56 protein-coding genes (2 of these 56 only partly in view) are annotated in these 56,654 nt (G+C 74.8%); 15 read left to right on the forward strand and 41 right to left on the reverse strand.

Going from position 1 to position 56,654, the window contains the following annotated elements:
* A protein-coding gene (locus tag I4I82_RS32000; protein WP_218591655.1) for a rhodanese-like domain-containing protein crosses the window boundary here: on the forward strand, nt 1-383 show its 3' portion. 10 nt of this gene lie to the left of the window's left edge; only the last 383 of its 393 coding nucleotides appear in the window; its start codon lies off the left edge, out of view; its stop codon occupies nt 381-383.
* A gap of 9 nt (nt 384-392) precedes the next feature.
* Here the strand turns inward: I4I82_RS32000 and I4I82_RS32005 are convergent, their stop codons facing one another.
* Entirely contained in the window at nt 393-1,652 is a 1,260-nt protein-coding gene (locus I4I82_RS32005) for a TrpB-like pyridoxal phosphate-dependent enzyme (RefSeq protein WP_218591654.1), read from the reverse strand.
* 34 nt (nt 1,653-1,686) lie between these two features.
* On the opposite strand from I4I82_RS32005, the gene I4I82_RS32010 reads away from it, so the two are divergent.
* Nucleotides 1,687-2,187, forward strand: a complete 501-nt coding sequence (locus tag I4I82_RS32010; protein ID WP_218591653.1) for a glutathione peroxidase — start codon at nt 1,687-1,689, stop codon at nt 2,185-2,187.
* Nucleotides 2,184-2,684 (forward strand): hypothetical protein, encoded by a 501-nt coding sequence (locus tag I4I82_RS32015; RefSeq protein ID WP_218591652.1) that lies wholly within the window; start codon nt 2,184-2,186, stop codon nt 2,682-2,684. Before I4I82_RS32010 ends, I4I82_RS32015 begins: the two co-directional genes overlap by 4 nt.
* Before the next feature lie 27 nt (nt 2,685-2,711).
* Here I4I82_RS32015 and I4I82_RS32020 read toward each other — a convergent pair whose 3' ends face one another.
* The 5 genes from I4I82_RS32020 to gap all read right to left on the reverse strand — a co-directional run bounded on the left by I4I82_RS32020 (nt 2,712) and on the right by gap (nt 6,395).
* Nucleotides 2,712-3,053 (reverse strand): RNA polymerase-binding protein RbpA, encoded by a 342-nt coding sequence (locus I4I82_RS32020; RefSeq protein WP_218591651.1) that lies wholly within the window; start codon nt 3,051-3,053, stop codon nt 2,712-2,714.
* A gap of 10 nt (nt 3,054-3,063) precedes the next feature.
* Nucleotides 3,064-3,300 (reverse strand): preprotein translocase subunit SecG, encoded by a 237-nt coding sequence (secG, locus tag I4I82_RS32025; RefSeq protein ID WP_141276232.1) that lies wholly within the window; start codon nt 3,298-3,300, stop codon nt 3,064-3,066.
* Nucleotides 3,301-3,393: 93 nt separating this feature from the next.
* Nucleotides 3,394-4,179: a triose-phosphate isomerase gene (tpiA, locus tag I4I82_RS32030; protein WP_218591650.1), complete on the reverse strand. Its 786-nt coding sequence runs from the start codon at nt 4,177-4,179 to the stop codon at nt 3,394-3,396.
* The gene (locus I4I82_RS32035) at nt 4,180-5,385 is read right to left on the reverse strand and encodes a phosphoglycerate kinase (RefSeq protein ID WP_218591649.1); all 1,206 of its coding nucleotides are present in this window, start codon (nt 5,383-5,385) and stop codon (nt 4,180-4,182) included.
* Nucleotides 5,382-6,395 (reverse strand): type I glyceraldehyde-3-phosphate dehydrogenase, encoded by a 1,014-nt coding sequence (gene gap, locus I4I82_RS32040; RefSeq protein WP_218591648.1) that lies wholly within the window; start codon nt 6,393-6,395, stop codon nt 5,382-5,384. The genes I4I82_RS32035 and gap overlap by 4 nt, the downstream gene beginning before the upstream one ends.
* A gap of 229 nt (nt 6,396-6,624) precedes the next feature.
* Here gap and ppdK point away from each other — a divergent pair, with 229 nt between their 5' ends.
* Nucleotides 6,625-9,393 (forward strand): pyruvate, phosphate dikinase, encoded by a 2,769-nt coding sequence (ppdK, locus tag I4I82_RS32045; RefSeq protein ID WP_226370376.1) that lies wholly within the window; start codon nt 6,625-6,627, stop codon nt 9,391-9,393.
* 106 nt (nt 9,394-9,499) lie between these two features.
* Here the strand turns inward: ppdK and whiA are convergent, their stop codons facing one another.
* From whiA to uvrC, 4 genes are read right to left on the reverse strand one after another with little or no spacing between them, the layout of a single operon-like run.
* Nucleotides 9,500-10,483, reverse strand: coding sequence for a DNA-binding protein WhiA (whiA, locus tag I4I82_RS32050; RefSeq protein ID WP_172162259.1), 984 nt, complete (start codon nt 10,481-10,483; stop codon nt 9,500-9,502).
* A 1-nt stretch (nt 10,484) separates the two neighbouring features.
* Nucleotides 10,485-11,465, reverse strand: coding sequence for a gluconeogenesis factor YvcK family protein (locus I4I82_RS32055; protein WP_225922642.1), 981 nt, complete (start codon nt 11,463-11,465; stop codon nt 10,485-10,487).
* A 5-nt stretch (nt 11,466-11,470) separates the two neighbouring features.
* The gene (rapZ, locus tag I4I82_RS32060) at nt 11,471-12,367 is read right to left on the reverse strand and encodes an RNase adapter RapZ (protein WP_218591646.1); all 897 of its coding nucleotides are present in this window, start codon (nt 12,365-12,367) and stop codon (nt 11,471-11,473) included.
* Nucleotides 12,364-14,364, reverse strand: a complete 2,001-nt coding sequence (gene uvrC, locus I4I82_RS32065; protein ID WP_218591645.1) for an excinuclease ABC subunit UvrC — start codon at nt 14,362-14,364, stop codon at nt 12,364-12,366. Before uvrC ends, rapZ begins: the two co-directional genes overlap by 4 nt.
* A 157-nt stretch (nt 14,365-14,521) precedes the next feature.
* On the opposite strand from uvrC, the gene I4I82_RS32070 reads away from it, so the two are divergent.
* On the forward strand, nt 14,522-15,823 hold the full coding sequence (locus tag I4I82_RS32070; protein WP_218596345.1) for a proprotein convertase P-domain-containing protein: 1,302 nt from the start codon (nt 14,522-14,524) through the stop codon (nt 15,821-15,823).
* A gap of 86 nt (nt 15,824-15,909) precedes the next feature.
* Nucleotides 15,910-16,635 (forward strand): DUF2786 domain-containing protein, encoded by a 726-nt coding sequence (locus tag I4I82_RS32075; protein ID WP_218594355.1) that lies wholly within the window; start codon nt 15,910-15,912, stop codon nt 16,633-16,635.
* A gap of 1 nt (nt 16,636) precedes the next feature.
* On the opposite strand, the gene I4I82_RS32080 is transcribed toward I4I82_RS32075, so the two are convergent.
* From I4I82_RS32080 to I4I82_RS32135, 12 genes are all read right to left on the reverse strand, one after another.
* Nucleotides 16,637-17,362, reverse strand: coding sequence for an HAD-IA family hydrolase (locus I4I82_RS32080; RefSeq protein WP_218594356.1), 726 nt, complete (start codon nt 17,360-17,362; stop codon nt 16,637-16,639).
* Nucleotides 17,363-17,408: 46 nt separating this feature from the next.
* Nucleotides 17,409-18,425 carry a beta/alpha barrel domain-containing protein gene (locus tag I4I82_RS32085; RefSeq protein ID WP_218594357.1) on the reverse strand — a complete coding sequence of 339 codons (1,017 nt, stop codon included), beginning with the start codon at nt 18,423-18,425 and terminating at the stop codon, nt 17,409-17,411.
* Between the two features lie 74 nt (nt 18,426-18,499).
* The gene (locus tag I4I82_RS32090) at nt 18,500-19,369 is read right to left on the reverse strand and encodes a crotonase/enoyl-CoA hydratase family protein (protein ID WP_218596346.1); all 870 of its coding nucleotides are present in this window, start codon (nt 19,367-19,369) and stop codon (nt 18,500-18,502) included.
* 13 nt (nt 19,370-19,382) lie between these two features.
* Nucleotides 19,383-19,832, reverse strand: coding sequence for a PH domain-containing protein (locus tag I4I82_RS32095; RefSeq protein ID WP_218593094.1), 450 nt, complete (start codon nt 19,830-19,832; stop codon nt 19,383-19,385).
* Nucleotides 19,829-20,311, reverse strand: coding sequence for a 6,7-dimethyl-8-ribityllumazine synthase (gene ribH / locus I4I82_RS32100; RefSeq protein WP_218593093.1), 483 nt, complete (start codon nt 20,309-20,311; stop codon nt 19,829-19,831). Before ribH ends, I4I82_RS32095 begins: the two co-directional genes overlap by 4 nt.
* On the reverse strand, nt 20,308-21,546 hold the full coding sequence (locus tag I4I82_RS32105) for a bifunctional 3,4-dihydroxy-2-butanone-4-phosphate synthase/GTP cyclohydrolase II (protein ID WP_225922648.1): 1,239 nt from the start codon (nt 21,544-21,546) through the stop codon (nt 20,308-20,310). The genes ribH and I4I82_RS32105 overlap by 4 nt, the downstream gene beginning before the upstream one ends.
* 68 nt (nt 21,547-21,614) lie before the next feature.
* On the reverse strand, nt 21,615-22,232 hold the full coding sequence (locus tag I4I82_RS32110) for a riboflavin synthase (RefSeq protein ID WP_218593091.1): 618 nt from the start codon (nt 22,230-22,232) through the stop codon (nt 21,615-21,617).
* Between the two features lie 77 nt (nt 22,233-22,309).
* Nucleotides 22,310-22,996 (reverse strand): ribulose-phosphate 3-epimerase, encoded by a 687-nt coding sequence (rpe, locus tag I4I82_RS32115; protein WP_267460592.1) that lies wholly within the window; start codon nt 22,994-22,996, stop codon nt 22,310-22,312.
* A 44-nt stretch (nt 22,997-23,040) separates the two neighbouring features.
* The gene (locus I4I82_RS32120) at nt 23,041-24,462 is read right to left on the reverse strand and encodes an RsmB/NOP family class I SAM-dependent RNA methyltransferase (protein WP_218593090.1); all 1,422 of its coding nucleotides are present in this window, start codon (nt 24,460-24,462) and stop codon (nt 23,041-23,043) included.
* Nucleotides 24,459-25,385, reverse strand: coding sequence for a methionyl-tRNA formyltransferase (gene fmt, locus I4I82_RS32125; protein WP_218593096.1), 927 nt, complete (start codon nt 25,383-25,385; stop codon nt 24,459-24,461). Before fmt ends, I4I82_RS32120 begins: the two co-directional genes overlap by 4 nt.
* 5 nt (nt 25,386-25,390) lie before the next feature.
* On the reverse strand, nt 25,391-25,939 hold the full coding sequence (gene def, locus I4I82_RS32130; protein WP_218593089.1) for a peptide deformylase: 549 nt from the start codon (nt 25,937-25,939) through the stop codon (nt 25,391-25,393).
* Between the two features lie 49 nt (nt 25,940-25,988).
* Nucleotides 25,989-28,031: a primosomal protein N' gene (locus I4I82_RS32135; RefSeq protein WP_218615397.1), complete on the reverse strand. Its 2,043-nt coding sequence runs from the start codon at nt 28,029-28,031 to the stop codon at nt 25,989-25,991.
* Nucleotides 28,032-28,431: 400 nt separating this feature from the next.
* Between I4I82_RS32135 and eat the strand changes: the two genes are divergently transcribed.
* Genes eat through eutC form a run of 3 tightly spaced genes read left to right on the forward strand, consistent with a single transcriptional unit; the run spans nt 28,432 to nt 31,965 of the window.
* The gene (gene eat, locus I4I82_RS32140; RefSeq protein ID WP_218596347.1) at nt 28,432-29,856 is read left to right on the forward strand and encodes an ethanolamine permease; all 1,425 of its coding nucleotides are present in this window, start codon (nt 28,432-28,434) and stop codon (nt 29,854-29,856) included.
* A 13-nt stretch (nt 29,857-29,869) separates the two neighbouring features.
* Nucleotides 29,870-31,243, forward strand: a complete 1,374-nt coding sequence (locus I4I82_RS32145; RefSeq protein WP_218590508.1) for an ethanolamine ammonia-lyase subunit EutB — start codon at nt 29,870-29,872, stop codon at nt 31,241-31,243.
* A complete protein-coding gene (gene eutC / locus I4I82_RS32150) occupies nt 31,240-31,965 on the forward strand; it encodes an ethanolamine ammonia-lyase subunit EutC (RefSeq protein WP_218590509.1) in 726 nt (241 codons plus the stop codon). Before I4I82_RS32145 ends, eutC begins: the two co-directional genes overlap by 4 nt.
* Before the next feature lie 30 nt (nt 31,966-31,995).
* Here the strand turns inward: eutC and metK are convergent, their stop codons facing one another.
* Nucleotides 31,996-33,195 (reverse strand): methionine adenosyltransferase, encoded by a 1,200-nt coding sequence (gene metK / locus I4I82_RS32155; protein ID WP_275948787.1) that lies wholly within the window; start codon nt 33,193-33,195, stop codon nt 31,996-31,998.
* A 230-nt stretch (nt 33,196-33,425) separates the two neighbouring features.
* Between metK and I4I82_RS32160 the strand changes: the two genes are divergently transcribed.
* On the forward strand, nt 33,426-33,974 hold the full coding sequence (locus tag I4I82_RS32160) for an SH3 domain-containing protein (protein WP_218590510.1): 549 nt from the start codon (nt 33,426-33,428) through the stop codon (nt 33,972-33,974).
* 110 nt (nt 33,975-34,084) lie between these two features.
* Here the strand turns inward: I4I82_RS32160 and coaBC are convergent, their stop codons facing one another.
* From coaBC to mihF, 4 genes are read right to left on the reverse strand one after another with little or no spacing between them, the layout of a single operon-like run.
* Nucleotides 34,085-35,302, reverse strand: coding sequence for a bifunctional phosphopantothenoylcysteine decarboxylase/phosphopantothenate--cysteine ligase CoaBC (gene coaBC, locus I4I82_RS32165; protein ID WP_218590511.1), 1,218 nt, complete (start codon nt 35,300-35,302; stop codon nt 34,085-34,087).
* Entirely contained in the window at nt 35,302-35,577 is a 276-nt protein-coding gene (gene rpoZ, locus I4I82_RS32170; protein WP_141276300.1) for a DNA-directed RNA polymerase subunit omega, read from the reverse strand. Before rpoZ ends, coaBC begins: the two co-directional genes overlap by 1 nt.
* A 2-nt stretch (nt 35,578-35,579) precedes the next feature.
* Nucleotides 35,580-36,191 (reverse strand): guanylate kinase, encoded by a 612-nt coding sequence (gene gmk, locus I4I82_RS32175; RefSeq protein WP_226370378.1) that lies wholly within the window; start codon nt 36,189-36,191, stop codon nt 35,580-35,582.
* A 5-nt stretch (nt 36,192-36,196) separates the two neighbouring features.
* Nucleotides 36,197-36,508 carry an integration host factor, actinobacterial type gene (gene mihF, locus I4I82_RS32180; protein ID WP_218590512.1) on the reverse strand — a complete coding sequence of 104 codons (312 nt, stop codon included), beginning with the start codon at nt 36,506-36,508 and terminating at the stop codon, nt 36,197-36,199.
* A 516-nt stretch (nt 36,509-37,024) separates the two neighbouring features.
* Here mihF and I4I82_RS32185 point away from each other — a divergent pair.
* Together I4I82_RS32185 and I4I82_RS32190 are read left to right on the forward strand one after the other, a co-directional pair.
* The gene (locus tag I4I82_RS32185) at nt 37,025-38,509 is read left to right on the forward strand and encodes a phytoene desaturase family protein (RefSeq protein WP_226370379.1); all 1,485 of its coding nucleotides are present in this window, start codon (nt 37,025-37,027) and stop codon (nt 38,507-38,509) included.
* A gap of 99 nt (nt 38,510-38,608) precedes the next feature.
* Nucleotides 38,609-39,823 (forward strand): serine hydrolase domain-containing protein, encoded by a 1,215-nt coding sequence (locus I4I82_RS32190; RefSeq protein WP_218590513.1) that lies wholly within the window; start codon nt 38,609-38,611, stop codon nt 39,821-39,823.
* Between the two features lie 15 nt (nt 39,824-39,838).
* Here the strand turns inward: I4I82_RS32190 and pyrF are convergent, their stop codons facing one another.
* The 6 genes from pyrF to pyrR are packed head-to-tail and all read right to left on the reverse strand — an operon-like array spanning nt 39,839 to nt 47,954.
* Entirely contained in the window at nt 39,839-40,648 is an 810-nt protein-coding gene (gene pyrF / locus I4I82_RS32195) for an orotidine-5'-phosphate decarboxylase (RefSeq protein WP_218590514.1), read from the reverse strand.
* Nucleotides 40,645-43,956, reverse strand: a complete 3,312-nt coding sequence (carB, locus tag I4I82_RS32200; RefSeq protein WP_218590515.1) for a carbamoyl-phosphate synthase large subunit — start codon at nt 43,954-43,956, stop codon at nt 40,645-40,647. Before carB ends, pyrF begins: the two co-directional genes overlap by 4 nt.
* Nucleotides 43,956-45,065 carry a glutamine-hydrolyzing carbamoyl-phosphate synthase small subunit gene (gene carA, locus I4I82_RS32205; protein ID WP_218590516.1) on the reverse strand — a complete coding sequence of 370 codons (1,110 nt, stop codon included), beginning with the start codon at nt 45,063-45,065 and terminating at the stop codon, nt 43,956-43,958. Before carA ends, carB begins: the two co-directional genes overlap by 1 nt.
* On the reverse strand, nt 45,062-46,384 hold the full coding sequence (locus I4I82_RS32210; protein WP_218590517.1) for a dihydroorotase: 1,323 nt from the start codon (nt 46,382-46,384) through the stop codon (nt 45,062-45,064). The genes carA and I4I82_RS32210 overlap by 4 nt, the downstream gene beginning before the upstream one ends.
* Nucleotides 46,381-47,334, reverse strand: coding sequence for an aspartate carbamoyltransferase catalytic subunit (locus I4I82_RS32215; RefSeq protein ID WP_218590518.1), 954 nt, complete (start codon nt 47,332-47,334; stop codon nt 46,381-46,383). Before I4I82_RS32215 ends, I4I82_RS32210 begins: the two co-directional genes overlap by 4 nt.
* Nucleotides 47,331-47,954, reverse strand: coding sequence for a bifunctional pyr operon transcriptional regulator/uracil phosphoribosyltransferase PyrR (pyrR, locus tag I4I82_RS32220; protein ID WP_275948783.1), 624 nt, complete (start codon nt 47,952-47,954; stop codon nt 47,331-47,333). The genes I4I82_RS32215 and pyrR overlap by 4 nt, the downstream gene beginning before the upstream one ends.
* A 492-nt stretch (nt 47,955-48,446) precedes the next feature.
* Between pyrR and bldD the strand changes: the two genes are divergently transcribed.
* Nucleotides 48,447-48,929: a transcriptional regulator BldD gene (gene bldD, locus I4I82_RS32225; protein WP_172162172.1), complete on the forward strand. Its 483-nt coding sequence runs from the start codon at nt 48,447-48,449 to the stop codon at nt 48,927-48,929.
* Between the two features lie 95 nt (nt 48,930-49,024).
* Here the strand turns inward: bldD and I4I82_RS32230 are convergent, their stop codons facing one another.
* From I4I82_RS32230 to I4I82_RS32245, 4 genes are all read right to left on the reverse strand, one after another.
* Nucleotides 49,025-50,197, reverse strand: a complete 1,173-nt coding sequence (locus I4I82_RS32230; RefSeq protein ID WP_218590519.1) for an MFS transporter — start codon at nt 50,195-50,197, stop codon at nt 49,025-49,027.
* Nucleotides 50,198-50,346: 149 nt separating this feature from the next.
* Nucleotides 50,347-50,766, reverse strand: coding sequence for a transcription antitermination factor NusB (gene nusB, locus I4I82_RS32235; protein ID WP_218590525.1), 420 nt, complete (start codon nt 50,764-50,766; stop codon nt 50,347-50,349).
* Between the two features lie 19 nt (nt 50,767-50,785).
* The gene (efp, locus tag I4I82_RS32240; protein ID WP_172162168.1) at nt 50,786-51,349 is read right to left on the reverse strand and encodes an elongation factor P; all 564 of its coding nucleotides are present in this window, start codon (nt 51,347-51,349) and stop codon (nt 50,786-50,788) included.
* A gap of 117 nt (nt 51,350-51,466) precedes the next feature.
* Nucleotides 51,467-52,543, reverse strand: a complete 1,077-nt coding sequence (locus tag I4I82_RS32245; protein ID WP_218596348.1) for a M24 family metallopeptidase — start codon at nt 52,541-52,543, stop codon at nt 51,467-51,469.
* A gap of 56 nt (nt 52,544-52,599) precedes the next feature.
* Here I4I82_RS32245 and I4I82_RS32250 point away from each other — a divergent pair, with 56 nt between their 5' ends.
* On the forward strand, nt 52,600-52,821 hold the full coding sequence (locus I4I82_RS32250; protein WP_218594799.1) for a DUF6458 family protein: 222 nt from the start codon (nt 52,600-52,602) through the stop codon (nt 52,819-52,821).
* A gap of 28 nt (nt 52,822-52,849) precedes the next feature.
* On the opposite strand, the gene aroQ is transcribed toward I4I82_RS32250, so the two are convergent.
* From aroQ to I4I82_RS32265, 3 genes are all read right to left on the reverse strand, one after another.
* The gene (aroQ, locus tag I4I82_RS32255; protein WP_218594801.1) at nt 52,850-53,281 is read right to left on the reverse strand and encodes a type II 3-dehydroquinate dehydratase; all 432 of its coding nucleotides are present in this window, start codon (nt 53,279-53,281) and stop codon (nt 52,850-52,852) included.
* A 14-nt stretch (nt 53,282-53,295) separates the two neighbouring features.
* The gene (gene aroB / locus I4I82_RS32260; protein WP_218594798.1) at nt 53,296-54,369 is read right to left on the reverse strand and encodes a 3-dehydroquinate synthase; all 1,074 of its coding nucleotides are present in this window, start codon (nt 54,367-54,369) and stop codon (nt 53,296-53,298) included.
* A 90-nt stretch (nt 54,370-54,459) separates the two neighbouring features.
* A complete protein-coding gene (locus I4I82_RS32265) occupies nt 54,460-55,092 on the reverse strand; it encodes a shikimate kinase (RefSeq protein WP_218596349.1) in 633 nt (210 codons plus the stop codon).
* A 319-nt stretch (nt 55,093-55,411) separates the two neighbouring features.
* On the opposite strand from I4I82_RS32265, the gene I4I82_RS32270 reads away from it, so the two are divergent.
* Nucleotides 55,412-55,681: a hypothetical protein gene (locus tag I4I82_RS32270; RefSeq protein WP_218596350.1), complete on the forward strand. Its 270-nt coding sequence runs from the start codon at nt 55,412-55,414 to the stop codon at nt 55,679-55,681.
* Between the two features lie 298 nt (nt 55,682-55,979).
* Here I4I82_RS32270 and aroC read toward each other — a convergent pair whose 3' ends face one another.
* Nucleotides 55,980-56,654 carry the 3' portion of a chorismate synthase gene (gene aroC, locus I4I82_RS32275; RefSeq protein WP_218596351.1) on the reverse strand. It continues 498 nt past the right edge of the window, so only the last 675 of its 1,173 coding nucleotides appear in the window; the start codon falls outside the window, past its right edge; its stop codon occupies nt 55,980-55,982.

Consider the following 56,654-nt stretch of genomic DNA (forward strand, 5'->3'; position numbering starts at 1 on the left):
CCGTCGCCTTCTTCGCCGCCCGCCTGACGCACCTCACCGACGTCTCCGACGTCCACGCCGGTCTGCCCGGCGGCGGGTTCGTGCTCGTCGACACCCGCGGCCGCGCCGCCTGGGACCAGGGGCACGTCCCGGGTGCGGTGCACCTGCCCACCGCGGACGTGCCGGGCGCGCTCGCCCCGTCCACGCCCGTCGTCACCTACTGCTGGGGCCCCGGCTGCAACGGCGCCACCCGCGCCGCGCTGGCGTTCGCGCAGCGCGGGTTCGCCGTGCGCGAGATGCAGGGCGGCATCGAGTACTGGATCCGGGAGGGGTTCGCGGTGGAGACGGCGGGCGGGCGCGTGGAGCACGCGCCCGACCCCCTGACCGCGCCCTGTGGGTGTTGACGGGCGCTGCTAGCCCTGCTCCTCGGGCAGCCGGCCGTGGTTGTACTCGTCGTACGCGGCGAGGTCGAGGAAGCCGTGCCCGCAGTAGTTGAACAGGATGACCTTCTCCTCCCCGGTCTCCTTGGCGGCCAGCGCCTCGTCGATGGCGGCGCGGATGCCGTGCGCGCACTCCGGCGCCGGGATCCTGCCCTCGGTGCGGGCGAACCGGACCGCGGCCTCGAACACCTTGCCCTGCGGGTACGCGATCGCCTCCATCCGGCCGTCGCGCACGAGCTGGGAGATCAGCGGGGAGTCGCCGTGGTAGCGCAGGCCGCCCGCGTGGATCGACGGCGGGATGAACCCGCGCCCCAGGCTGTACATCGGCAGCAGCGGGGTGAGCCCTTCGACGTCGCCGAAGTCGTAGCCGAACTCGCCCTGGGTGAGCGTCGGGCACGACATCGGCTCGACGGCGAGGAGCCGCACGCCGGCGTCGGGGACGAACGGGAATGCGATGCCGCCGAGGTTGGACCCGCCGCCGCACGGCGCGATGACGACATCGGGCAGCCGCTCCCCCGCCAGCTCCAGCTGCTCCTTCGCCTCGATGCCGATGACGGTCTGGTGCAGCAGCACGTGGTTGAGCACCGAGCCCAGCGAGTAGTGCGTGTCCTCGCGGCCCACGCAGTCGCGGACGGCGTCGGAGATGGCGCTGCCCAGCGAGCCGGGGTGGCTCGGGTCGTCGACCGGCGACGGCACGACCTCGCCGCCCCACGTCTCGATGGCGATGCGCCGGTAGGGCTTCTGGTCGAACGAGGCGCGGACCATGTAGACCTTGAGGTCCATGTCGAACTGCGCGGTCGCGAACGACAGCGCGGTGCCCCACTGGCCCGCGCCGGTCTCGGTGGTCAGCCGGGTGATGCCCTCCTGGGCGTTGTAGAACGCCTGCGGCACCGCGGTGTTGGTCTTGTGGCTGCCCGAGGGCGAGATCGACTCGTCCTTGAAGTAGATCCGCGCCGGCGTACCGAGCTCCTTCTCCAGCCGCGTGGCGCGCACCAGCGGGGTGGGCCGCCACAGCCGCAGGATCTCCAGCACCTCGCCGGGGATGTCGATCCAGGGCTCGGCGCTGACCTCCTGCCCGATGAGCGCCATCGGGAACAGCGGGGCCAGGTCGTCGGGGCCGACGGGCTCCCGCGTGCCGGGGTGCAGCGGTGGCTGCGGCGGCGTGGCCAGGTGCGGGACCACGTTGAACCAGGCCGTGGGGATCTTGTCAGGAGGGAGCGTCCACCGCGTCATCGGCGGAGACTAGCGCGGTCGTAAGGTGCACGACATGGCCCAGCCCGCCCTTCCCGCACTGTCCGACGCGCCGATCACCGCCCTCGACGGCTCCGCGCTGCCCCCGCTCGACGGGCGCGCGGTGCTCGTCGTCAACGTCGCCTCGAAGTGCGGCCTGACCCCCCAGTACACGGCGCTGGAGCAGCTCCAGGAGCGCTACGCCGACCGCGGGTTCACGGTGCTCGGCGTGCCGTGCAACCAGTTCGGCGGGCAGGAGCCGGGCTCCGCCGGGGAGATCGCCACGTTCTGCTCGGCGACCTACGGGGTGAGCTTCCCGCTGACCGAGAAGGTCGACGTCAACGGTCCCGGCCGCCACCCGCTCTACGCCGCGCTCACCACCGTCGCCGACGACGCCGGGGCCGACGGCGACGTGCAGTGGAACTTCGAGAAGTTCCTCGTGGGCACCGACGGCACGGTGCTGCGCCGCTTCCGCCCGCGCACCGAGCCCGGCTCCGACGAGGTCGTCGCGGCCATCGAGGCGGCCCTGCCCCGATGAGGACCGCCCTGGCCGGCGCCGCGCTGGTCGGGCTGGTCGGGCTGGCCGGACCGGTCGTCACGGGCTGCTCGGCCGCCCCGGTGCCGGACGCGCCGCCCGCCACCACCGAGCCGCCCGCTCCCCCGGCGGCCTGCCTGCTCGACACGGGCGCGCTGCAGGCCGCCACCGGGCTGGCCTGGACGCCCGACGCGACGACGGCGGGCGACGCGCGCTGCGTCTACGACCCGGCGGGCGGCACGGGCGCGGAGTTCGCGGCCGTCGACGTCGCCCCGCGGCCCTCGGGCGCGCTCGACGACGTCGCGGCGCTCTGCGCCGCCGGCAGCCGCACGCCCGCGGCCACCGGGTTCGTGTGCCGGCTCGAGGGCGGCGGGGTGTTCGCCGCGGCCGACCGCGGGAGCGAGCTCGTGACGCTCGCGGTCGCCACCGTGCCCGACGGCACCACGGCCGCGCAGCTGAGCACCGCGCTGGCCGAGCAGCTCGCGCTGCTCGGCCGCTAGGCCGGGCCGGGCGGTGACCCGCGCGGGCTACAGCTCGCGCGAGGCGCGGAGCCGGCCCAGTGCCTCGTCGAGGATGGCCGCGCCGTCGGCGTCGGAGCGCCGCTCCTTCACATACGCCAGGTGCGTCTTGTACGGCTCGGTGCGCGGGGCGGCGGGCGGGTTCTGCCCGTCGCGCCCGGCGGGGAGCCCACAGCGCGGGCAGTCCCACGAGTCGGGGATCTCGGCCTCGGACGCGAACGACGGCGTCGTCACGTGCCCGTTGGCGCAGTAGTAGGGGATGTGCGCGCGCGGCGCGGTCTCGCCGCGCTCGGACTCGCCCATCGGACCGGCACCCACGCGGGTGCCCCTGATCGCGTTGCCACCGGACATCGCCATCTCCTCAGACCCCGACCTTCACCAGCAGGCCCGTGCCCACGATGGCGATCACCCAGATCAACCCCGTGAACAGCGTGATGCGCTGGATGTTCTTGTCCGCCATGGTCGAGCCGGACAGGCTCGACTGGACGCCGCCACCGAAGAGGCTGGACAGACCACCGCCCTTGCCCCGCTGGAACAGGATGAACGTCACCAGCAGAACGCTGGAGACGATCAGCACGATCTGGAGAGCGATCCTCATCCCATCCTCTTCACGTCGCGAACAGCCGCGATCGAGACTACCCGGATGGCCACGGGCCCCGGATGCAGGGCCCGTGGTCCGTACCGGAGCGGACTAGGGCAGCGGCCCGCCGGCGGCGATGGCGCAGAGCTGGGCGAACTCGTCGGCGTCGAGGCTCGCGCCGCCCACCAGAGCGCCGTCGACGTCGGCCTCGGCCACGATCTCGCCGACGTTCTTGGCCTTGACCGACCCGCCGTAGAGCACGCGGATCCCCGCGGCGACCTCCGCGCCGTACTTCTCGCTCAACGCGGCCCGCAGCGCGGCGCAGACCTCCTGCGCGTCGGCCGCGCTCGCGACCCGGCCGGTGCCGATGGCCCACACCGGCTCGTAGGCGACGACCAGGGTCGCCGCCTGCTCCGCGTCGACCTTCTCCAGCCCCGCGAGGAGCTGGCCCGTCGTGTGGGCGACGTGCTCCCCCGCCTCGCGCACCGGCAGCCCCTCACCGACGCACAGGATCGGGACGATCCCGTGCTTGAGGGCCTGCCGGACCTTGGCGTTGACCTCGGCGTCGTCCTCGCCGTGGATCTCGCGCCGCTCCGAGTGCCCGACGGTGACGTAGCGGCAGCCGAGCTTGGCGAGCATGAGCGCCGAGACGTCGCCGGTGTAGGCGCCCGAGTCGTGCGGCGACAGGTCCTGCGCGCCGTGGACGAGCTTGAGCTTGTCGCCGTCGATGAGCGTCTGCACCGAGCGGATGTCGGTGAACGGCGGCAGCACCGCCACCTCGACGCGGTCGTAGTACTTCTCCGGCAGCGCGAACGCCACCTTCTGCACCAGCGCCAGCGCCTCGAGGTGGTTGAGGTTCATCTTCCAGTTGCCGGCGATCAGCGGCTTGCGCGCCATCTACTGCTCCAGTACCGCGATGCCGGGGAGGGTCTTGCCCTCCAGGTACTCCAGCGACGCGCCGCCGCCGGTCGAGATGTGGCCGAACCCGTCCTCGGGCAGGCCCAGCGCGCGCACCGCCGCGGCGGAGTCGCCGCCGCCGACGACGCTGAACGCGCCGGCGTCGACGATCGCCTGCGCGACCCCGCGGGTGCCCTCGGCGAACGGCGCGAGCTCGAACACGCCCATCGGCCCGTTCCAGAACACGGTGGCCGCGCCGGAGAGCACCTCGGCGAACGCCGCGACGGACTCGGGCCCGATGTCGAGGCCCTTCCACCCGTCGGGGATCGCGTCGGCCGCGACGACCTGCGTCTTCGCGTCGGCCGAGAAGTCGTCGGCCACGACCACGTCGGTCGGCAGGATGATCTTGCCCGACTCGAGCAGTGACCGGCACGATCCGATCTGCTCGCGCTCGAGCAGCGAGTCGCCGACGCCGTAGCCCTGCGCCGCGAGGAACGTGAAGCACATCCCCCCGCCGACGAGCAGCGCGTCGACCTTGGGCAGCAGCGCCTCGATCACGGCGAGCTTGTCGGAGACCTTCGACCCGCCCAGCACGACCGCGTACGGCCGGGCGGGCGACTCGGTGAGGGTGCGGAGCACCTCGACCTCGGACAGCACGAGCCCGCCGGCGTAGGCCGGGAGGTCCTGCGCGACGTCGTAGACCGATGCCTGCTTGCGGTGCACGACGCCGAAGCCGTCGGAGACGAACGCTCCTCCCAGAGGGTGATCACCGGCGTCGGTGAGCGCGACCAGCTCGTCGGCCAGGGCCGCGCGCTCGTCGTCGTTCTTCGAGGTCTCGCGCGGGTCGAACCGGATGTTCTCCAGCATGACGACGTCGCCCGCGGCCATGCCGAGGTCGCCCTTGCCCGCGTCCCAGTGCTTCGCGCTGATCAGCCGCACGGGCGCGCCCAGCAGCTCGCCGAGGCGGGCCGCGGCGGGGGCGAGGGACAGAGCCGGGTCGGCGCCGCCCTTCGGCCGCCCGAGGTGCGCCACGATGATCACCATCGCGCCGGCCCCGGACAGCTCCGAGATCGTCGGCGCCGAGGCCCGGATGCGGCCGTCGTCGGTGATCTCGCCGCTGTCGTCGAGGGGGACGTTGAGGTCGGAGCGCACGAGGACCGTGCGGCCCTCGACGCCCTCGTCGATGAGGTCGTCGAGAGTCCTCACAGCTTCGAGGCCACCAGCGCCGTGATGTCGACGAGGCGGTTGGAGTAGCCCCACTCGTTGTCGTACCAGCCGACGATCTTGACCTGGTTGCCGATGACCTTGGTCAGGCCCGCGTCGAAGATGCAGGAGTGCGGGTCGGTGACGATGTCGGAGGAGACGATCGGGTCCTCGGTGTAGAGCAGGATCCCCTTGAGCGGGCCCTCGGCCGCGGCCTTCATCGCGGCGTTGACCTCCTCGGCGGTGGTCTCGCGGCCGACGGTGGCGGTGAGGTCGGTGGCCGAGCCCGTGGGGATCGGCACCCGCAGCGCGTAGCCGTCGAGCTTGCCCTTGAGGTGCGGCAGCACGAGCGAGATCGCCTTCGCGGCGCCGGTGGAGGTCGGCACGATGTTCAGCGCGGCGGCGCGGGCGCGGCGCAGGTCCTTGTGCGGCCCGTCCTGCAGGTTCTGGTCCTGGGTGTAGGCGTGGATCGTGGTCATCAGACCCTTCTCGATGCCCACCAGGTCGTCGAGCACCTTCGCCATCGGCGCCAGGCAGTTGGTGGTGCACGAGGCGTTGGAGACGATGGTCTGGCTGCCGTCGTAGTCGCCGTCGTTGACGCCCTTGACGACCGTGAGGTCCTCACCGGTGGCCGGCGCGGAGATGACGACCTTCTTGGCGCCCGCGTCGAGGTGCTTCGCGGCGGCCTCGCGCTTGGTGAACAGGCCGGTGGACTCGACCACGACGTCGACGCCGAGGTCCTTCCAGGGCAGCTCGGCGGGGTCGCGGACCGCCAGGCCCTTGAACCCCTTGCCGTCGACGACGATCTCGTCGTCGGAGGACGAGACGCTGTAGGGCAGGCGCCCCAGGATCGAGTCGTACTTGAGCAGGTGGGCCAGGGTGGCGTTGTCGGTGATGTCGTTCACCGCCACGATCTCGATGTCGCTGGTGCCGGCCTTGCGCTGGGCGTCCACCGCACGCCAGAAGTTGCGCCCGATCCGTCCGAACCCGTTCACGCCTACGCGCACCGTCACGCCGTGCCTCCTCGACTCGTCAGTTCTGACCCCACGACCCTAGCGTCCGCGGACCTGCGCCGACACGCCCGGTTCGGAATCGATACACCTGGGTCCGGCCTGGCCGGACGCGCGCGTGGACGCGTGTGACCGGTCCGTCCGGACCATTGATCACCGGCGCAGGTCACACGTAGCGTCTTCCGGATGTGCGCTGGATCACCGGCGTCGACCTGCGGGAGGCGTCGTGCCGGTGGATCAGCGAACGAGCGGGACAGGGGCGGGGCGGGTGCGTCCCGAGCGGGCGCAGCTCGTCTTCGACTTCGCCGAGGGCGACCGCACGCAGGTCGACCTGCTCGGCGGCAAGGGCGCCAACCTCGCCGAGATGACGAAGCTGGGCCTGCCCGTGCCGCCCGGGTTCACCGTCACCACCGAGGCCTGCCGCTACTACCTCGAGCGCGGTGAGGAGCCCCAGTCGCTGCGCGTGCAGATCACGATGGCGCTGCGCCGGCTGGAGAACGACCTGGGCCGGCGCCTGGGCGACGTCGTCGACCCGCTGCTGGTGTCGGTGCGCTCGGGCGCCAAGCACTCCATGCCCGGGATGATGGAGACCGTCCTCAACGTCGGGCTCAACGACTACTCGGTGAAGGGGCTGGCCGAGGCCGCGAAGGACGAGCGCTTCGCGTGGGACTCCTACCGCCGGCTGATCCAGATGTTCGGCCGCACGGTCCTCGACATCCCCGCGGAGCGCTTCGAGCACGAGCTCGACGCCACCAAGGCGCGCGCGGGCGTGGCCACCGACGTCGAGATCCCGGTGTCGGCACTGATCGAGCTGGTGGAGGAGTTCAAGCACATCGTCCAGGACGCCACCGGCCGCGAGTTCCCGCAGGACCCCCGCGAGCAGCTCGACCTCGCGATGCGCGCGGTGTTCAACTCCTGGAACACCGACCGCGCGCGGCTCTACCGCCGCCGCGAGCGCATCCAGCACGACCTGGGCACCGCGGTGAACATCTGCGCGATGGTGTTCGGCAACCTGGGCGAGACCTCGGGTACCGGCGTGTGCTTCACCCGCGACCCCGCCAGCGGCCAGCCCGGCGTGTACGGCGACTACCTGTCCAACGCGCAGGGCGAGGACGTCGTCGCCGGCATCCGCAACACCCTCACGCTCGAGGACTTCGCCGCGCTCGACCCGTCCTCGCACGCCGAGCTGACGCGGATCATGCGGCGCCTGGAGACCCACTACCGCGACCTGTGCGACATCGAGTTCACCGTCGAGCGCGGCAAGCTGTGGATGCTGCAGACGCGCGTGGGCAAGCGCACCGCGGCCGCGGCGTTCCGGATCGCCACGCAACTCGTCGACGAGCGCCTGATCACCAGCGACGAGGCGCTGGCCCGCGTCACCGGCCACCAGCTCGCGCAGCTGATGTTCCCCCAGTTCGACGTCGACGCCGAGCGCGTGCTGCTCACCCGCGGCATGGCCGCCTCCCCCGGCGCCGCCGTCGGGAAGGTCGTGTTCGACTCCGCCACCGCCGTGGCGTGGGCGGCGCGGGGCGAACCGGTGGTGCTGGTGCGCCGGGAGACGAACCCCGACGACCTCGAGGGCATGATCGCCGCCACCGGGGTGCTGACCAGCCGCGGCGGGAAGACCTCGCACGCCGCCGTCGTCGCCCGCGGGATGGGGCGCACCTGCGTGTGCGGTGCGGAGGAGATCGAGGTCGACGCGGCGGGCCGCACGCTGAGCGTCAACGGCACCCGGGTCGCCGAGGGCGAGGTGCTCTCCATCGACGGCTCCACCGGGGAGGTGTTCGCGGGCGAGCTGCCCGTCGTCGCGTCGCCGGTGGTGATCTACCTGGAGCAGGGGCTCGACGCCGCGCTGGCCGTGGCCGACGAGCAGACCGGCGAGCTGGTGCGCAGCGTCGACCGCCTGCTGCGCCACGCCGACCAGGCCCGCGTCCTGCGGGTGCGCGCCAACGCCGACACCGCCGAGGACGCCACCCGCGCCCGCGACATGGGCGCCGAGGGCATCGGGCTCTGCCGCACCGAGCACATGTTCCTGGGCGAGCGGCGGGTGCTGATCGAGCGGCTCATCCTGGCCGACGGACCCGGCGCCCGCGACGCCGCGCTCGCCGAGCTGCTGCCGCTGCAGCGCGCCGACTTCGTGGCGTTGCTGGAGGCGATGGACGGCCTGCCGACCACGATCCGGCTGCTCGACCCGCCCCTGCACGAGTTCCTGCCCGACCGCACGGAGCTGGCCGTGCGCGTCGCGGTCGCGCAGGCCACCGGGCGCGGTGACGAGCCCGACGTCGCCGCCGACGTCACCCTGCTGTCGGCGGTCGACCGGCTGCACGAGTCGAACCCGATGCTCGGGCTCCGCGGGGTGCGCCTGGGCCTGAGCGTGCCGGGCCTGTTCGCGATGCAGGTCCGCGCGATCGCCGAGGCCGCGGCGGAACGGGCCGCGGCGGGCGGGCGGCCGCTGGTCGAGATCATGGTGCCGCTGGTCGGGTCGGTCATGGAGCTGCACCTGATCCGCGATGAGATGGACGGGGTGCTCGCCCAGGTCGCCGCCGCGGCGGGCGGGGCGCCGCACATCCCGATCGGCACGATGATCGAGCTCCCCCGGGCCGCGCTCACCGCCCGCCGGATCGCCGAGGCCGCCGAGTTCTTCTCCTTCGGCACCAACGACCTCACGCAGACGACGTGGGGCTTCTCCCGCGACGACGTCGAGGCCTCGATCTTCGCGACCTACCTCGACAAGGGCGTGTTCACCGTCTCGCCGTTCGAGTCGCTCGACCGCGACGGCGTCGGCGCGCTGATCCGGATGGCCGTGCAGGCCGGGCGCGAGGTCCGGCCCGACATCAAGCTCGGCATCTGCGGCGAGCACGGCGGCGACCCCGAGTCGGTGCACTTCTTCCACGACGCCGGGCTCGACTACGTGTCGTGCTCGGCGTTCCGGGTGCCGGTGGCGCGGCTGGAGGCCGGGCGGGCGGCGCTGGCGTCGGACACGGCGGGCGGGCGGCTGTAGGGGCGGCGGCCGACGGGTCCGCCCCCCGAACTGCGCAGCTGCCGGCAGTCTGCGCACGTCCCGCGGTGCGCGGACGCCACGAGGTGCGCAAGCCCCCGACCCGGGCTCAGCTCTCGTCGAGCATGTCCGGGGTGACGGCGGAGTCGGTGTCGGGGATGCCCAGGTCGGCCGCCCGCTTGTCGGCCATGTGCAGCAGCCGCCGGATCCGCCCGGCCACCGCGTCCTTGGTCATCGGGGGGTCGGCGAGCTGGCCGAGCTCCTCCAGCGACGCCTGGGTGTGCTCGGCGCGCAGCCGGCCCGCGGCCAGCAGGTGCTTGGGCACGTCGTCGCCGAGGATCTCCAGGGCCCGGGCGACGCGCGCGGCCGCGGCCACCGCGGCGCGGGCCGAGCGGCGCAGGTTGGCGTCGTCGAAGTTGGCGAGGCGGTTGGCCGTGGCCCGCACCTCGCGGCGCATCCGCCGCTCCTCCCACGCCATGACGCACTCGTGCGCGCCCATGCGCGTGAGCAGAGCGGAGATGGCGTCGCCGTCGCGGACGACCACGCGGTCGGCCCCGCGGACCTCGCGCGCCTTCGCCGTGACGCCGAGCCGGCGCGCCGCCCCGACCAGGGCGAGCGCGGCCTCCGGCCCGGGGCAGGTGACCTCCAGCGACGAGCTGCGGCCCGGCTCGGTGAGCGAGCCGTGCGCGAGGAACGCCCCGCGCCAGGCCGCCTCGGCGTCGCACACCCCGCCGGACACGACGGGCGGCGGCAGGCCGCGGACCGGGCGTCCGCGGGCGTCGAGCAGTCCGGTCTGGCGGGCGAGCCCCTCGCCGTCGCGCACGACCCGCATGACGTAGCGGGCGCCCCGGCGCAGGCCGCCCGGCGAGATCACGTGCGCCTCGCAGGTGTGCCCGTACAGCTCGTGGATGTCGCGGCGCAGCCGGCGCGCGACGGAGCCGGTGTCGACCTCCGCCTCGATGACGACGCGTCCGCCGACGATGTGCAGGCCGCCCGCGAACCGCAGCAGCGCCGCCACCTCGGAGCGCCGGCAGCAGGGCTTGGTGACGACGAGCCTGCTCAGCTCGTCCTTGACCGCTGCGGTCATCGCCATGTCACGGACCTCCGGGGGACGGGAAGGGACTGACCGGCGACACGGCCGCACCCAGTGCGTCGGCCAGCGCCACCGGGTCGTGGCGCGGCACGGTGGGGTCGGCCGCGACCGGGGCCAGCTGGACCCGGCCGCCGGGCGACAGCATCGGCGACGCCGCCCGGTGGAGCCGATCGGGCACCGGTACCGCGTCGACGTCGGCGATCACCGCGTCCACCCTGAGTGCCGGTGCGTGCTCGGAGAGTACGGCCAGGTGCCTCTCGGGCGAGAACCCGGCGGTCTCCCCGGGCTCGGGAGCGAGGTTGAGCACCAGGATCCGGCGGGCCGAGCTGTCGAGCACGGCGTCGCACAGACCGGGAACCAGCAGGTGGGGCAGCACGCTGGTGAACCAGGAGCCCGGACCGAGGATCAGGACGTCGGCGTCGCGGACGGCGGCGACGGCCTCCGGGCACGCGGTGGGCCGCTCGGGCTGCAGCCAGACGCGGCGCACGCGCCCGGGCGTCGAGGCGACGGCGACCTGCCCGCGGATGCGGTGCGGGCCGTCGCTGCCCAGCCCGCTCACCTCCGCCTCGATGTCGAGCGGCTCGCAGCTCATCGGCAGCACGCGCCCGCGCACGCCCAGCAGCGCCCCGAGCTGGTCGAGCGCGGCCACCGGGCCGCCCAGGGTGTCCATGAGGCCCGCGAGGAGCAGATTGCCCACGGCGTGCCCGGCCAGCGCGCCCGTGCCACCGAAGCGGTGCTGCACGAGCGCGGTCCAGCGGGCGCCGACGACGTCGTCGGACGCGAGCGCGGCCATCGCCATCCGCAGGTCCCCCGGCGGCAGCGAGCCCAGCTCGCGGCGCAGCCGGCCCGAGGAGCCACCGTCGTCGGCCACCGTGACGACGGCCGTGACGTGCGGGTCGACGACCCCGCGCCCGGCGAGGACGCGCAGCGCGCTCAGCGTGGCGTGCAGGCCGTGCCCGCCGCCGAGCGCGACGGCACGCAGGCCCGTCACTCGCGCCCCAGGTCGCGGTGCGCCACGTTGACCGACACGCCCTGGTCGCCGGCGAGGCGCCGCGCGATCTCCTCGCTGATGGCGACGCTGCGGTGCTTGCCGCCGGTGCATCCCACCGACACCGTGAGGTAGCTCTTGCCCTCGCGCCGGTAGCCGGCGCCCACCAGGCGCAGCAGCTCCAGGTAGCGGTCGATGAACTCCTCGGCGCCCTCCTGGCTCAGCACGTAGTCGCGCACGGTCTCGTCGCGCCCGGTGAACTCGCGCAGCTCCGGGATCCAGAACGGGTTGGGCAGGAACCGGACGTCGACGACGAGGTCGGAGTCCATCGGCAGCCCGTACTTGTAGCCGAACGACACCAGCGTGACGCGCGTGTGCTGCGCGAACTCGGCGCCGAACGTGCGCTCCAGGGTGGCCCGCAGCGCCGGGACCGACACGGTGGAGGTGTCGACGACGAGGTCGGCGGTCTCGCGCAGCGGGCGCAGCAGCGCGCGCTCGGCGGCGATGCCGTCGACGAGCCGGCCCTCCCCCTGCAGCGGGTGGCTGCGGCGGACCTGCTCGAACCGGCGCACCAGCACGGCGTCGGTGGCCTCCAGGAACAGCAGGCGGGGGCGGTAGCCGCGGGCGTCGAGGTCCTTGATGACGGCGCCGAGGTCGGCGGTGAACGCGCGGCTGCGCACGTCCATCACGACGGCGATGCGGGTGATGTCGCCGCGCGCCCGCGCCCCCAGGTCGACCATCGTGGCGATCAGCTCGGGCGGCAGGTTGTCGACGACGAACCAGCCCAGGTCCTCCAGCACCTTGGCCGCGGTGCTCCGGCCGGCGCCGGACAGGCCGCTGACCAGCGCGACCTCGATGCCCGCGCCGTTCGGCAGCGGTACCTCGTCGGTGGTCACGCGCCCTCCTTGTTCAGCGCCTCGAGCACCGCGGCCGCCGTGCGCGGCCCGAAGCCGGGCAGCGCGGCGATCTCGTCGACGTCGGCGGCCCTGAGCTTGCGCACCGACCCGAAGTGGCGCAGCAGCGCCCCCCGGCGGGCCGGGCCGAGGCCGGGCACGCCGTCGAGCTCGGAGCTCGTCATCCCCTTGGACCTCTTCTGCCGGTGGTAGGCGATCGCGAAGCGGTGCGCCTCGTCACGGACGCGCTGGAGCAGGTAGAGCCCCTCGGACGTGCGGGACAGGATCACGGGATCGGACTCTCCGGGCACCCACACCTCCTCCAGCCGCTTGGCCAGGCCGCACACCGCCACGTCGGTGACGCCCAGGTCCGCGAGGACGTCGGCGGCCGCCTGGGCCTGCGGCGCCGCCCCGTCGACGACGAGGAGGTTGGGCGGGTAGGCGAACCGGCGGGGGCGCCCCGTCTCGGGGTCGATGCCCGGACGGGCCCCGACGTCGGGATCTTCGCGCGGAGTGGCCGGACCATTACCGGCGGCGGCGTCGCGGGGGCCCGCGGGGGCGGTCTCGGCGAGGTAGCGGCGGAACCGGCGGCGCACGACCTCCGCGATCGAGGCGACGTCGCCCAGCTCGGCGGCGTCCTTGACCTCGAAGCGGCGGTAGTCGGACTTCTTCGCCAGCCCGTCCTCGAACACCACCAGCGAGGCGACGACGTCGGTGCCCTGCACGTGGGAGACGTCGATGCACTCGATGCGCAGCGGCGCCGAGTCCAGGCCGAGCCCGTCCTGGATCTCCTGCAGCGCGGCGGAGCGGGCCGTGAGGTCGCCCGCCCGGCGCAGCTTGTGCTGGGTGAACGCCTCGGCGGCGTTGCGGGCGACGGTCTCGGCCAGCGCCCGCTTGTCGCCGCGCTGGGGCACCCGGATGCCCACGCGCGAGCCGCGCAGGCCGGTGAGCCAGTCGGTGAGCGCGTCGACGTCGGCGGGGAGCTCGGGCACGAGGATCTCGCGCGGCACGGGCTGCTGCGCGTCGTCGCTGCCCCCACCCGGCGTCTCGGCGGCCAGGGCGGCCTGCTCGCCGTAGAACTGGGTGAGGAAGCGCTCGACGAGCTGGGGGGTGTCGGTGGGCTCGACCTTGTCGATCACCCAGCCGCGCTGGCCGCGGACCCGCCCGCCGCGCACGTGGAAGACCTGCACGGCGGCCTCGAGCTCGTCGTCGGCGAACGCGACGACGTCGGCGTCGGTGCCGTCGCCCAGCACCACGGCCTGCTTCTCCATGGCCCGCTTGAGCGCGCCGATGTCGTCGCGCAGCCGGGCGGCGCGCTCGAACTCCAGCCCCTCCGACGCCTGCGCCATCCGCCGCTCCATCTGGCGGACGAGGTGGTCGGTGCGGCCGGCGAGGAAGTCGCAGAAGTCGTCGACGATGTCGCGGTGCTGCTGCGCGTCGACCCGCCCGACGCAGGGCGCCGAGCACTTGTCGATGTAGCCGAGCAGGCAGGGCCGCCCGATCTGGCCGTGCCGCTTGAACACCCCCGCGCTGCAGGTGCGGGCCGGGAAGACGCGCAGCAGCAGGTCGAGCGTCTCGCGGATGGCCCAGGCGTGGGCGTAGGGCCCGAAGTAGCGGACGCCCTTGCGGCGCGGCCCCCGGTAGACGTGCAGCCGCGGGAACTCCTCGCCGACCGTGACGGCGAGGACCGGGTAGGTCTTGTCGTCGCGGTAGCGGACGTTGAACCGCGGGTCGAACTCCTTGATCCAGTTGTACTCGAGCTGGAGCGCCTCGACCTCGGTGCCGACCACCGTCCACTGGACGTGGGCGGCGGTCGTGACCATCTGGCGGGTGCGCGGGTGCAGCCCGGAGAGGTCGGCGAAGTAGGAGTTGAGGCGCTGGCGCAGGCTCTTGGCCTTGCCGACGTAGATGACGCGCCCGTGGACGTCGGAGAACCGGTAGACCCCGGGGGCCTCCGGGATCGACCCGGTGGCGGGGCGGTAGCTGGCGGGATCAGGCATGGCCGACCCAGGGTAGGACGGCCCCCCGACAGCCGTGGCGCCCGGGCCGGGACCCGTCCCGGCCGCGCAGGGCATGCTGTCCCCCGTCCGGGTGCACTGCTGACGTGGAGTGACGAGGGATGATCGGTAACGCAGACGCCGCCCCGGAAGGCTCCCCATGACCGACCCGAACGGACCATCCCACCCCGGCTGGAACCAGGGCGGCTGGTCCACCGCGCCGCGGGGTGAGGCCCCCGAGACGGCGCAGTGGCCCGGGGCCGGACCGCAGGGCCCGCCGGAGCCCGGCTGGTCGAACCCGCACCAGCCGCAGCCGTACGGCGGCCCCCAGCCCTACGGGGCTCCGCAGCCCTACGGGGCCCCCCAGCAGTACGCGGAGACGGCGCAGTACCCCGGCGCAGCCCAGTACCCCGGCGCGCCCCAGTACCCCGGCGCGCCCCAGTACCCCGGCGCGCCCCAGTACCCCGGCGCGCCCCAGTACCCGGGGCAGCAGTACCCCGGTGCTCAGCAGTTCGCCGGGCAGCCGGGCGGCTGGAACCCCGCCCCCGGCGGCTACGGTCCCCCGCCCGCGTCCCCGGGCCGCGGTCGGCGCACCGGGATCATCGTGACCGCCGTGGTGGCCTCCGTGGCGATCGTGGCGGCCGTCGTCGTGGTGGTCCTGCTCAACCGCGCCCCGGACCCGAACACCCCGCTGGCCCAGGGCACGTCCGCCGGGCCGCTCGTGATCCCGGACGACACCGCGGGCGGCGCCACCAGCACGATCACCCTCGACGGGGGCGACGCGCGCGTCGGTCGCCTGGAGGTCGTCCTGGACCTGCAGCACGCCTACCCCGCCGAGGTCACCGGCGTCCTGACCTCCCCCGCGGGCCGCCAGGCCGTCGTGTTCCCCCGCGCGCCCACCGGCGGGCGGCTCACGCTCTCCACCACCGACCCCGCGTCGCCGCTGGTCAACCTGCTGGGCGGCCCGGTCGCCGGCGACTGGGCGCTGACGCTGTCCGATGAGGTCACGGCCGACTCCGGCACGCTCACGAGCTGGGGCGTCACGGCCTACCCCGCGGCGCCGGACGCCCCGGCGCCCGCCGCGGCCCCGGCCACCGCGTCGGCGACACCCGGGCTCGCCATCCCCGACGACGACGACTACGTCGGCGCCACCGACGTCCTCGGGCTGAGCGGGTACGGCACGGTCGACCGGATCGCCGTCGACGTCGCCGTCAGCCACGCCATCAGCAGCGACCTGCGGATCGAGCTGCGCTCACCGCTGGGCCGGACCGTCGTGCTGTCGGAGTACGAGGCGGGCCTCGGCCCGGCGATCGCGCTCACCCTCGACTCGGCCACGCCGGGCTCACCGCTCGCGCCGCTGGTCGGCGAGCCGCTGGCCGGGCCGTGGGAGCTGCGCGTGTACGACGGCGTGATTGTGGACGAGGGCACGTTCGACCGGTGGGGCGTCACCGTCAACGGCTGACCCCGTGAGCGCGGCCCGGCCGTCCTGTCGGGGTGGCGTGCTATCCCTTGTCCTCGACACGAACACGCGTTCGAGGGGGTCCTGCGATGGGTGCCGACAAGCTCGACACGGTCCGCAAGCTGCTCGCCAAGGCCGAGCGCGCCGCCACCGCGGAGGAGGCGCGCGCCTACACGGCCAAGGCCGTGGAGCTCATGGCCCGCCACGGGATCGACGAGGCGCTGCTGGGGAGCGCGCGGCCGGGCGACGACGAGATCGGCGCCACCCGCATCGCCGTCGACGACCCCTACAGCGCGGGCAAGGCGCGGCTGCTGGGCTGGGTCGGGAGCGCGTTCGGCTGCCGGTGCGTGCTGCACGGCGCGAGCGGGGGGAAGGCCACGGCGGTCACGGTGTTCGGGCACGCGTCCGACCGGGCCCGCACGGAGCTCCTGCACACGTCGCTGCTGCTGCAGGCCACTTCCCAGCTGGTCCGCCTGCGCCCGCCCGACGCCCGGGAGTCCGTGGCCGCCTACCGGCGCTCGTGGCTGCACGGGTTCGCCGTGGAGGTGCACCGCAGGCTCACCGAGGCCCACGAGCGGGCCGAGGCCGACGCCGGCGCCGGGCGGCCCGTCGACGGGCCGTCGGTCGCCCTCGTCCTGGCCGACCGGCGGGAGCGGGTGGACCGCGCGTGGGCGGAGGCGTTCCCCGACCTGGGGCGCGCGCGGCGGTCGGTGCTGTCCGGCTCGGGCTACGGCGCGGGCGCGCAGGCCGGCTCGCGGGCCGACCTGGGTCACACCGCGGTACCGCGCTCCCCCGCGGCCGCGGTGGGTGGGTAGGTCAGGCCGGCAGGGCGAGCAGCCGGTCCACCACGAGGTCGACGCGCGGCGCGCTGACGTGCGGCGGCTCCACCACCGCCGGCACGCGGCCCTCGAGCCGGGTCGCCAGCGCGCCCACCAGGCCGGCGCGGACGGCGCCGTGGACGTCCCAGGAGTGCACGGCCACCAGCGCGGTGCGGTCGGGTGCGGACTCGACCTCGCCGCACACCCAGTCGTAGACCCGCGGCGGTGGCTTGAACGCGCCGATGGCCTCGGCCGAGTGCACGCCGCGCAGGTAGGTGCGCAGGCCGGCGCGGTCCAGCGCGTCGCAGGCCGTCTTCGGGTTGCCGTGGGTGAAGGCATAGGTGGGCACCTTGGCCTTGGCCAGCTCCACGAGGGCGGGCTCGACGTCGGGGTGCGGCGGGAGGTGGGCGAAGCCGGCGAGCACGTGGTCCAGGGCCTCGTCCGACAGCGTGTGGCCGGTGGTGGTGCGCAGCGCGGCGCGGGCCACGTCGCCGAAGGGCGGGGCGGAGCCGGCGAGCGTCAGCGCCATCCCGTCGCGCAGGGTTCGGGTGAAGAACAGCTCCCACTCGTGGGCAGGGCGGCCGACGTCGACGAACCGGGAGCCCAGGGCGTCGACCTGCAGCATCGTCTCGAACACGTCGAACAGCACCACCCGCGGGCGGCGGTCGGCCGCGCGCGGCCGGTCGTCCGGGCCGCGTGCGGCGCTCTGGGCCTCCTGGGTCATGCCACTACTCCTTCCGGAGCAAGATCGCTGTGGCGGGGATGGTGGCTCAGACGGCCGCGACGGCGCGGCGCGGCACCGGCTCCCAGCGCCGAACGGCGTTCAGGACGCGCCGAACGCCCAGCGCGCGCAGCGGCGCCAGCGCGTAGCCGGGGTAGCTGGCGAGCCACACGGCGCTGCCCAGGCTCACGGCGTCGGCGCCGGCCCAGAAGTACTCGCGGCAGTCGTCGGCGGTGCGGACCCCGCCCGTCGCGATGATCGGCAGCGTCACCCCGGCCTCGCGGAGCTCGGAGACGACGCGCAGCCCGATCGGCTTGATCGCCCGCCCGGACAGGCCGCCGTAGCGGTTGGACAGGAACGGCTCGCCGGTGCGCGGGTCCAGGCGCAGCGCCTTGACCGTGTTGATCGCGGTGAGCGCCGAGACGCCGGCCTTCGCGGCCTGCTGCGCGTTGCGCAGGTAGTCGTAGTCGGGCGAGAGCTTGAGGATCACCGGGTGGTGGCTGCGCGGCACGGCCTCGTCGAGGACGTCCTGCAGGATCGTCGAGAAGTCGAAGTTGACGTTGTGGCAGCTCACGTTGAGCTCGACGGCGGCGATGTCCCCCGCCGGCACGGCGGCGTTGACGCGGTCGATGAGCGTGACGAACTCCGCGGCGGAGAACCCGCCGAGGGAGATGATCGTGCGCTGGTCACGGGTGCGGGGGTAGTAGTCGCGCAGGTAGGCGTCGATGCCGACGTTGCACCAGCCGAACGCGTTGACCCAGCCGCCGTCGGTGCTGCGCAGGACCCGCCCGTAGCGCTTGAGCAGGCCGGGCAGCTCACCGAGCGCGTAGTCGTCGCGGGTGCTGAAGTGGCCCTCGCGGGGCTCCACGGTGAGCGTGCGGGTCGTGACCGCCCCGAACTCCTCCAGCGGCACGAACAGCGACACCGGACTCATGCCGTAGGGCACGAGCGGCGAGTTGGCCACCCCGTAGCCCAGCAGGCTCGACGACGTGACCAGCCGGTTGCGCAGGACGATGTCGCCCAGCCGCACCTCGCCGTGGTCCTGGTCCCGCTTCGCTCGCAGCACGCCCCGATGCTACGTGCGCCGCCGTGAGCGGCAACGAGTGCTGCAGCACTCGTCTCCACTCACGGGTGCGGGCGTCACGGCTGCAGGGGGCTCCAGGGGCGGTCGGGCCACCACGGGTAGCCCTCGGGCATGTCCTCGCCGACCCGGTCGGGGAACTGCGCCGGCCGCTTGTCCAGGAACGCCTGCACGCCCTCGGCGGCGTCGGCGGACCGGCCGCGCGACAGCATCGCCCACGAGTCGACGCGGTGGGCCTCCATCGGGTGGTCGGCGCCCAGCATCCGCCACATCGTCTGCCGGGCCAGCGCCACCGACACCGGTGCGGTGTTCTCCGCGATCTCCGCGGCGAGCGCGTACGCGGCGGGCAGCAGGGCGTCGGCGGCGTGCACGGACCGGACCAGGCGCCCGTCCAGGGCCTCGGCGGCGTCGAACACGCGCCCGGTCACCGCCCACTCGACGGCCCGGCTGATCCCGACGACCCGCGGCAGGAACCAGCTCGACGCGGCCTCGGGCACGATGCCGCGCCGGGCGAACACGAACCCGAAGCGGGCGGTGTCGGCGGCGAGGCGGACGTCCATCGGCAGCGTCATCGTGGCGCCGACGCCGACCGCCGGGCCGTTGACCGCCCCGATCACCGGCTTGGCGCTCTCGAAGATCCGCAGGGTGAGGCGGCCACCGCCGTCGCGGTGGGCGTCCGGGTCGGCCGGGGAAGCAGGGTCGTAGGCGAACGTGCCGCCCCCACCGGCGAGGTCGGCGCCCGCGCAGAACCCGCGCCCCGCCCCGGTGACGACGACGGCCCGCACGTCGTCGTCGGCGTCGGTGCGGTCGAAGGCCTCCCGCAGCTCGTCGCCCATCCGCGCGGTGAACGCGTTGAGCCGCTCGGGCCGGTGCAGCGTCAGCGTCGCCACGCCGTCGGCGACGTCGTAGGTGATCTGCTCGAACTCCACGTCGCGGGGGCGCTCAGCCGCGCGCGGAGGCGTGCAGGGCGCGGAGCCGGCGCATCGCGTCGACCGCCCGCTGCCCGTCGACGGCCTGCACGGCCATGACCGGCACGTACTCGTAGTCGGGCAGGTCGATCCGGGCCCAGGACGCGCCGTCGGGGAACGCGACGCGCTCCACATCCGACCAGGGAAAGTGCTTCGTCGCCACGACGTTGCGCACCTCGATGCCCGCGGCGTCGGCGCGCACCCGCGGCCGGGCCATGAGCAGGCACCCGCCGGCGATGAACAGCCCGATCAGCACGAGCGCGACCTGGTCGGCGAGCCGGAAGAACACCCCGGTGTCGCTGTTGCGCAGCACGAGCGCGATCGCCGTGAACAGCACGACGATGACCACGGCGGACACCCAGGAGATGACGACGGCGCGCAGGGGACGGACCGTCAGCCGCTCGTCGGTCGTGGCCACGCTCACGGCTCCTTCCGCAGGTCGCGCAGGAGCACCGCCGTGTGCAGGGCGGCCAGGCACGCCTCGGCGCCCTTGTCCTCGGCCGCGCCGGGGCCGCCGGAGCGGTCGAGGGCCTGCTGCACCGTGTCGCAGGTCAGCACCCCGTTGCCGACGGGGGTGCGCTCGTCGAGCGCGACGCGCGTGAGCCCGGCCGTGACGGCGTCGCACACGTACTCGAAGTGGGGTGTGCCACCGCGCACGACGGCACCCAGCGCGACGACGGCGTCGTGGGTGCGGGCGAGCTCCTGGCAGACCACGGGCAGCTCGACGGTGCCCGACACCCGCACGACGGTGGGGTCGGCGGCGCCGGCCTCCTTCGCGGTGTGCAGCGCGCGCTCCAGCAGCAGGTCGACGATATCGGCGTGCCAGCTCGTGGCGGCCACCGCCACCCGCAGCGCCGACGCGTCCGGCAGCGTCCCGATCACCGGACGGCCCTCACCGCTCACGACGGCACCTCCAGGTCGGGCAGGTCGTGGCCCATCCGGTCGCGCTTGGTGCGCAGGTAGGCGAGGTTCTCGGGCACCGCGCGCACCGGCAGCGGCACGCGGCCGGTGATGGCCAGGCCGTAGCCCTCGAGCCCGGCCCGCTTGTCGGGGTTGTTGGTGAGCAGGCGCATCGACTTCACGCCGAGGTCGGCGAGGATCTGCGCGCCCATGCCGTAGTCGCGGGCGTCGGCGGGCAGGCCCAGCGCGAGGTTGGCGTCGACGGTGTCGGCCCCGGCCTCCTGCAGCTGGTAGGCCTGCAGCTTGTGCAGCAGGCCGATGCCCCGGCCCTCGTGGCCGCGCATGTAGAGCACGATGCCGCGGCCCTCCTGCGCCACCGCCTCCAGCGCGGCGTCGAGCTGCGGGCCGCAGTCGCAGCGCAGCGAGCCCATGACGTCGCCGGTGAGGCACTCCGAGTGCACGCGGACCAGCACGTCCTCGCCGGAGTCGCGCTCGGTGCCGACGTCGCCGCGGACCATCGCGATGTGCTCGATCCCGTCGAGGACCGAGTCGTAGCCGTAGGCGGTGAAGTCGCCGTGGGCGGTGGGAATCCGGGCCTGGGCGACGCGCACGACGTGCTTCTCGAAGCGGCGGCGGTGCGCGATGAGGTCGGCGATCGTGATGAGCGTGAGGTCGTGCTCGTCGGCGAAGATGCGCAGCTCCTCGCCGCGGGCCATCTCGCCCTCGTTCTTCTGCGACACGATCTCGCACAGCGCGCCGGCGGGCGCGAGCCCGGCCAGCCGCGAGAGGTCGACGGCGGCCTCGGTGTGCCCGGGGCGGCGCAGGACGCCTCCCTCGCGGGCCCGCAGCGGCAGCACGTGACCGGGGCGGACCAGGTCGTCGGCGCCGGCGGCCGGGTCGGCCAGCAGCCGGATCGTGTGCGCGCGGTCGGCCGCGGAGATGCCGGTGGTGACACCCAGGCGCGCGTCGACGGTGACCGTGAACGCCGTGCGGAAGTTGTCGGAGTTCGTGTGGTGCATCGGCGGGAGGTCGAGGCGGTCGCACTCGGTCTCGGTGAGCGCCACGCAGATGTAGCCCGAGGTGTAGCGCACCATGAAGGACACGAGCTCCGGCGTGGCCATCTCGGCGGCGAAGATGAGGTCGCCCTCGTTCTCGCGGTCCTCGTCGTCGACGACCACCACGGCCTTGCCGGCCTTGAGGTCGGAGAGCGCCTGCTCGATGGCCTCGACGCCGCTCAACCCGCTGCCCGCGCCGGCGGCGCCGTCCGTGCTCTCCGTGCCTGCGACCGTGTCCACATCTCCACCGTTCATCGGGCCGTGCCGCCGCCGTAACCGCCGACCAGCCGTTCCACGTACTTCGCGAGGACGTCCACCTCGATGTTGACGGTATCCCCCACGGCGCGCGCGCCGAGTGTGGTGTGCGCCAACGTCGTGGGGATCAGCGCCACCGTGAAGGTGTCGGGGCCGACGGAGGCGACCGTCAGCGACACCCCGTCGACGGTGATCGAGCCCTTCTCGACGACGTAGCGCGCGAGGTCGGAGGGCAGGCTGAACGCCAGCTCGTCGCTGCGCTCGGCCGGGGTGCGCGACACGAGCGTGGCGACGCCGTCGACGTGGCCCTGCACGATGTGCCCGCCCAGACGCCCGGACACCGGGACCGCGCGCTCGAGGTTGACGGCCGTGCCCTCGCGGACCGCCCCGAGGCTCGACCGGGCGAGCGTCTCGGGCACGAGCTCGACGCTGAACGTGCCGTCGGTGCTGCCCTGGGGGTCGATGACGGTGAGGCAGACGCCGTTCACCGCGATCGAGTCGCCGTGGCCCGCGTCGCCGGTGACGAGCGGCCCGCGCACGGTGAAGACCACCACCTCGGCGCTCTCGCGCACGGCGATGACCTCGCCCATCTCCTCGACGATGCCGGTGAACATCCCCGCCGCCTCCTCGCGTCCTGCCCGTGCCAACGGCCGGGGCCTCCCGGATCATCCCCCGCGCGGTGCGCGGTGCGTCAGGCGGTCCAGCCGCGGTGCGGTGACGCGGCGCGCACGCGGTCGCGCAGGGCGGTGACGGCGCGCGCCGGGTCGTCGGCCCCGTAGACCGCCGATCCCGCCACGAAGCAGTCGACGCCGGCCTCCGCGGCCTGCTCGACGGTGTCGGCGTTGATGCCGCCGTCGATCTCGACGAGCAGCCGCAGGTGGCCGGTGTCGACCAGGCGGCGCGCGGTGCGCACCTTGTCGAGCACCCCGGGCATGAAGCTCTGCCCGCCGAACCCCGGCTCCACGCTCATGACCAGCAGCGTGTCGTAGTGGCGCAGCACCTCGACCCACGGCTCCAGCGGGGTGTCCGGCTTGATCGACAGCCCCGCCAGCGCACCCGCCGCGCGCAGGTTCTTCGCCAGCGCCACCGGGTCTGCGGCGGCCTCGGCGTGCACGGTGACGTTGTGCGCGCCCGCCTCCGCGTAGCCGGGCGCCCAGCGGTCCGGGTCCTCGATCATGAGGTGGCAGTCCAGCGGCACGGACGTGGCCCTCAGCAGCGACTCGACCACCGGCAGGCCGAGTGTGAGGTTGGGCACGAAGTGGGCGTCCATGACGTCGACGTGCAGCCAGTCGGCGCCCGTGCCGGGCTCGCCCGCGACGGCCGCGGCCTCGTCGGCGAGGTGGGCGAAGTCGGCGGACAGCATGCTCGGGGCGATCAGCGGATGCACCGCCGCAGGCTACGGGAGACGGCCCGGGCCCACAGCTACCGGCGCAGCACCGACAGGAACATCGCGTCCGTGCCGTGGCGGTGCGGCCAGAGCTGCACGGTGGGGCCGGCGCCGAGTTCCGGCACGCCGGGCAGCAGCTCGCGGGCGTCGAGCAGCTCCGCCTTCTGCCGCCGCGCCACCCCGGTGACGACCCCGACGGTCTCCGACAGGTGCGGCGAACAGGTCACGTACGCGACGACCCCGCCCGGGCGGACGTGGCGCAGCGCGGCGGTGAGCAGCTCGCGCTGCAGCTTCGCCAGGCCCGGGACGTCCTCGGGCGTGCGGCGCCAGCGCGCCTCCGGACGGCGGCGCAGGGCGCCCAGGCCGGTGCACGGGGCGTCGACGAGGACGCGGTCGAACGCGGCGTCGGGCAGCGGGGCCTCGCGGCCGTCGGCGTGGTGGACGGTGACCGGCAGCCCGTCGACGGCCTTGCGGACGAGCTCGGCGCGGTGCTCCCCCAGCTCGACGGCGTCGACGGTGACGCCGTCCATCTGCGCGAGCCCGCCCAGCAGCACCGCCTTGCCACCGGGACCGGCGCACAGGTCGAGCCAGCGGCCGGTGTCCTGCCCGGTGGTCGCGGCCCGGGTGAGTGCGAGGGCGACGAGCTGGCTGCCCTCGTCCTGCACGACGGCGAGCCCCTCGGAGACGGCGTCGAGGTCACCGATGGCACCGGAGCCGGCGTCGAGGTGCACGGCGTAGGGCGAGTACGGGCCCTCGGTGCCCCCGGTGGCCAGAGCCAGCTCCTCGGCGGTGATCTCGCCGGGGCGGGCGAGCAGGTGCACCACCGGGCGGGCGTCGTCGGCGGCCAGGGCGGCGTCGAGGTCGGCCACCCCGCCGAGCGCGTCGGCGAAGGCCTGCGCGATCCAGCGCGGGTGGGCGTGGGCGAACGCGGCGTGGCCCAGCGGGTCCTCGGCGGCGTCGGGCGCGAGCCGGGCCACCCAGGCGGCCTCGTCGTGCTCGCCGACGCGGCGCAGCACGGCGTTGACGAACCCGGCCGGCCGCGACCCGGAGTCCTCGCGGACCAGCTCGACGGTGGCGTGCACGGCCGCGTGGGCCGGCACCCGCATGCGCAGCAGCTGGTAGGCGCCCAGGCGCAGCGCGTCGAGCAGCGCGGGCTCGACCTTGACCAGCGGCCGGTCGGTGCAGTGCTCGATCACGGCGTCGAGCAGGCCCTGCGCGCGCAGCGTGCCGTAGCCGATCTCGGTGGCCAGCCCGGCGTCGCGGTCCCGGAGCTTGTGGCGCCGCAGGATCGCGGGCAGGGCGAGGTTGGCGTAGGAGTCGCGGACGCGGACGGCCCGCAGCAGCTCCAGCGCGGCGCGCCGGGGCAGGTCGGGCTCCGGGGGGCGCGCCGGGCCCTGGCGCCCCCGGGGCGGGCCGGACGCCCGCCGGACGCCGGGCTTGCGGTCCCGAGTGGTCATGCCAACAGCTCCCCGGCCTCGATGCGGACCCCGCGCGCCCAGTCGGCGGCGGGCATCGCGCGCTTCCCGACCGGGCGCACCTCGCCCAGCTCCAGCACGCCGGCGGCCGTGCCCACCAGCACCCGCTTCTTCTCCGGAGCGAGCTCCCCGGGCTCGAGGTCGGCACCCTCGACGGGCCGCACCGGGCCCAGCCCGAGGCGCTCGTCGCGGAACGTCGTCCAGGCGCCGGGCTCCGGGGTGACGGCCCGGACCAGCCGGTCGACGACGGCCGCGGTGCGCGTCCAGTCGACGCGGGCGTCGGCGGTGGCGATCTTCGGGGCGTGCGAGACGCCCTCGGCGGGCTGCGGGCGCGCGTCGAGCGTGCCGTCGGCGAGCCCGTCCATGGTGGCGGTGAGCAGCGCGGCGCCGGAGACGGCGAGGCGGTCGAGCAGGTCGCCCGCGGTGTCGCGCGGGCCGACGGCCTCGGTGACGACCCCGAACACCGGCCCGGTGTCGAGGCCCTCCTCGAGCCGGAACGTGCTGGCGCCGGTGATGTCGTCGCCCGCCCGGACCGCGGCCTGCACGGGTGCGGCGCCGCGCCAGGCCGGGAGCAGCGAGAAGTGCAGGTTGACCCAGCCCAGGCGGGGCACGTCGAGCGCCGCGCGGGGCACGAGCGCGCCGTAGGCGACGACCGGGCAGCAGTCGGGCGCGAGCGCGCGCAGGGCGTCGAGGAACTCCGGATCGGACGGGCGGGCCGGGGTGAGGACCGGGACGCCGGCCTCGTCGGCGACGGCGCCGACCGCGGAGCGGGCGACCTTGCGGCCCCGGCCGGCGGGCGCGTCGGGACGCGTGACGACGGCGACCACCTCGTGCCGGTCCGACGCCAGCAGCGCGCGCAGCGCGGGGACGGCGGGGGCCGGGGTGCCGGCGAAGACGAGCCGCAGGCCCGTCACCGGACCTTCCCGAACAGCGGGTGCGGGCTCTCGCGCACCACCGGCGCGGGCTCCCCGAACCACTCGGCGGCGCGGATCTCGGCCATCGCGAGCTTGCGGGTCCCGGGGTCGAGCCGGTCGACGAACAGGATGCCGTCGAGGTGGTCGGTCTCGTGCTGGATGCAGCGGGCGAGCAGCTCGCTGCCCTCGACCTCAAGCGGCTCGCCGTGCTGGTCCCAGCCCTTCGCCACGACGTGCAGGTGGCGGCGGCACTCCCAGCCCAGGCCCGGGATCGACAGGCAGCCCTCGGGGCCGACCTGCTCCTCGTCGCCGACCACGTCGAAGGTCGGGTTCACGAGGTGCCCGGAGAACCCGTCGCAGTCGTAGGTGAACACCCGCAGGCCCACGCCCAGCTGCGGCGCGGCGAGGCCGGCACCACCCTCGTCGTGCATGGTGTCGGTGAGGTCGGCGACCAGCTTGCGCAGCTCCGCGTCGAACGTGGTGACGGGCTCGGCGGGCGTGCGCAGCACGGGGTCGCCGAAGAGTCGGACGGGCTGGACGGGCACGGATCTCCTACGCGAGGGGTGACGTCGGGGGCCCCTCGATTCTGCCACCTCACTCGATCGCGACGGGATCCAGCCGCACGCGCACCGGGTCGGGAGCCTTGCGCGCGGCGCGGGAGCCCTGTGCGGCGTGCAGCGCGGCGGCCAGCGCGCGGCCCTGCGCGCGCGGGACGCGGAGCAGGGCGCGCTCGCGCTCCACGACCTCGATGCTCCCGTCGCGCGCGGGCTCGATCTCGACCGGCCCCAGCACCTCGACGCCGTCGAGCGCGGCGCACACGTCGTCGACGACCTCCCCCACCGCCACCGGCACGCCCTCCACCGCCGCCATCCGCACGGCGGGCGGGAACCCCACCTCGGTGCGCGCGGCCAGCTCGGCGGCGGCGTGGTGCGCCGGGTCCCACCGGACGAGGTCCTGCACGACGGGCAGCCCGGCGTCGGCGGTGATGACGACCCGGCCGCCCGCGGTGTGCGGCACGACCAGCGCCGCCGCGGCCAGCCAGCGGCGCAGCGTCTCCTCGGCCACGCGCAGGTCGGGCCGCGACAGCATCGCCCAGCCGTCGAGCAGCAGGGCGGCGCCGTAGCCGCCCTCGGCGGGCGGTTCGGCGCCCGGCGTGGCGACGACGAGCCCCGGCCCCGCGGGCACCCCGGCCAGCACGGGCGCCCCGCCGCCGGAGGTGCGCACGGTAACGCCGGGAAAGGCCCGGCCCAGCTCCTCGGCGGTGCGCCCGGCCCCGACGACACCGGCGCGCAGCCGCCGCGAGCCGCAGTTCGGGCAGCGGAACGCCGGGTCGGGGCGCCCGCACCAGCGGCAGTGCGGCAGGGCGGGCGAGTCGGCGGCGCCGGGGCCCGCGCCGCGGCGCAGGCCGAGCGGCCCGGCGCAGTGCCGGCACCGCGCGGTCTCCCGGCACTGCCCGCACGACACCCACGGCACGTACCCCGAGCGCGGGACCTGCACGAGCACCGGCCGGTCGGCCGCCAGCGCGGCGCGGGCGGCGTCGAAGGCGATGTGGGGCAGGCGCGCGGCGCGGGCGTCGGGGTCGCGCGCCAGCACGGCGCCGTCGCCCTCGGACAGCGCGACCACGCGCGGCATGACGTCGCGGACCACCGCGCGCTCGGCGACGACCTCCCGCGCCCACCGCGTCTCCACCAGCAGCTGCGCCTCGGCCGTGCGGGCGAACCCGGCGACCAGCAGCGCCGCCCCGGCCGCGTGGGCGCGCACCACGAGGACGTCGCGGACGTGCGGGTAGGGCGCGCGGGGCTCGGCGTGCAGATCGTCGCCGTCGTCCCAGACGGCGAGCAGGCCGGGCTCGGCGATCGGCGCGAAGGCCGCCGAGCGGGTGCCGACGACGACCCGCACGTGCCCGCGCCGCACGGCCAGCCAGCGGCGGTAGCGCTCGGCCGGCCCGAGCTCGGCGGTGAGCGCGACGACCCCGTCGGCCCCGAGGCGCTCGACCAGCGCGGCGTGCAGGAGGTCGACGTCGCGCTGGTCGGGCACCACCAGCAGCGCCCCCCGCCCGGCCGACGCGGTGGCCGCGGCCGCCTCCGCCAGTCGCGCCGTCCACGACTCCCCCGGCAGCGCCTGCCACACCGCGTGCGCCGCCCGCCCGCCGGCCAGCGCGTCGAGCAGGGCGGCGCCGTGGCGGTAGCGGGCCCAGCCCGACGGGCCGGGCGCGGCGGGCTGCGGGACCGGCCCGGGCTCGCGCACCTCCTTCTCCACGCGCGCGTGGCGCGGCGGCACGGCGAGGCGGACGACGTCGGCGAACACCCCGGCGTAGCGGTCGGCCACCGTGCGGCACAGCGCCGCCACCTCCGGGGTGAGCGCGGGCTCGGGCGAGACCACCTTCTCCACCCACGCCAGGCGGTGCTCGGAGTCGGCCGCCCGCTCCAGCAGGAACCCGTCGACCAGCCGTCCCGCGAACCGCACCCGCACCCGCACCCCGGGCTGCGCGTCGGCGTCGAACTGCTCGGGGACGCGGTAGTCGAACACCCGGTCCAGGTGGGCCAGCGGCACATCCACCGCCACCCGCGCCACCGGCAGCTCCGCGGCCGCACGCCACTCCCCCTTGGCGGGCGTGGAGGGGCGGGCGGTGGTCACTCCCGCATCGTGCAGGACGGGTCCGACAGGGCGGCACGGGGTCGGGGCCGGCCCACCGGTTGGACCGGGCCGTCGGGGGCGGCGGGAGCCGGGCGGTCGTCCGGGCCGGCCGGCAACCCATGATCACCGTCTCGGCATGTTCTCCGACGGTATGCGGCCGTTCCCGTGCCCAGACGGTGATCATGGCAGCCGGCGGCGCGGGATCACGAGGAGTGCGCCGTCAGGGCCCCGCCGTCGACCGTGACGGCGCACTCCGTACACGACCCCGAGTCCCACTGCGCCGAACGGCCGCGCGCCGACCGGGTGGAATCCGCATCCGGGGAAACCTGGACGTGAGACGGGAGCAACATCGTCGCCCTACCGTGCGGGAGCCGATCGACGCACCGGAACCGGAGGCCCCGTGAGCACCTCACCGACCCGCCCCTCCACCGCCTCGGGCGCCGCCGACGACTACCTCGCCAAGCGGCAGCTCAAGAAGGGCGCCGCCGGGTGGGTGCTGCTCGCCGGGCTCGGCGTCAGCTACGTCATCTCCGGCGACTACTCCGGCTGGAACTTCGGGCTCGGGCAGGGCGGGTTCGGCGGCCTGCTCATCGCCGGCGTGCTCATCGCCGCGATGTACACCGCGATGGTGCTGGGGATGGCCGAGCTGTCCTCCGCGCTCCCGACGGCGGGCGGCGGCTACACCTTCGCCCGCCGCGCTCTCGGGCCGTGGGGCGGGTTCGCCACCGGCACCGCCATCCTCATCGAGTACGCCATCGCGCCGGCCGCCATCGCCACGTTCATCGGCGCCTACGTCGAGTCGCTGGGCCTGTTCGGCATCACCGACGGCTGGTGGGTGTACCTCGCCGCCTACCTGGTCTTCGTCGGCGTGCACCTGATGGGCGCGGGCGAGGCACTGAAGGTCATGTTCGTGATCACCGCGATCGCCGTGGTCGGCCTGGTCGTCTTCGCCGTCGCCGCGGTGCCGCTGTTCGACGCCGCCAACCTCACCGACATCCCGCCGACCGAGGCCGCCGGGGCGTCGCCGTTCCTGCCCTACGGCTACCTCGGCATCTGGGCCGCCGTGCCGTTCGCGATCTGGTTCTTCCTCGCCATCGAGGGCGTGCCCCTGGGCGCGGAGGAGGCGCGCGACCCGGCCAAGGACGTTCCCCGCGGCATCATCGCCGCGATGGCGGTGCTGCTCGTCACCGGCGCGGCCGTGCTCGTCCTGGCCACCGGCGCGATCGGGGCGTCGGCGCTGTCGGAGTCGGGCAACCCGCTGGTCGAGGCGCTGGGCACCGGAACGATGGCCACGGTCGTCAACTACATCGGCCTGGCCGGGCTCGTCGCCAGCTTCTTCTCGATCATCTACGCCTACTCGCGGCAGACGTTCGCGCTCTCGCGCGCGGGCTACCTCCCCCGCGTGCTGTCGCTGACCAACGGCCGCAAGGCCCCGACGCTGGCGCTCGTCGTGCCCGGCGTCATCGGGTTCCTGCTCTCGCTCACCGGCCAGGGCGCGGTGCTGCTCAACATGGCGGTGTTCGGGGCGGCGCTGAGCTACGTGCTGATGATGGTCAGCCACATCGTGCTGCGCCGCCGCGAGCCCGACATGCCGCGCCCCTACCGGACGCCGGGCGGCGTCGCGACCACCGGGTTCGCGCTCGTCGTCGCCGTCATCTCGGTGATCGCGACGTTCCTCGTCGACAGCGTCGCCGCGCTCTGCGCGCTCGGGGCGTTCGCGCTGTTCATGGCCTACTTCGCCCTCTACAGCCGCCACCACCTGGTCGCGCGCGCCCCCGACGAGGAGTTCGCCGCGCTGGCCGCGGCGGAGGAAGAGCTGCGATGACGGGGGACCTGCGGTGATCCGGCGCATCACCACCGGCGGCCACGGCCACGAGTTCGCCGACCTGGCGACCCTGCTGGCCGCAGCCACCCCGGCGCGCTCGGGCGACGTCCTCGCGGGCGTCGCCGCGCGGTCCGAGCAGGAGCGCGTGGCCGCGCAGCGCCTGCTCGCCGACCTGCCGCTGGCGACGTTCCTCGAGGAGCTCGTCGTCCCCTACGAGGACGACGAGGTGACGCGGCTGATCGTCGACTCCCACGACGCGCGGGCGTTCGCGCCCGTCGCGTCGATGACGGTCGGGGAGTTCCGCGACCACCTGCTCGACCCCGCCACCGACCCGACGACGCTCGCCGCGGGCCTCACGCCGGAGATGGTCGCGGCCACCTCGAAGCTGATGCGCCTGCAGGACCTCATCGCGGTGGCACGGCGCACGCCGGTCGTCACCGCGTTCCGCACGACGCTGGGCCGCCCGGGCACGCTGGCCACCCGCCTGCAGCCCAACCACCCCACCGACGACCCGGTCGGCGTCACCGCGAGCATCGTCGACGGCCTGCTCCTGGGCTGCGGCGACGCCGTCATCGGCATCAACCCGGCCACCGACAGCCCCAACCGCACCGTCGACCTGCTCCGCCTCATCGACGACGTCCGGCAGCGCTACGACATCCCGACGCAGAGCTGCGTGCTCGCCCACGTCACGACGTCGATCGAGGTGATGGAGCGCGGGGCGCCGGTCGACCTGGTGTTCCAGTCCGTCGCGGGCACGCAGGCGGCCAACACCGGGTTCGGGGTGACGCTGGACCTGCTGCGCGAGGCCCACGAGGCGGCGCTGTCGCTGGGCCGCGGCACCGTCGGCACCCAGTGCACGTACTTCGAGACCGGCCAGGGCAGCGCGCTCTCCTCCGACGCGCACCACGGCGTCGACCAGCAGACCCTCGAGGTCCGCGCCTACGCCGTGGCCCGGGCCTTCGACCCGCTGATCGTCAACACCGTCGTCGGGTTCATCGGGCCGGAGTACCTCTACGACGGCAAGCAGATCGCGCGCGCCGGGCTGGAGGACCACTTCTGCGGCAAGCTGCTGGGCGTCCCGATGGGCGTCGACGTCTGCTACACCAACCACGCCGAGGCCGACGCCGACGACACCGACGCCCTGCTCACGCTGCTCGGCGTGGCCGGCTGCACGTTCGTGATCTGCGTGCCGGGGGGCGACGACGTCATGCTGCACTACCAGTCGCTGTCCTACCACGACGCGCTCTACGCCCGGCAGGTCCTGGGCCTGTCCCCCGCGCCGGAGTTCGCGGCGTGGCTGGAGCGGATGGAGCTGCTCACGCCCGACGGCCGGGTGCGCGAGCTCGACTCGCCCGCGGTCCGCGCGCTGACGGCGGGGCTGGCGTGAGCGCCCCGGACCCCCTCGTCCGCCTGCGCGACGCCACCCGCGCGCGCGTCGCGTTGGGCCGGGCCGGGGACGCGCTGCCCACCGCGCGGCTGCTGGAGCTGCGGGCCGCGCACGCCGCGGCCCGCGACGCGGTGCACGACCCGCTCGACGTCGACGCACTGGTGGCGCAGGTGCGGGCCGAGCTGGGCGGCGACCCGCTCGTCGTCTCCAGCGCGGCGGGCTCCCGCGCGGAGTACCTGCAGCGCCCCGACCTGGGACGGCGCCTGGCCGAAGGCACGGAGCTGCCCGCGGGCGAGCACGACGTGGCGCTGGTGCTCGCCGACGGGCTCTCGCCACAGGCGGTGCAGGCGCACGGCGTGCCGATGCTGCAGGCGCTGACCGGCCGGCTCGACGGGTGGCGGATCGCGCCCGTCGTCGTCGCCACGCAGGCGCGGGTGGCGCTCGGCGACGAGATCGCGGCCGGGCTCGGCGCGCGCAGCGTCGTGGTGCTGGTCGGCGAACGGCCGGGCATGAGCTCGACCGACAGCCTGGGCGTCTACTTCACCTTCGACGCCCGGCGCGGGCGGCGCGACTCCGAGCGCAACTGCCTGTCCAACATCCGCCCCCCGCACGGCACCGGCTACGAGGCCGCGGCCACCACCTGCGCGATGCTGATGGCCGAGGCGAAGCGGCTCGGGCTGTCGGGGGTCGCGCTGAAGGCCGACCCGGCGCTCACGGGGTGAGCGCCGGCGCCGACCTCCGGGACCGGGACGTCAGGACCCGCAGGCGCTCTTGAGGGCGTCGGCGCGGTCGGTCGACTCCCACGGGAGGTCGATGTCGCGGCGGCCGAAGTGGCCGTACGCGGCGGTGGGGGCGTAGATCGGGCGCAGCAGGTCGAGGTCGCGGATGATCGCGGCCGGGCGCAGGTCGAACACCTCCTGGATCGCCGAGGCGATCCGGGCCGGGTCGACGTGCTCGGTGCCGAACGTCTCGACGAACAGGCCCACGGGCGCGGCCTTGCCGATGGCGTAGGCGACCTGCACCTCGATGCGCTCGGCCAGGCCCGCGGCGACGGCGTTCTTGGCGACCCAGCGCATCGCGTAGGCGGCCGAGCGGTCGACCTTCGACGGGTCCTTGCCCGAAAACGCGCCGCCGCCGTGGCGGGCGAAGCCGCCGTAGGTGTCGACGATGATCTTGCGGCCGGTGAGGCCGGCGTCGCCCATCGGGCCGCCGACGACGAAGCGGCCGGTCGGGTTGACCAGCAGGCGGACGTCGGACACGTCCAGGCCGAGGTCGGCGATCTCCGGGCCGACCACGTGCTCCCGGATGTCGGGGGCGAGCAGGGCGTCGAGGTCGATGTCGGCGGCGTGCTGCGTGGAGACGACGACCGTGTCGAGGCGGACGGCCTTGTCGCCGTCGTACTCGATGGTGACCTGGGTCTTGCCGTCCGGGCGCAGGTAGGGCAGCACGCCGGACTTGCGGACCTCGGTGAGGCGGCGCGCGAGCCGGTGCGCGAGCGCGATCGGCAGCGGCATGAGCTCGGAGGTGTCGGTGTTGGCGTAGCCGAACATCAGGCCCTGGTCGCCCGCGCCCTGCTTGGCGATCTCGTCCTCGGAGAGCTCGACGCGGCTCTCGTAGGCGGAGTCGACGCCCTGGGCGATGTCGGCGCTCTGCGCGCCGATCGCGACGTTGACGCCGCAGGAAGCCCCGTCGAAGCCCTTGGACGACGAGTCGTACCCGATCTCGAGGATCTTGTCGCGGACCAGGGTGGGGATGTCGGCGTAGGTGTTGGTCGTGACCTCACCCGCGACGTGCACCTGGCCCGTGGTCACCATCGTCTCGACGGCCACGCGGCTGCGCGGGTCGTCGGCGAGCAGCGCGTCGAGGATCGTGTCGCTGATCGCGTCGCACATCTTGTCCGGGTGCCCCTCGGTCACCGACTCGCTCGTGAACAACCGCCGACCCACTGCCACCACGCCCTGCTCCGTCCGTTGGTCCAGATCCCACCGACGTCCGACGGGCCTGATCAGAGCCCGAGAGTAGTCCAGTCCGATCCGGCGGCGACGTGACGTGGCCCGTCACGGTGCGTGACGTCACGCGCGACACGCTCACCGCATCCGGTGGTGTCACGCCCGGTAGCGAATCGGTAACGGAGACGCTCGTTGGACCTCGTTGAGAACCCCGACGGAGAAGAGGAACGACGATGATGGCACGACCGGGCCGTACGGCAGCAGTGGTCGGCGCGGTGGTCGCGGTCAGCGCGACCACCCTCATGGGAGTACTGGTCGGCACCGCCTCCGCGGTGGCACCGGGCCGCTGCGTCGAGAACGTGAACGTGCGGGCGGAGCCGAGCATCGACTCGCGCATCGTCGCGGTGTGCGAGGCCGGCACCGCGGTCGAGACCGGCCGCATCCGCGACGGGTTCGTGCAGCTCACGGACCAGGGCGGCTGGGCGTCGGAGCAGTACGTGTCCGTCGGCGGGGCCGCCCCGGCGACCGGCAGCGCGCCGAGCACCCGTCCCGCGCCGACGTCGTCGGACGACACGACGAGCACCCCCCGGACCACCTCCCCCTCGAGCCCGTCGACGACCGACGACGCGCCCTCGGGCCGCTCGGGCTCGGGTACGGGCACGAGCACCGCGGACGACGACGCCGACAGCACGACCGACAGCACGACCGGCAGCGAGCCCACCGAGGCTCCCGAGGAGGACGACGACGACAGCAGCAGCGGCGTCGGCGGCCTGCTCGGCTGAGTCCCGGCCCCCGGTCCGCCCGCGGGGCGGCGTCGCTCCGGGTGACCCCGATCACCCGTCGAGTGCCCGCCCCGCGGGGCACGGCCCAGGCGACGGCTGGGAACGACGGATCAGGACAGGCGGGGCGCCACCGCGTCCCAGACCCGCGAGGCGAGCAGCGCCTTCGAGCCGGGGGCCAGCACGGACTCCGACCCGTCGGCGCCGAGCAGCCAGCCCGCGTTGTCGGGAGTCTCGAACGCCTTGCCCTCCCCCACCGCGTTGACGACGAGCAGGTCGCACCCCTTGCGCGCGAGCTTCGCGCGGGCGTGGTGCAGGACGTCGCCCGACGCGTCACCGGTCTCGGCGGCGAAGCCGACGACCAGCTGGCCCGACTCCCGCTCGCGCACGAGCTCCGCGAGGATGTCGGGGTTGGTGGTGAGCGCGAGCGGATCCGGGCCCGCCGACCCCTTCTTGATCTTGTGCTCGGCCAGCGCGACGGGCCGGAAGTCGGCCACCGCGGCGGCCATCACCACCGCGTCGGCGCCCTTCACCGCGGCGAGCACGGCCTCGCGCAGCTCCAGTGCGGAGCCTGCGCGGACGACGTCGACCGACGCCGGGGCGGCGAGGTCGGCGGTGTGCGCGGCGACGAGCGTGACGTGCGCTCCCCGCTGGGCGGCGACCCGCGCGAGCGCGTAGCCCTGGCGGCCCGACGAGCGGTTGCCCAGGAAGCGCACTGGGTCGAGCGCCTCGCGCGTGCCACCGGCGCTGACGACGACGCGGCGCCCGGCGAGGTCGCGGGGCAGGGCGTCGGCGCGCTCCAGCAGCAGCCGGGCCAGCTCGGCGATCTCGGCCGGGTCGGGCAGCCGGCCGGGGCCCGTGTCCCGGCCGGTGAGCCGGCCCGACGCCGGCTCCACCACCACGACGCCGCGCTCGCGCAGCAGCGCCACGTTGGCGCGCGTGGCGGGGTGTTCCCACATCTCGGTGTGCATGGCCGGGGCGAACAGCACCGGGCAGCGGGCCGTGAGCAGGGCGGCGGTGAGCAGGTCGTCGGCGCGGCCGTGGGCGGCGCGGGCCATCAGGTCGGCCGTGGCGGGGGCGACGACGACGAGGTCGGCCTGCTGCCCCAGCTTCACGTGCGGGACCGACGGGACGTCGGCGAACACGCCGGTGTGCACAGGGTGCCCCGACAGCGCCTCGAACGTGGCGGCGCCGACGAACTCCAGGGCGGAGGCCGTCGGCAGCACGCGCACGCTGTGGCCGGTCTCGGTGAGCCGGCGCAGCAGTTCGGCGCTCTTGTAGGCGGCGATGCCGCCCGCCACCCCCAGCAGCACCGAGGGCGGCGTCGTCATTACTGCTCGCCCTCGGTGTGCTCCAGCATGTGCGCCTGGATCTCGCGCATCGCGATCGACAGCGGCTTCTCGCGCGGGCCCGGCTCGACGAGGGGGCCGACGTACTCGAGCAGGCCCTCGCCCAGCTGGGAGTAGTAGTCGTTGATCTGCCGGGCGCGCTTCGCGGCGTAGATGACCAGAGCGTACTTCGAGCTCACCTGGCCCAGCAGGTCGTCGATGGGCGGGTTGGTGATGCCCTCGGGGAGGGCCCCGGCGACGGGGGCGGTCAGCGGCATGCTCACGAAGAGGACTCCTGCTTGTGTAGTGGGTGCGCACCGTGGGGGGTGGCGACCAGCAACTCTACCAACCGGGCGGCGACGGCCCGCGGCTCGTCGCTGATCACGGTCACGTCGAACTCGTCGCGGGCGGCCATCTCCTCGCGGGCGGTCTCCAGGCGGCGGGCGAACGTGGCGGCCGTCTCGGTGCCGCGGCCCTGCAGCCGGCGCTCGAGCTCCTGCATCGAGGGCGGCGCGAGGAACACGCTGACGCACTCGGGGATCTCGCGCTTCATGGCGCGGGCGCCGGCGAGGTCGACCTCGACGAGCACCGGGCGCCCGGCGGCCAGCGCCTCCTCGACGGGGCGGCGCGGGGTGCCCGAGCGCTGCAGGCCGCCGTGGATCTCGGCCCACTCGAGCAGGTCGCCGCGGGTGATCATCTCGTCGAACCCGGCGGGGCCGACGAAGCGGTAGTCGCGCCCGTCGACCTCGCCGGGGCGCGGGTCGCGCGTGGTGGCCGACACGGAGAAGAACAGGTCGGGCAGCAGCTCGCGCAGGGCGTCCACCACCCGGGACTTGCCCACGCCGGAGGGGCCGGCCAGGACGATCAGCCGACCCCTCCCGCGCGCGGTCACCTCGCTCAGGCGAATTCGCTGAGCAGCGCCTTGCGCTGACGGTCGCCCAGGCCGCGCAGACGGCGGCTCGGGGCGATCTCCAGGCGCTCCATGATCTGCCCGGCGCGCACCTTGCCGACGCCCGGCATGGCCTCCAGCAGAGCCGAGACCTTCATCTTGCCGAGCACCTCGTCGGCGTCCGACTCCTTCAGCACCTCGTCCAGGGACGTCCCACCACGCTTGAGACGCTCCTTCCACTCCGCACGGGCCCGGCGCGCCGCAGCCGCCTTCTGCAGCGCGGCGGCACGCTGTTCCTCGGTGAGTTGGGGAAGGGCCACGGTCTCCTCCGTCGTTCGTCGAATCACCGCCCCGCGGGCCTGCCCCCGGGGTCTGTTCCGAACGTACTCACGACACGTCCGGGAAGGGAAACGGGGGGTGCCACCTGTGGGTTCTCTCTCCCGCCACCCGTACGGGTGATACCACGGTGACGATCGGCCACACCTCCTCGACGCGCCCGTTCGGCGCATGTCGTCGACCGGTCCCTGGATCATGGTCATGACCGGACGTGTCCGACCGGCGACGCTCGGTGCCCGAACGCCCGCACCGTCGCCCACCGCGACCGGACGGTGCGCGCGCACCGGCAACCGGGCGCGGCACTGCTCCGAGAGAGCGGTTCCGTCCTCGCCGCAGCGGCACGGCGCCGGGTCCCGGGCACCCCGCCCGGCCGCCCCGGGGCGCCGTGGGGGGTCACGGACCGCCGCCGGCCGCGACGAGGAGCCGGGCGGGTGCGGCGAGCGGGCCCCGGACTGTGCGGTCGCCGAGCGGGGCGGCGCCCGATCGACGATCCTCGGCTGGTGACCTCCGTGGACGGCTCCCCCTCAGGTCCTCCCCCCGACGGCCCCTCGTCCGACGGATTCGACGCGGTCGTCGTCGGGTCCGGACCCAACGGGCTGGTCGGCGCGCTGCGGCTGGCGCGGGCGGGCCGGCGCGTGCTGCTCGTCGAGGCCGGCGGCACCGTCGGCGGTGGCCTGCGCACCGAGGAGCTGACGCTGCCCGGCTTCCGGCACGACGTGTGCGCCACCGTGGTGCCGCTCGCGCTGGCCTCCCCCGCGTTCCGCGCGCTCGGCCTCGACGTCGCCCACGACCACCCGCCGGTGCCGGCCGCGCACCCCCTGGACGGGGCGCCCGCCGCTCTGGTGCAGCGCAGCGAGGGCGCCACGGCGGCCGGGTTCGGCCGCGACGGGGCGGCGTGGCGCGCCTCCGTGGGTGCGACGGCCCGCGCCGGGTTCCCGCTGGTCGACACGCTGCTGGCCCCGCTGCACCTGCCGCCGGCCGCGCCCCTGGCCGCGGTCCGGTACGGCGCGCTCGGGGCGCTGCCCACCACCGCGGCCGCCCGCGTGTTCCGCGACCCGGCCGCCCGCTCCGCGCTGGCCGGGATGGCCGCGCACTCGATGCTCGACCTGGCCCAGCCGCTCACCGCGGGCTACGGGCTGCTGCTGGCCGCGCTCGCGCACTCCGTCGGCTGGCCGGTGGTGCGCGGCGGCACCCAGTCACTCGCCGATGCGCTCGTCCGCGAGCTGCGCGTGCTCGGCGGCGAGGTCGTCACCGGCTGGCACGTGCGCGACCTCGACGAGCTCCCGCCCGCGCCGATCACCCTGCTCGACACCTCGACGCGCGCCCTGCTCGAGATCGCCGGCGACCGGCTGCCCGCGGCGTACCGGCGGCGGGTGGAGCGGTTCCGGCCCGGACCGGGCGTCTTCAAGGTCGACTACGCGCTGGACGCGCCCGTGCCGTGGACCGACCCCGCCGTCGCCGCGGCGGGCACCGTGCACCTGGGCGGCACCCTTCCCGAGATCGTCGACGCCGAGCGCGCGGTGGTGCGGGGCGGGCACCCGGAGCGGCCGTTCGTGCTGGGGGTGCAGGCGTGCGTGGCCGACCCCTCCCGCGCCCCCGAGGGCAAGCACACGTTCTGGGCCTACTGCCACGTGCCCAACGGCTCCGACGTCGACAGGACCGCGGCGATCGAGGGGCAGATCGAGCGGTTCGCCCCCGGCTTCCGCGACCGCGTGCTCGCGCGCCACGTCATGGGACCCGCGGCGCTGGAGGCGCACAACCCCAACGAGGTGGGCGGCGACATCAACGGCGGGTCCGGCGACTGGCGCCAGTTCGTCTCCCGCCCGGTCCTCGCCCGCTCCCCCTGGCGCACGCCCGTCCCGGGGCTGTTCCTGTGTTCGGCCAGCACCCCGCCGGGCGGCGGCGTGCACGGCATGGGCGGCTGGGAGGCGGCCGGTCTGGCGCTGGCCGTCGACTCCCCCGCCCCGCGTCCTGCACGGCGCTGACCGGCCGCGCGGCCGGTCGTCGCAAGTCCCCGGCCGGCCCTTGTGCCAGCCCCTGCCGTACTCCACAGTGTCCGGACCGCCGAGGTGGGGAGGCCACCCGTGACGAGCACCGGAACGCGCCGCAGGGCGCTCCACGCCGTGGCGGTCGCCGCCCTCCTGTGGGTCACCGGCTGCGGCGCCCCCGTGGCCGCAGCACCCGCCGTCGACCCGCCCGTCCCGGCGTACGCCGCCGATCTGGCGCCTCGCCTGGAGGCCCTCGCGCAGGAGATGCTGGTGACCGGCGCCGTCGTGCTGGTCCGCTCGCCCGAGCTCGGTGACTGGAGCACCACCATCGGCACCCGGGCGTACGGGGGCACCGAGCCGGTGCGGCTGGGCGACCACGTGCGGGTGGGCAGCAACACGAAGACCTGGACCGGGACCGTCGTCCTGCAGCTCGTCGACGAGGGCAGGCTGGGCCTGGACGACCCGATCTCGACCTACGTGCCCGGCGTCCCGAACGGGGACGCGATCACCCTCGCCCACCTGCTCTCCATGCGCAGCGGGCTGGACAACTACACCCAGGCGCTCGAGCTGAACGAGGCGATGGACGCGGATCCGGCGCGCTCGTACGCGCCGCAGGAGCTGCTGGACATGGCCTTCCGGCGGCCGCCGCTCTACCCGCCCGGCGAGGGCTACAACTACTCGAACACCAACACCGTGCTCCTCGGGCTGGTCATCGAGCAGGTCACCGGCACTCCGGTGGCCGAGGAGTTCCGCACGCGCCTGTTTGCACCGCTCGGAATGGACGGGTCCGCGTTCCCGGACCGGGACTCGGCCGCCCTCGCCGACCCGCACCCGCGGGGGTACACCTACGGCGGCAACGTCGAGACGATCGACAGCCTGGTGCTGCCCGACGACGTGCAGGCGCAGGCGCGGGCGGGCACGCTCGCCCCGACCGACGTCACCGACGCCAACCCGTCCTGGGCCTGGACCGCTGGCGCGGGCGTCTCCACCGCCGAGGACCTCGCCGACTGCGTCCGCGCCCTCGTCGGGGGCGGCCTGCTCGGCCCCGAGCTCCAGCAGCAGCGGCTCGACAGCGTCCGGCCCGTCGACCCGGCCGACCCCATGAGCCCCGGCTACGGGCTCGGGCTCGCCCGGTTCGGCACCCTCTACGGGCACTCGGGCGAGCTGCCGGGCTTCAACTCGTTCATGGGGCACGACCCCGAACGGGACATCACCGTCGTCACCTGGACCTCGCTCGCCCCGAGCGTCGACGGCCGCGGACCGGCCGTCGAGCTGGCGAAGGCGGTGATCGGGGCGCTGTACGCGCCGTAGGGCGCCGCGGAACGCTCAGGCGAGCTCGTCCCGCAGCGCCTCCGCCGCCCCCCGCACCCCGGCCGCGTCCGGACCCGCCGCCAGCACCGACCGCGACGCCGCCGGCAGGACGACCCCGCGCACCCCGGCGAACCGGGCGGCGATGTCGGCCGGGCCCGCGCCCTGCGCCCCCAGGCCGGGGGCCAGGACGGGGCCGTGGAGCGCGCCCAGGTCCAGGCCGTGCTCCGTCGTCGCGCCGACGACCACCCCGACCGAGCCCAGCGGATCGGCGCCGGCGTTGCGCTCCGCCGCGCCGTCGACCATCCCCTGGGCCACGCTGCGCCCGTCGAGCGTGGCGAGCTGGACCCCGGCGCCCTCCGGGTTCGAGGTCCGCGCGAGCACGAACACCCCGCGCCCGGCCGCGTCGGCCGCGGCCAGGGCCGGGTCGAGGGAGCCGAAGCCGAGGTAGGGCGAGAGCGTCACGGCGTCGGCGCCGAGCGGGGCGCCCGGGGCGAGGTAGGCGTCGGCGTAGCCGCCCATCGTGGAGCCGATGTCGCCGCGTTTGACGTCGAGGACGGTCAGGGTCCCGGTACCGGCGAACGCGGCCAGCACCCGCTCCAGCACCGCGACGCCGCGCGACCCGTGGCGCTCGAAGAACGCCGACTGCGGCTTGACCGCCGCCACCCTCCCGGCGAGGGCCTCGACGCAGACCGACGCGAAGCGCTCCAGGCCGTCGGCGTCGTCGGGCAGGCCCCACCGCGCGAGCAGCGGGGCGTGCGGGTCGATGCCGACGCAGAGCGGGCCGTGCTCCGCGACGGCCGCGGCGAGCCGCGCGCCGAAGGTCACGTCCGCGCCTTGAGCAGCGCCGCGTGCGCCTCCTGCAGGGAGCGCACGCCGATCTGCCCGGCCCGCATCGCCTCGATGCCCTGCACGGCGGCCGCCGCTCCCTGCACCGTCGTGATGCACGGGACGCCGCGCCCGACCGCGGCCGCGCGGATCTCGTAGCCGTCGACGCGGGGCCCGGAGTTGCCGTAGGGCGTGTTGATGATCATGTCGACCTCCCCGGCGAGGATCAGGTCGACGATCGTCTCGACCTCCTCGCTGCCCTCGAAGTGCTTGCGCACCACCGTGGTCGCGATGCCGTGGCGGCGCAGCACGTCGGCCGTGCCGCCGGTGGCCAGGATCTCGAAGCCGAGGTCGGCCAGGCGCCGGATCGGGAAGACCATGGTGCGCTTGTCGCGGTCGGCCACCGACACGAACACCCGCCCCGAGGTCGGCAGCGAGCCGTAGGCCCCGGCCTGCGACTTCGCGAACGCCGGGCCGAAGGACGCGTCGATGCCCATGACCTCGCCGGTCGACTTCATCTCCGGGCCCAGCAGCGGGTCGACCCCGCGGCCGTCCCTGGTGCGGAACCGGTTGAACGGCAGCACCGCCTCCTTGACGGCGACGGGCGCGTCGGGCGGCAGCACCCCGCCGTCCCCCTCGGCGGGCAGCAGCCCCTCGGCGCGCAGGTCGGCGATGGTGGCGCCGAGCATGATCCGCGCGGCGGCCTTGGCCAGCGGCACCGCCGTGGCCTTGGAGACGAACGGCACCGTCCGCGACGCCCGGGGGTTGGCCTCCAGCACGTAGAGCGTCTCGCCGTGCAGGGCGTACTGGACGTTGAGCAGCCCGCGCACCCCGACGCCGTGCGCGATCGCCTCGGTCGAGCGGCGGACCTCGTCGAGCACGCTGCGCCCCAGCGTGACCGGCGGCAGGGTGCAGGAGGAGTCGCCGGAGTGCACGCCGGCCTCCTCGATGTGCTCCATGACCCCGCCGATGAAGACGTCGGTGCCGTCGCACAGCGCGTCGACGTCGATCTCGATCGCGTCGTCGAGGAAGCGGTCGACGAGGACGGGGCGCGCGTCGCTGATCGTCGTGGCGCGGGAGATGTAGCCCTCCAGCGTCGCGTCGTCGTAGACGATCTCCATGCCGCGCCCGCCCAGCACGTAGGACGGCCGGACCAGCACCGGGTAGCCGATGCGGGCGGCGATCTCGCGGGCCGAGTCGAAGGTGGTGGCCATGCCGAACGCCGGCGCGGGCAGCCCGGCGCGGCGCAGCACCTCGCCGAACGCGCCGCGGTCCTCGGCCAGGTCGATCGCGGCGGCACTGGTGCCGACGACCGGCACCCCGGCCTCGGTGAGCCGGTCGGCCAGCCCGAGCGGGGTCTGCCCACCCAGCTGCACGATCACGCCCACGACGGTGCCGCTGGCCTGCTCGGCGTGCACGACCTCCAGCACGTCCTCGAACGTCAGCGGCTCGAAGTAGAGGCGGTCGGCGGTGTCGTAGTCGGTCGACACGGTCTCGGGGTTGCAGTTGACCATCACGGTCTCGAACCCGGCCTCCCGCAGCGCCATCACCGCGTGCACGCAGGAGTAGTCGAACTCGATGCCCTGCCCGATGCGGTTGGGCCCCGAGCCGAGGATCAGCACCTTGGGCCGGTCGGTCTGGCGCGCGATCTCCGACTCCGCTGCGGGGTCGGTCTCGTAGGCGCTGTAGTGGTACGGGGTGAGCGCGCGGAACTCCGCGGCGCAGGTGTCGACGGTCTTGTAGACCGGCCGCACGCCCAGGCGGTGGCGCAGCGTGCGCACCCCGGCCTCACCGGCGAGCTCGGGGCGCAGCGCCGCGATCTGGCGGTCCGACACCCCGGCGCGCTTGGCCCGGCGCAGTACCGCCGCGTCGAGCACCGGCACGTCGAGGATCTCGGAGCGCAGCTCGGTGAGCGCGAGGATCTGGTCGAGGAACCAGGGGTCGATCCCGGTCTCCGCGGCCACCTCGGCCACGCTCGCGCCTTCGCGCAGCGCGCGCTCGACCTCGTAGATCCGGCCGTCGACCGGGACGCGGATCTCCGGCTCGCCCTCGGGGTCCGGGGTGGTCCAGAAGCCGGCCGCGGTGGTCTCCATCGAGCGCAGCGCCTTGCCCAGCGCCTCCGGGAACGACCGGCCCAGCGCCATCGCCTCGCCGACGCTCTTCATCGTCGTCGTCAGCTCGGGGTCGGCACCGGGGAACTTCTCGAACGCGAACCGCGGGATCTTCACGGCCACGTAGTCGAGCGTGGGCTCGAACGCGGCGAGGGTCTCGCCGGTGATGTCGTTGCGGATCTCGTCGAGGGTGTAGCCGACGGCCAGCCGCGCGGCGATCTTCGCGATCGGGAACCCGGTGGCCTTCGACGCCAGTGCCGAGGACCGCGAGACGCGCGGGTTCATCTCGATGACGACGAGCCGCCCGGTGTCGGGCTGGATCGCGAACTGGATGTTGCAGCCGCCGGTGTCGACGCCCACCGCGCGCAGCACCTCGATGCCGACGTCGCGCATGTGCTGGTACTCGCGGTCGGTCAGCGTCATCGCCGGGGCGACGGTGATCGAGTCGCCGGTGTGCACGCCCATCGGGTCGATGTTCTCGATGGAGCAGATGACGACCACGTTGTCGTGGTGGTCACGCATGAGCTCGAGCTCGTACTCCTTCCACCCGAGCACCGACTCCTCGATGAGCACCTCGGTGACCGGCGACGCCGCGAGGCCGCCGCCCGCCAGGCGTTCGAGGTCCTCGTCGGTGTGGGCCATGCCCGAGCCGAGCCCACCCATCGTGAACGAGGGCCGGATGACGACCGGCAGCCCCAGCTCGCCGACCGCGGCGCGCACCTCGTCCATCGAGTGGCACACCGCGGAGCGCGGGACGTCACCGCCGACGGACTGCACGATCTCCTTGAACTTCAGCCGGTCCTCGCCGCGCTGGATGGAGTCGAAGTCGGCGCCGATGAGCTCGATGCCGTGCCGCTCCAGCGCGCCGTTCTCGTGCAGCGCGACCGCGGTGTTGAGCGCGGTCTGCCCGCCCAGCGTCGCCAGGATCGCGGTGATCGGGAACCCGGCGTCGCGCTCGGCCTCGATCACCTTCTCCACGTACTCGGGCGTGATCGGCTCGATGTAGGTGGCGTCGGCGAACTCGGGGTCGGTCATGATCGTCGCCGGGTTGGAGTTCACCAGCGAGACGCGGATGCCCTCCTCTCGCAGCACGCGGCACGCCTGCGTCCCCGAGTAGTCGAACTCGCACGCCTGGCCGATCACGATCGGCCCGGAGCCGATCACCATCACGTGCCGGATGTCCTCGCGCCGGGGCATCAGTCTTCTCCTGCCATGAGCGAGACGAAGCGGTCGAAGAGGTCGGCGGCGTCGTGCGGTCCGGCCGCGGCCTCGGGGTGGTACTGCACGCTGAACGCGGGGACCTCCAGCGCGGCGAGGCCCTCGACGCAGCCGTCGTTGGGGCAGGTGTGCGTGACGCGCGCGCGGCCGACGGGGGTGTCGAACTCCTCCCCCGCCTCGCCCTCGACGGCGAACCCGTGGTTCTGCGAGGTGATCGCGACCCGGCCCGTGGCGTGCTCGATCACCGGGATGTTGATGCCGCGGTGGCCGTAGGGCAGCTTGTAGGTGCCCCGGCCCAGCGCGCGGCCCAGGATCTGGTTGCCGAAGCAGATGCCGAACAGCGGGATGCGCCGCTCCAGCACCGCGCGCGTGAGCGCGACGGGGCCGTCGGCGGTGGCCGGGTCGCCGGGGCCGTTGGACAGGAAGAACCCGTCCGGCGCGAGCGCCTCGATCTCCTCGATGGTCGTCGACGCGGGCAGCACGTGGGTCTCGATCCCCCGCTGCGCCAGCATCCGCGGGGTGTTGGACTTGATGCCGACGTCCAGCGCGGCCACCCGGAACCGGGTCGGCCCCGACGCCGGCACGACGTAGGGCTCGCGCGTGGTGACGGCGCCGTAGAGGTCGGAGCCCTCCATGCGCGGGCTGTCGAGCACGCGGCGCACCAGGACGTCGTCGTCGGCCAGGTCGGGCCCGGAGAACACGCCCGCGCGCATCGCCCCGCGCTCGCGCAGGTGTCGCACCAGCGCCCGCGTGTCGACGCCCGCGACCGACACGATCCCCTGCTCCCGCAGCGCGTCGGCGAGCGAGCCGGTGGAGCGCCAGTTCGACGCCGACCGCGACGGGTCGCGCACGACGTACCCGGCGACCTGGATCCCGGCCGACTCGTCGTCCTCGCCGTTCCAGCCCGTGTTGCCGATGTGCGGCGCGGTCTGCACGACGATCTGGCGGTGGTAGGAGGGGTCGGTCAGCGTCTCCTGGTAACCGGTCATCCCGGTGGTGAAGACCGCCTCGCCGAGCCCGGTCCCGAGCGCTCCGATGGCCTCGCCCCGGAAGATCCGCCCGTCCTCGAGCACCAGTACCGCTGTCATGGGGTCACCTTCCCGTCCTGCGCCGTGATCCGTCCTCGCAGGACGGTGGCGACCACCGCACCGGGCAGCCGCATCCCCTCGTACGGGGTGTTCGACGCCCGGCTGGCGAGCGCGGCACCGCGCACCGTCCACTGGGCGTCCGGGTCGACCAGCGCGAACGTCGCCGGCTCCCCCGCAGCGATCGGGCGTCCGTGGTCGGACAGCCCGCCGATCTCCGCCGGCCGCTCCGACAGCACGCGGGCCACGCCGCGCCAGTCGAGCAGGCCGGGCTCCACCATCGTGTGCACGAGTACGGAGAACGCCGTCTGCAGCCCGAGCATGCCCGGACGTGCGGCCTGCCACTCCGTGTCCTTGTACTGCGAGGCGTGCGGGGCGTGGTCGGTGGCGACGACGTCGATGACGCCCTCGGCCAGCGCCGCGCGCATCGCCTTCGTGTCCTCCGCGGTGCGCAGCGGCGGGTTGACCTTGTTGACCGGGTCGTAGCCGCTCAGGCGCGAGTCGGTGAGCAGCAGGTGGTGCGGGGTGACCTCGGCGCTCACGCGCACCCCGGCCGCCTTGGCCGCGCGCAGCACGTCGACGGTGCGGGCCGAGGAGATGTGGCAGACGTGCAGGGCCGCACCGGCCTCGCGGGCCAGCGCGCAGTCGCGGGCGACGATCGTCTCCTCCGCGGTGGCGGGCCAGCCGGCCAGCCCGAGCCGCGACGCGACGACGCCCTCGTGGGCCTGCGCGCCGCCGGTGAGGCGGTGGTCCTCGGCGTGCTGGGCGATCACGGCGCCGAGCGCGGAGGCGTACTCCAGCGCGCGCCGCATGATCAGCGGGTCGTTGACGCACTTGCCGTCGTCGCTGAACATCCGCACCTGCGCGCGGCTGGCGGCCATCGTCCCGAGCTCGGCCATCTGCTGCCCGGCCAGTCCGACGGTGACGGCGCCGACCGGGTGGACGTCGACCAGGCCGACCTCCTGTCCGCGCCGCCACACGTGCTCGACGACGACGTCGGAGTCGGCGACGGGGTCGGTGTTGGGCATCGCGAACACGGCGGTGAACCCGCCCAGCGCGGCCGCGGCCGACCCGGTGGCGACGTCCTCGGACTCCTCGCCGCCGGGCTCGCGCAGGTGCACGTGGAGGTCGACGAAGCCGGGCAGCAGCACGTGCCCGCCGCCGTCCAACGTGGACACATCCGCGGGCGCGGTGAGCCCGGGGCCGATCTCGGCGACGACCCCGTCGCGGACGAGGACGTCGACGGCGTCGCCGCCGTAGGGGCGGACATCGGTGATGAGCAGGTCGGTCGTGCTCTGGTCGGTCGTGGTCTGGTCGGTCATTCGGGTGCTCCCGCGAGGAGGTGGTAGAGCACGGCCATGCGGACGTGGACGCCGTTGGCGACCTGCGCCAGCACGGCCGAGGACGGGCCGTCGGCGACCGCGGGCGCGATCTCCATGCCGCGCACCATCGGGCCGGGGTGCAGCACCGGGGCGTGCTCGGGCAGCAGGGCCGCACGGGCCTCGGACAGGCCGTAACCGACGGCGTACTCGCGCGCCGACGGGAAGAACGCGCCGTGCATGCGCTCGGCCTGCACGCGCAGCATCATCACCGCGTCCAGCGCGGGCAGCTCGGCGTCGAGCGAGGGGCTGACGCGGCAGGGCCACTGCTCGACGCCGACCGGCAGCAGCGTCGGCGGCGCGATGAGCACGACATCGGCGCCGAGGGTGGCCAGCAGCAGCACGTTGGACCGCGCGACGCGGCTGTGCAGCACGTCGCCGACGATCCCGATGCGGCGCCCGGCGATGGTGCCCGACCCGCGGGCGCGGAAGTGGTCGCGCAGCGTGGCCGCGTCGAGCAGCGCCTGGGTGGGGTGCTCGTGCGTGCCGTCGCCGGCGTTGACGATCGAGGTGTGGCCGCCGCCGATCTCGGAGTCCATCCAGCCGGCGAGGCGGTGCGCCGAGCCCGAGGCGGGGTGCCGCACGACGACGCAGTCCGCACCCATCGCCGAGAGCGTCAACGCGGTGTCGCGCAACGACTCCCCCTTCGACACCGACGAGCCGGAGGCGCTGACGTTGACCGTGTCGGCGCTCATCCACTTGCCCGCGATCTCGAACGACACCCGGGTGCGCGTCGAGTTCTCGTAGAACATCGTGATCACGGTGCGGCCGCGCAGCGTGGGGAGCTTGCGGACCTCGCGACCCAGCAGGGCCTGCTTGAGGCGGTCGGCGGTGTCGAGCAGGGCGGTGGCGGCGGCGGCGTCGAGGTCGGCGACCGAGAGCAGGTGCCTCACGCCGGGCCCTCCTGGTCGGTCCCGCCCTGTACGGGCCCGTCGGCACCGTCGGCGCCGCGGCGCAGCCGGACCCCGTCGACGTCGTCGGTCTCGGTCAGCAGCACCAGGATCTGCTCCTCCCGGCTGGTGGGGACGTTCTTGCCGACGTAGTCGGCGCGGACGGGGAGCTCGCGGTGGCCGCGGTCGACGAGGACCGCGAGCTGCACCGCGCGCGGGCGGCCGTGGTCGGCCAGCGCGTCGAGCGCGGCGCGGACGGTGCGGCCCGACATCAGCACGTCGTCGACGAGGACGACGAGCCGGTCCTCGAGGCCGCCGTCGGGCACCTCGGTGTCCTCCAGCGCGCGGGTCGGGCGCAGGCGCAGGTCGTCGCGGTAGAGCGTGACGTCGACCGAGCCGACGCCGGGGACGGTGCCGGAGAACTCCCCGATGGCCGCGGCCAGGCGGCGCGCCAGCACGGCGCCGCGGGTGGGGATCCCGATGAGGACGACGCCGTCGTCGCCCGCCGTCTTCTCGATGATCTGGTGCGCGATGCGCGCGATGGTGCGGGTGACGTCCGCGGCGGACAGCAGCACCCGGTCACCCGGTGCGCCCGCGACGTCCCCGCGGCGATCGATCGCCACGAGTGACTCTCCTTCCCCGCCTCACCGGACGGGCCTTAAAGGAACGGTGTGGAGGCGACCGTACCAGCGGGTCACCGCGCGGCCCGCCTCCGAAGGCCCGGGCATCGGGAGCATCACACCTGCTCCGGATGCGACCCCGTCTGCCACCCTCCGGAGTCCCATCCGTCACACGCCGATCACGCTCCGGTCACGAACTGCCCGTGACGGGTGGAGCACCCCACCGATGAAAGCCCTGGCGGCGGCGTGTCGATCAGCCATTAGGGTGGAACCGGGGCGTAACGGGCCGGGGACGGGTCCGACAACTTGACCAGACGCGACGGCGAGCGCATGATTACTCTCCGTATTGATCGACCGTTTCTCGGGCGGCCTCGGCCGCGGGGGGCACCACCCGAGACGACCTCCGGCGTTCCCGAGCGCCGGCCTCCCCGAGAACCTCAGTTCCTCCGACGCCGGCCCGCGAGGGTCGGCGCCAGTCACGAAAGGGGTCGCCGCATGGGCGACTACGCCAAGGCGCTCGGCGGGAAGCTCCGCGCCATCCGGCAGCAACAGGGTCTGTCGCTGCACGGCGTCGAGCAGAAGTCGGGCGGGCGCTGGAAGGCCGTCGTCGTGGGTTCCTACGAGCGCGGTGACCGTGCGGTCACCGTCCAGAAGCTGGCCGAGCTGGCCGACTTCTACGGCGTGCCGGTGGCCGAGCTCCTGCCCGAGGGTCGCGTGCCGTCGGGCTCCGAGCCCGCCACCAAGATCGTCATCAACCTGGAGCGGCTCCAGCAGCTCCCGGCGGACAAGGTGGGCCCGCTGGCCCGCTACGCCGCCGCCATCCAGAGCCAGCGCGGCGACTACAACGGCAAGGTGCTCAGCATCCGCGCCGAGGACCTGCGCTCGCTCGCGATCATCTACGACAAGAGCCCGGGCGAGCTGACCGACCAGCTCATCGACTGGGGCGTGCTGCCCCCGGAGGCCCGGCCCGCGACGTGACGGTCGGGTGCCTGGGGAAGGGCACCCGCACGCACGGCCGAACGGCCCTCCCGTCCACCTCGCGTGGACGGGAGGGCCGTTCGCACATCCGGGTCCTACCGCGCGACGGCGACCGGTGCGGCCCGACGCCGCGCGTACCGGATCGCGGCGACGGCCGGGACGATCCCCAGCGCCGCCAGCAGCGCCCCGGCCGCCGACGGGGCCGCCAGGCCGAGCCCGGCGGTGAGCACGAGCCCGCCCGCGGCCGCGCCGATGGCGTTGGCGAGGTTGAACGCCGACTGGATCGACGCCGACGCGAGCGCCGGGGCCTCCCCCGCCGCGTCCAGCACGACCGACTGCACCGCGGGCACGATCGCCAGCCCGGCCGCGCCGACCGCGAAGACCACCACGGGCGCGAGCACCGGCGAGCGCAGGGCGGGCACCGCGACCACGAGCACCACCGTCTGCACGGCGAGCATCGCGATGACGACGCGGCGGGGGTCGAACCGGTCGGCCAGGCGCCCGCCCGCGACCGTGCCCACCGTCATGCCCAGGCCGAACGCCGCCAGCAGCAGCGGGACCACCGCCGGGGCGAAGCCCGCGAGGTCGGTCATCATCGGCGCGATGTAGGTGTAGAAGGCGAACAGCCCGCCGCCGCCGACGACCACCGTGCTCAGCGCCAGCAGCACGACCGGGCGGCGCAGCGCCGCGAACTCGGCACCGATGCTGGGGCGGGAGGCGACCGCGTCGCGCGGCAGCGTCAGCACCATCCCGGTGACGCAGAGCAGCGCCAGCACGGTGATCAGCGCGAAGGCGAGGCGCCACCCGGCGACCCCGCCGAGCGCGGTGGCCGCGGGCACGCCGACGAGGTTGGCCAGCGTCAGCCCGAGCACCATCGACGCCACCGCCGAGGCCCGCCGGTTCGGCGCCACCAGCGACGCGGCCACCAGCGCCCCGACGCCGAAGAACGCGCCGTGCGGCAGGCCCGAGACGAACCGCGCGACCAGCAGCAGCCCGAACGTCGGTGCCACGGCCGCGAGCGCGTTGCCCGCGGCGAACAGGCCCATGAACAGCAGCAGGGCGGTGCGCCGGCGCAGTCGCACGGCCGCCGCCGTGAGCAGCGGCGCCCCGACGACGACGCCGATGGCGTAGGCCGTGACGAGGTTGCCGCCGACGGGCAGGGAGACGGACAGGTCGCCGACGATGCGGGGCAGCAGGCCCATCACGGCGAACTCGGTGAGCCCGATGGCGAACGTGCCCAGCGCCATGACGACGATCGCGAGCGGCACGGCGGCCCTCCGGGCGGTCGGCGGATACGGCAGCGGCCGACGCTACGCCGGGGGTCGAATCGATTCGACGGGGTGGGACCCAGAACACAGCCGTGAGCGGCGACCGTGGCCAGGGCCACGGTTGCCGCTCACGAGCGCGTCAGCGCAGATCAGCGCGCGGCGCGCAGCTGCTCGCCGATGTCGGCGATGCGGCCCAGGACGCCGTTGAGGAAGCGCGGGCTGTCGTCGGTGGAGAGCGTGCGGGCCAGCTCGACGGCCTCGGTGATCGCCACCGGGTCGTCGATCTCGTCGACCCACAGCAGCTCGAACACGCCGATGCGCAGCAGCGCGCGGTCGACCGCGGGCATGCGCGCCACGGTCCAGCCCTCGGCGTGCTCGGCGAGGAGCTGGTCGATGCGCTCGCGGTGCTCGACGACGCCCTCGACGAGCATCGCGGCGTACTCCGAGACGGGCGGGGCGTCGTCGGTCTCCCTGCGCTGCACCAGCACCGCGAGCGGATCGTCGCCGCGGGCCTCGGACTCGAACAGGATGTCCAGTGCCCGCTTCCGGGCCTTGGTGCGGGCTCTCAGCATGTCGGGGCTCGGGCGATCAGGAGGAGATGCGGCCGAGGTAGCGCCCGTCGCGGGTGTCCACCTTGACCTTCTCGCCGGTGGTGACGAACAGCGGCACCTGGATCTCCGCGCCGGTCTCCAGCGTGGCGGGCTTGGTGCCGCCGGTCGAGCGGTCGCCCTGCAGGCCCGGGTCGGTGTGGCTGATGACGAGCTCGACCGACGTCGGGAGCTCGACGAACAGCGGCACCGACTCGTGCAGCGCGACCATCGCGACCTGGTTCTCCAGCAGGTAGCCGGCCGCGGAGCCGACGGTGCCCTCGGGGATCGGGATCTGGTCGAACGTGTCGCCGTCCATGAAGACGAAGTCGGCGCCGTCGCGGTAGAGGAAGGTCATGTCGCGGCGGTCGACCGTGGCGGTCTCGACCTTGGTGCCGGCGTTGAAGGTCTTGTCGACGACCTTCCCGGTCATCACGTTCTTCAGCGTCGTGCGCACGAAGGCGCCACCCTTGCCGGGCTTGACGTGCTGGAACGCCGTGACCGCCCAGAGCTGGCCGTCCAGGTTGAGCACCAGGCCGTTCTTCAGGTCGTTCGTGGTGGCCACGTGAGCGGGTCTCCTGCATCGGTTCGGGGCGCGCGGCTGCCGTGCGGAGGCGCGCCGGGTGTGTCTCGCGGACGGCACCGTCCCGGCGCCGTCGTCCGCACGTGAGGGTACCCGCCCCTACAGGGGCAGCAGTTCCCTGGTGGTCGCGGTGAGCACCTCGGGCCCGCCGTCGCGGACGACGACGGTGTCCTCGATCCGGACGCCGCCGCGGCCCTCCAGGTACACCCCCGGCTCGACGGTGACCGCCATGCCGGCCGCGAGGACGCCGACGCCGGTGCGCGCCAGCAGCGGCGCCTCGTGGATCTGCAGCCCGACGCCGTGACCCAGCCCGTGCAGGAACTCCCGGCCGCGACCGGCGTCCTCGCAGACCGTGCGGGCGGCCGCGTCGACGGCGACGACGTCGGCGCCGGGGGCCAGCGCGTCGCGCCCGGCCTGCTGGGCCGCGGCCACGAGGGCGTGCAGCTCGCACTGCCAGTCGGCGGGCGGGCCGAGGACGAACGTGCGGGTCGTGTCGGAGTGGTAGCCGCCGACCAGCGCGCCGAAGTCGATCGTGACGAGGTCGCCGCGGCGCAGCACGGCGTCGGTGGGGCGGTGGTGGGGCACGGCGGAGTGCGGGCCGGCCGCGACGATCGTCCCGAACGCCGGGCCCTGCGCCCCGTGGCCGCGCATGCGGTCCTCGAGGTCGAGCGCCACATCCCGCTCGGTGCGTCCCGGGGCGATGCCGCCGGCGTCGACCAGGTCGGTCAGCGCGGCGTCGGCGGCGGCGCACGCGGCGCGCAGCGCGTCGATCTCCGCCTCGTCCTTCACCATCCGCAGGCGCTGCACGAGCCCGGGCACGCGGTGCAGCGCGGTGTCGCCGGCGGCCTCGACGAGCGCGGCGTGGGCGTCGACGGTGACGGTGTCGGACTCGAACCCCACCCGCCCCCCCGCCGCTGCGGCCACGAGGGTGCGGGCGCACGCGCGGTCCTCGACACGCTCCAGGTCGGGCACCTGCGCCGCCGACTGCGACCGGTAGCGGGCGTCGGTGCAGAAGCGGCTCCGGTCGTCGCCGTCGACGTGGACCAGCAGCGCGGCGTTGGAGCCGGTGAAGCCGGTGAGGTAGCGGATGTTGACCAGGTCGGTGACCAGCAGCGCGTCGACGTCGCGGGCGGGGAGCAGGGCGCGCAGGGCGGCGCGGCGGTCGGAGGGGGGCACCCGCCCAGCGTAGGTCGGTAGGGGTTCACCACCGCTCCGAGTGGGTACAGAGCGCCATGAGAATCGGATCGAGCATCGCCCTGATCGCGATCGGCCTGATCCTGGCCCTGGCCGTGAACATCGACGTCGAGGGGATCGACCTCGAGCTCATCGGCTGGATCCTGGCGGTCGTCGGCGTCATCGGGCTGGTGGCCAGCCTGGCGATGGCCCGCCGGGCGCGCCCCGTGGTGGCACCGCGGGCCGAGGGCTACCCGCCGGAGCGCGAACCCCGGTACTGACCATCGGGTACCGACGCGACGCGCCGCGCTACCGGGGGCGCTCGGCGATCCAGCGCAGCGCCAGGGTGTAGCCGGTGACGCCGAGGCCGACGATCACCCCGTCGGCGACGGCCGAGACGAACGAGTGGTGCCGGAACTCCTCGCGCTGGTGCACGTTCGAGATGTGCACCTCGACCAGCGGCGCGGTGAGCTGCGCGCAGGCGTCGCGCACCGCGACCGAGGTGTGCGTCCAGGCCGCGGCGTTGAGCACGACGGGCGTGCCGGCGTCGGCGGCGGCGTGCAGCCAGCCGAGCATCTCGCCCTCGTGGTCGGTCTGGCGGACCTCGACGGCCAGGCCCAGCTCCTCCCCCGTGCGCACGCACAGCGCTACGAGGTCGGCGTGGGTGGTGGCGCCGTACACATCGGGCTCGCGGGTGCCGAGGCGGCCAAGGTTGGGCCCGTTGAGGACGAGGACGTTCACGAGCCCACTCTGCTTCACCGGCACAGCTTCTCGTAGGCAGTCTCGAGCAGTTCCTGGGCCGGACCCTCCAGCCGTCCGGGGCGCGCGAGGCCGTCGAGGACGACGAACCGCAGCATCCCCGAGCGCGACTTCTTGTCGCCGCGCATCGTCTCCACCAGCTCCGGCAGCACGCCGGGCTCGTAGCGGACGGGGAGGCCGACGGACTCGAGGACCGTGCGGTGGCGGTCGGCGGTGGCGTCGTCGAGGCGCCCGGCGGCGCGGGCCAGCTCGGCGGCGAACACCAGCCCGACGCTGACGGCGCTGCCGTGGCGCCACCGGTAGTCCTCGCGGCGCTCGACGGCGTGGCCCAGCGTGTGGCCGTAGTTGAGGATCTCGCGCAGGTGCGACTCGCGCAGGTCGGCGGCCACGACGTCGGCCTTGACCTGGATGGAGCGCCGGACGAGCTCGGGCAGGACGTCGCCGGTGGGGTCGAGCGCGGCCTTCGGGTCGCGCTCCACGAGGTCGAGGATCACCGGGTCGGCGATGAAGCCGGTCTTGAGGATCTCCGCGCTGCCGGCGACGAGCTCGTCGGCGGGCAGCGTCTCCAGCGTGGCCAGGTCGACGAGCACCGCCGACGGCTCGTGGAAGGCGCCGACGAGGTTCTTGCCGGCCGCGGTGTTGATGCCGGTCTTGCCGCCGACGGCCGCGTCGACCATCGCGAGCAGCGTGGTCGGCACGTGCACGACCCGCACGCCGCGCATCCAGGCCGAGGCGACGAACCCGGCGAGGTCGGTGACGGCACCGCCGCCCAGCGACACCACGACGTCGCCGCGCGTCAGCCCGACCGAGCCGCAGACCTCCCAGCAGAACCCGGCGACGGCGAGGGTCTTGCCGTCCTCGGCGTCGGGGACCTCCACGCGGTGCGCGTCGACCCCCGCCGCGACCAGCGACGCCCGCAGCTCCTCGGCCTGGTCGGCCAGGGATGGCTGGTGCACGACGACGGCCTTCGCGGCGCCGAGCCCGGTGACGGTGCCCGCGACCTCGGCCCGCGCCCCCCGTCCGACGAGCACGGGGTAGGGCGAGGCGGTGGCGACGTCGATCCGGATCACGGGGCCAGCCTAGTGCGGGGCCCCGTCGGTCCCGGCCGCCTGTCGGTCCCGGCCGCCTGTCGGTCCCGGCCGCCCGTCGGTCCGGCCCCGTCAGTTCCGGGCGGTGTCGGGGAGCCCGGGGTTCGGGAGCAGCGCGCTCTCGTGGGGGGTAGGGACGTCGAGGGGGTCCGACGGGTCGGCGGGCGACTCGGGGGCGTCGGCCGGGATCTCCCCCAGCGCCAGCAGCACCGCGCGCGCGACCTGGTTGGCGCTGCGCCGCGCCGTGTCGACCTCCACCGTCGCGACCTCGCGGTACAGCGGTGCGCGGGCGTCGAGCAGCGCCTTGAACGTGGCCCGCGGGTTGACCCCGGCGAGCAGCGGCCGCGCCGACGACATGCCGGTGCGGCGCAGGCCGTCGGCGAGGGAGACCGTGAGGTGCACGACCCGGTGCCCGCGCAGCGCCGCCCGCGTCTCGTCGGCGAGCACGGAGCCTCCACCCAGGGCGAGCACCCCGTCGACGCCCGTCAGCGCCTCGGCGACGACCTCGCGCTCCAGCGCGCGGAACGCGGCCTCCCCGTCCTGCAGGAACATGTCGGCGATCGGCTTGCCGGCCCGCTCGACGATCAGCGCGTCGACGTCGGTGAAGCCGACGCCGAGGCGGCGGGCCAGCACCTTGCCGACGGTCGACTTGCCGGCGCCGGGCGGTCCGACGAGCACCAGCACCGGACGGAGGGGGACGGTCATCCGTCCGAGGGTAGTGACCGCGCGGGGGTGCGCGCCGGGCCGCACCGGCCGGTGACCCTCCGCGTCCGCCGCGGGCCCGCGTGGATCACCCGACCCGGTGGCGCGATAGCGTGCGGGCGCACCGGTGCAGCGCACGGTGACGAGTCCGGCCCCGTTCCGCGGGGTGATCGCACGATCGGAGAACCGGCGTGAACGACGGCGAGCGCGGCACCCCCCGCGTCCCGGTGGCCCGCCCCGCGAGCGAGCCCCGCACCTCCGCCCGGCACGCCCGCGTTCCCGCGCCCCGGCGTGCGGGGGTCGTCCGGTGCGCGGTGCCTCGGTGCGCGGTGCCTCGGTGCGGGACCGCGCGGTGAGCGCCGACGGGCCGGACCACCGGCTCCCCCCGCGCCGCGAGCAGCTGCCGCTCCCCCGCCGCGACGACCAGACCCACCTCGAGCCCCAGCTCCGGGAACGCGACGGCGCGGGGTCGGGCACGCCGTTCGAGCCGTTCGACGACGCGCAGGCCCCCGACGCCCCCGCCCCGCCGACGGGCAGCCGGGCGGCGACGTTCCGCGAGGCGATCCGGAAGGCGACGGGCCGGCCCAGCTGACCCGCTCCACCGAACTGCGCACGTCGTGGCGGTCTGCGCACGTCGGGACGTGCGCGGGAGGCCGGTGGGTGCGCAGTTGGTGGTCGGGCGCGCTGCTCGCGTTCCCGGTCCCCGCGCGTTGCGGTTCCCGCGCGCGTTCCCGGTTGCCGCGCGCCTTTCCAGGTCCCGCGCGCTCCCGGGGCCGCGCGGGAGCACGGGACGCGCGCGGGAACATCGAGCGCGCCCACGAACGACGGCCGGCCGGCACCCGGGTGCGGCCCGCGGCTCGGAGGCGACCCCGGCGAGCGTGCGGGGCGGGTCAGGCGTTGGCGGACCGGTAGGCCTCGACATTGCGGCGGGTCTCGGCGAGGGAATCGCCGCCGAACTTCTCCAGCACCGCGTCGGCCAGCACCAGCGCCACCATCGACTCCGCCACCACACCGGCGCGGGGGACGGCGCAGGCGTCGGAGCGCTGGTGGATCGCGGTGGCCTCCTCGCCGGTGGCCGTGTCGATCGTGCGCAGCGCGCGGGGGACGGTGGAGATCGGCTTCATCGCCACCCGCACCCGCACGGGCTCGCCGTTGGTCATGCCGCCCTCGATGCCGCCGGCGCGGTTGGACAGCCGCTTCACCGGGTCGCCCGGGATCATCTCGTCGTGCGCCGCGCTACCACGGCGGTGAGCCGTGCGGAAGCCGTCGCCGATCTCCACACCCTTCATCGCCTGGATGCTCATCAGGGCCCCGGCGAGGCGGCCGTCGAGGCGGCGGTCGGACTGCACGTAGGAGCCCACGCCCACCGGCATGCCGTAGGCGATCACCTCGATGACGCCGCCGAGGGTGTCGGCGTCCTCGTGGGCGGCGTCGATCTCGGCCATCATGCGGGCCGAGGTCTCCGGCGAGAGGGCGCGCACCGGGCTGGCGTCGACGCGCTCGAGGTCGCCGGGGCCGGGCACGGGGTCCTCGTCGGGGGCGTCGACCGCGCCGATGGCCACGAC

Origin of the sequence: Pseudonocardia oceani (assembly GCF_019263585.2) — a bacterium.
In the GTDB taxonomy this organism is placed as follows: Bacteria; Actinomycetota; Actinomycetes; order Mycobacteriales; family Pseudonocardiaceae; genus Pseudonocardia; species Pseudonocardia oceani.

Excerpts from the sequence above, each read along its gene's own strand:
- uvrC (WP_218591645.1), bottom strand. The coding sequence starts at position 14,364 with ATGCCTGATCCCGCCAGCTACCGCCCCGCCACCGGGTCGATCCCGGAG.
- carA (WP_218590516.1), bottom strand. The coding sequence starts at position 45,065 with ATGACAGCGGTACTGGTGCTCGAGGACGGGCGGATCTTCCGGGGCGAG.
- coaBC (WP_218590511.1), bottom strand. The coding sequence starts at position 35,302 with ATGACGACGCCGCCCTCGGTGCTGCTGGGGGTGGCGGGCGGCATCGCC.
- rpoZ (WP_141276300.1), bottom strand. The coding sequence starts at position 35,577 with ATGCCGCTGACCGCCCCCGTCGCCGGGGCCCTCCCCGAGGGCATCACC.
- I4I82_RS32070 (WP_218596345.1), top strand. The coding sequence starts at position 14,522 with ATGACCGACCCGAACGGACCATCCCACCCCGGCTGGAACCAGGGCGGC.
- I4I82_RS32265 (WP_218596349.1), bottom strand. The coding sequence starts at position 55,092 with ATGACCGTCCCCCTCCGTCCGGTGCTGGTGCTCGTCGGACCGCCCGGC.
- I4I82_RS32020 (WP_218591651.1), bottom strand. The coding sequence starts at position 3,053 with ATGTCCGGTGGCAACGCGATCAGGGGCACCCGCGTGGGTGCCGGTCCG.
- I4I82_RS32010 (WP_218591653.1), top strand. The coding sequence starts at position 1,687 with ATGGCCCAGCCCGCCCTTCCCGCACTGTCCGACGCGCCGATCACCGCC.
- I4I82_RS32110 (WP_218593091.1), bottom strand. The coding sequence starts at position 22,232 with ATGTTCACCGGCATCGTCGAGGAGATGGGCGAGGTCATCGCCGTGCGC.
- carB (WP_218590515.1), bottom strand. The coding sequence starts at position 43,956 with ATGCCCCGGCGCGAGGACATCCGGCACGTGATGGTGATCGGCTCCGGG.
- I4I82_RS32120 (WP_218593090.1), bottom strand. The coding sequence starts at position 24,462 with ATGACCACTCGGGACCGCAAGCCCGGCGTCCGGCGGGCGTCCGGCCCG.
- secG (WP_141276232.1), bottom strand. The coding sequence starts at position 3,300 with ATGAGGATCGCTCTCCAGATCGTGCTGATCGTCTCCAGCGTTCTGCTG.
- I4I82_RS32210 (WP_218590517.1), bottom strand. The coding sequence starts at position 46,384 with ATGACCGACCAGACCACGACCGACCAGAGCACGACCGACCTGCTCATC.
- I4I82_RS32005 (WP_218591654.1), bottom strand. The coding sequence starts at position 1,652 with ATGACGCGGTGGACGCTCCCTCCTGACAAGATCCCCACGGCCTGGTTC.
- whiA (WP_172162259.1), bottom strand. The coding sequence starts at position 10,483 with ATGGCGATGACCGCAGCGGTCAAGGACGAGCTGAGCAGGCTCGTCGTC.
- I4I82_RS32075 (WP_218594355.1), top strand. The coding sequence starts at position 15,910 with ATGGGTGCCGACAAGCTCGACACGGTCCGCAAGCTGCTCGCCAAGGCC.
- tpiA (WP_218591650.1), bottom strand. The coding sequence starts at position 4,179 with ATGGCGCGCAAGCCGCTGATCGCCGGCAACTGGAAGATGAACCTCAAC.
- I4I82_RS32250 (WP_218594799.1), top strand. The coding sequence starts at position 52,600 with ATGAGAATCGGATCGAGCATCGCCCTGATCGCGATCGGCCTGATCCTG.
- I4I82_RS32080 (WP_218594356.1), bottom strand. The coding sequence starts at position 17,362 with ATGACCCAGGAGGCCCAGAGCGCCGCACGCGGCCCGGACGACCGGCCG.
- bldD (WP_172162172.1), top strand. The coding sequence starts at position 48,447 with ATGGGCGACTACGCCAAGGCGCTCGGCGGGAAGCTCCGCGCCATCCGG.
- I4I82_RS32015 (WP_218591652.1), top strand. The coding sequence starts at position 2,184 with ATGAGGACCGCCCTGGCCGGCGCCGCGCTGGTCGGGCTGGTCGGGCTG.
- I4I82_RS32160 (WP_218590510.1), top strand. The coding sequence starts at position 33,426 with ATGATGGCACGACCGGGCCGTACGGCAGCAGTGGTCGGCGCGGTGGTC.